Origin of the sequence: Vibrio sp. Vb339 (genome assembly GCF_902751245.1) — a bacterium.
Classification (GTDB): domain Bacteria; phylum Pseudomonadota; class Gammaproteobacteria; order Enterobacterales; family Vibrionaceae; genus Vibrio; species Vibrio coralliirubri.
This window is the reverse complement of the sequence record NZ_CADDIS010000005.1, coordinates 57,672-115,342: the sequence shown is the minus strand read 5'-3', so window position 1 is coordinate 115,342 and position 57,671 is coordinate 57,672. Positions and strand designations below refer to the sequence as shown.

51 protein-coding genes and 1 tRNA gene (2 of these 52 cut by a window edge) are annotated in these 57,671 nt (G+C 44.8%); 25 read left to right on the top strand and 27 right to left on the bottom strand.

Annotated elements, in window-relative coordinates; translation table 11 throughout:
- Positions 1–99, top strand: partial view of a multifunctional CCA addition/repair protein gene (locus tag HRQ85_RS19905; RefSeq protein ID WP_172380449.1) — the end only. Its footprint begins 1,218 nt before the window's first position; 99 of the gene's 1,317 nt are visible here — the last part of the coding sequence; its start codon lies beyond the left edge, outside the window; the stop codon is at positions 97–99.
- A gap of 92 nt (positions 100–191) precedes the next feature.
- On the opposite strand, the gene HRQ85_RS19900 is transcribed toward HRQ85_RS19905, so the two are convergent.
- The 3 genes from HRQ85_RS19900 to folB are packed head-to-tail and all read right to left on the bottom strand — an operon-like array spanning position 192 to position 1,849.
- Positions 192–995: an undecaprenyl-diphosphate phosphatase gene (locus tag HRQ85_RS19900; protein ID WP_010434624.1), complete on the bottom strand. Its 804-nt coding sequence runs from the start codon at positions 993–995 to the stop codon at positions 192–194.
- A 15-nt stretch (positions 996–1,010) separates the two neighbouring features.
- The gene (folK, locus tag HRQ85_RS19895; protein ID WP_050622275.1) at positions 1,011–1,493 is read right to left on the bottom strand and encodes a 2-amino-4-hydroxy-6-hydroxymethyldihydropteridine diphosphokinase; all 483 of its coding nucleotides are present in this window, start codon (positions 1,491–1,493) and stop codon (positions 1,011–1,013) included.
- Positions 1,490–1,849 (bottom strand): dihydroneopterin aldolase, encoded by a 360-nt coding sequence (gene folB, locus HRQ85_RS19890; protein ID WP_050622274.1) that lies wholly within the window; start codon positions 1,847–1,849, stop codon positions 1,490–1,492. The genes folK and folB overlap by 4 nt, the downstream gene beginning before the upstream one ends.
- A 138-nt stretch (positions 1,850–1,987) precedes the next feature.
- On the opposite strand from folB, the gene plsY reads away from it, so the two are divergent.
- Entirely contained in the window at positions 1,988–2,584 is a 597-nt protein-coding gene (gene plsY, locus HRQ85_RS19885; RefSeq protein WP_048609667.1) for a glycerol-3-phosphate 1-O-acyltransferase PlsY, read from the top strand.
- Positions 2,585–2,627: 43 nt separating this feature from the next.
- On the opposite strand, the gene HRQ85_RS19880 is transcribed toward plsY, so the two are convergent.
- Positions 2,628–3,443: an alpha/beta fold hydrolase gene (locus HRQ85_RS19880; RefSeq protein WP_172380448.1), complete on the bottom strand. Its 816-nt coding sequence runs from the start codon at positions 3,441–3,443 to the stop codon at positions 2,628–2,630.
- 106 nt (positions 3,444–3,549) lie between these two features.
- Positions 3,550–4,566, bottom strand: coding sequence for a tRNA (adenosine(37)-N6)-threonylcarbamoyltransferase complex transferase subunit TsaD (tsaD, locus tag HRQ85_RS19875; RefSeq protein ID WP_172380447.1), 1,017 nt, complete (start codon positions 4,564–4,566; stop codon positions 3,550–3,552).
- Between the two features lie 258 nt (positions 4,567–4,824).
- Between tsaD and rpsU the strand changes: the two genes are divergently transcribed.
- The 6 genes from rpsU (at position 4,825) to HRQ85_RS19845 (ending at position 11,036) form a co-directional block, all read left to right on the top strand.
- A complete protein-coding gene (gene rpsU, locus HRQ85_RS19870; protein WP_004396009.1) occupies positions 4,825–5,040 on the top strand; it encodes a 30S ribosomal protein S21 in 216 nt (71 codons plus the stop codon).
- A 25-nt stretch (positions 5,041–5,065) separates the two neighbouring features.
- Positions 5,066–5,509 carry a GatB/YqeY domain-containing protein gene (locus HRQ85_RS19865; RefSeq protein ID WP_017069475.1) on the top strand — a complete coding sequence of 148 codons (444 nt, stop codon included), beginning with the start codon at positions 5,066–5,068 and terminating at the stop codon, positions 5,507–5,509.
- Between the two features lie 119 nt (positions 5,510–5,628).
- Positions 5,629–7,380: a DNA primase gene (dnaG, locus tag HRQ85_RS19860; RefSeq protein WP_048609665.1), complete on the top strand. Its 1,752-nt coding sequence runs from the start codon at positions 5,629–5,631 to the stop codon at positions 7,378–7,380.
- A 99-nt stretch (positions 7,381–7,479) separates the two neighbouring features.
- Positions 7,480–9,324, top strand: a complete 1,845-nt coding sequence (gene rpoD, locus HRQ85_RS19855) for an RNA polymerase sigma factor RpoD (RefSeq protein WP_048614894.1) — start codon at positions 7,480–7,482, stop codon at positions 9,322–9,324.
- Between the two features lie 163 nt (positions 9,325–9,487).
- Positions 9,488–9,563: transfer RNA gene (locus tag HRQ85_RS19850), tRNA-Ile, on the top strand.
- A 204-nt stretch (positions 9,564–9,767) separates the two neighbouring features.
- Positions 9,768–11,036: an O-acetylhomoserine aminocarboxypropyltransferase/cysteine synthase family protein gene (locus tag HRQ85_RS19845; RefSeq protein ID WP_172380446.1), complete on the top strand. Its 1,269-nt coding sequence runs from the start codon at positions 9,768–9,770 to the stop codon at positions 11,034–11,036.
- A 102-nt stretch (positions 11,037–11,138) separates the two neighbouring features.
- On the opposite strand, the gene glmS is transcribed toward HRQ85_RS19845, so the two are convergent.
- Together glmS and HRQ85_RS19835 are read right to left on the bottom strand one after the other, a co-directional pair.
- Positions 11,139–12,971, bottom strand: coding sequence for a glutamine--fructose-6-phosphate transaminase (isomerizing) (glmS, locus tag HRQ85_RS19840; RefSeq protein ID WP_050651948.1), 1,833 nt, complete (start codon positions 12,969–12,971; stop codon positions 11,139–11,141).
- Between the two features lie 107 nt (positions 12,972–13,078).
- Entirely contained in the window at positions 13,079–13,849 is a 771-nt protein-coding gene (locus HRQ85_RS19835; RefSeq protein ID WP_017061404.1) for a DeoR/GlpR family DNA-binding transcription regulator, read from the bottom strand.
- Positions 13,850–14,278: 429 nt separating this feature from the next.
- On the opposite strand from HRQ85_RS19835, the gene pykF reads away from it, so the two are divergent.
- Both pykF and HRQ85_RS19825 read left to right on the top strand, forming a co-directional pair.
- Positions 14,279–15,691 carry a pyruvate kinase PykF gene (gene pykF, locus HRQ85_RS19830; protein ID WP_017061403.1) on the top strand — a complete coding sequence of 471 codons (1,413 nt, stop codon included), beginning with the start codon at positions 14,279–14,281 and terminating at the stop codon, positions 15,689–15,691.
- A 176-nt stretch (positions 15,692–15,867) separates the two neighbouring features.
- Positions 15,868–16,539, top strand: a complete 672-nt coding sequence (locus tag HRQ85_RS19825) for a GntR family transcriptional regulator (RefSeq protein WP_019826885.1) — start codon at positions 15,868–15,870, stop codon at positions 16,537–16,539.
- Between the two features lie 583 nt (positions 16,540–17,122).
- Here HRQ85_RS19825 and HRQ85_RS19820 read toward each other — a convergent pair.
- The 10 genes from HRQ85_RS19820 to HRQ85_RS19775 all read right to left on the bottom strand — a co-directional run bounded on the left by HRQ85_RS19820 (position 17,123) and on the right by HRQ85_RS19775 (position 32,160).
- Positions 17,123–19,006: a sensor domain-containing diguanylate cyclase gene (locus HRQ85_RS19820; RefSeq protein ID WP_172380445.1), complete on the bottom strand. Its 1,884-nt coding sequence runs from the start codon at positions 19,004–19,006 to the stop codon at positions 17,123–17,125.
- 113 nt (positions 19,007–19,119) lie between these two features.
- Positions 19,120–19,614, bottom strand: a complete 495-nt coding sequence (ilvN, locus tag HRQ85_RS19815) for an acetolactate synthase small subunit (protein WP_008219984.1) — start codon at positions 19,612–19,614, stop codon at positions 19,120–19,122.
- A 1-nt stretch (position 19,615) separates the two neighbouring features.
- Positions 19,616–21,355, bottom strand: a complete 1,740-nt coding sequence (locus tag HRQ85_RS19810; RefSeq protein WP_048618189.1) for an acetolactate synthase 3 large subunit — start codon at positions 21,353–21,355, stop codon at positions 19,616–19,618.
- 460 nt (positions 21,356–21,815) lie between these two features.
- On the bottom strand, positions 21,816–23,624 hold the full coding sequence (locus tag HRQ85_RS19805; protein ID WP_017062927.1) for an AMP-dependent synthetase/ligase: 1,809 nt from the start codon (positions 23,622–23,624) through the stop codon (positions 21,816–21,818).
- Between the two features lie 201 nt (positions 23,625–23,825).
- Positions 23,826–24,785: a transcriptional regulator LeuO gene (gene leuO / locus HRQ85_RS19800; protein ID WP_048657994.1), complete on the bottom strand. Its 960-nt coding sequence runs from the start codon at positions 24,783–24,785 to the stop codon at positions 23,826–23,828.
- Positions 24,786–25,131: 346 nt separating this feature from the next.
- Positions 25,132–26,187, bottom strand: coding sequence for an MJ1255/VC2487 family glycosyltransferase (locus HRQ85_RS19795; RefSeq protein ID WP_172380444.1), 1,056 nt, complete (start codon positions 26,185–26,187; stop codon positions 25,132–25,134).
- Positions 26,188–26,241: 54 nt separating this feature from the next.
- The gene (locus tag HRQ85_RS19790) at positions 26,242–26,766 is read right to left on the bottom strand and encodes a phosphatase PAP2 family protein (protein ID WP_172380443.1); all 525 of its coding nucleotides are present in this window, start codon (positions 26,764–26,766) and stop codon (positions 26,242–26,244) included.
- Between the two features lie 293 nt (positions 26,767–27,059).
- Entirely contained in the window at positions 27,060–30,167 is a 3,108-nt protein-coding gene (locus HRQ85_RS19785) for an efflux RND transporter permease subunit (protein ID WP_172380442.1), read from the bottom strand.
- Entirely contained in the window at positions 30,164–31,501 is a 1,338-nt protein-coding gene (locus HRQ85_RS19780) for an efflux RND transporter periplasmic adaptor subunit (protein WP_050654179.1), read from the bottom strand. The genes HRQ85_RS19785 and HRQ85_RS19780 overlap by 4 nt, the downstream gene beginning before the upstream one ends.
- Positions 31,501–32,160 carry a TetR/AcrR family transcriptional regulator gene (locus HRQ85_RS19775; RefSeq protein WP_172380441.1) on the bottom strand — a complete coding sequence of 220 codons (660 nt, stop codon included), beginning with the start codon at positions 32,158–32,160 and terminating at the stop codon, positions 31,501–31,503. The genes HRQ85_RS19780 and HRQ85_RS19775 overlap by 1 nt, the downstream gene beginning before the upstream one ends.
- A gap of 568 nt (positions 32,161–32,728) precedes the next feature.
- Between HRQ85_RS19775 and leuA the strand changes: the two genes are divergently transcribed.
- The 5 genes from leuA (at position 32,729) to HRQ85_RS19750 (ending at position 38,551) form a co-directional block, all read left to right on the top strand.
- Positions 32,729–34,276: a 2-isopropylmalate synthase gene (gene leuA, locus HRQ85_RS19770; RefSeq protein ID WP_048614879.1), complete on the top strand. Its 1,548-nt coding sequence runs from the start codon at positions 32,729–32,731 to the stop codon at positions 34,274–34,276.
- A 97-nt stretch (positions 34,277–34,373) separates the two neighbouring features.
- Entirely contained in the window at positions 34,374–35,465 is a 1,092-nt protein-coding gene (gene leuB / locus HRQ85_RS19765; protein ID WP_050635016.1) for a 3-isopropylmalate dehydrogenase, read from the top strand.
- A gap of 117 nt (positions 35,466–35,582) precedes the next feature.
- Positions 35,583–36,995 carry a 3-isopropylmalate dehydratase large subunit gene (gene leuC, locus HRQ85_RS19760; protein WP_172380440.1) on the top strand — a complete coding sequence of 471 codons (1,413 nt, stop codon included), beginning with the start codon at positions 35,583–35,585 and terminating at the stop codon, positions 36,993–36,995.
- 14 nt (positions 36,996–37,009) lie between these two features.
- A complete protein-coding gene (gene leuD / locus HRQ85_RS19755; protein WP_017061388.1) occupies positions 37,010–37,612 on the top strand; it encodes a 3-isopropylmalate dehydratase small subunit in 603 nt (200 codons plus the stop codon).
- A 156-nt stretch (positions 37,613–37,768) separates the two neighbouring features.
- The gene (locus tag HRQ85_RS19750; protein WP_172380439.1) at positions 37,769–38,551 is read left to right on the top strand and encodes a DUF547 domain-containing protein; all 783 of its coding nucleotides are present in this window, start codon (positions 37,769–37,771) and stop codon (positions 38,549–38,551) included.
- A gap of 212 nt (positions 38,552–38,763) precedes the next feature.
- Here the strand turns inward: HRQ85_RS19750 and HRQ85_RS19745 are convergent, their stop codons facing one another.
- Positions 38,764–39,309: a DUF924 family protein gene (locus HRQ85_RS19745; RefSeq protein ID WP_172380438.1), complete on the bottom strand. Its 546-nt coding sequence runs from the start codon at positions 39,307–39,309 to the stop codon at positions 38,764–38,766.
- 57 nt (positions 39,310–39,366) lie between these two features.
- Positions 39,367–40,221 (bottom strand): co-chaperone DjlA, encoded by an 855-nt coding sequence (gene djlA, locus HRQ85_RS19740; protein ID WP_172380437.1) that lies wholly within the window; start codon positions 40,219–40,221, stop codon positions 39,367–39,369.
- A 149-nt stretch (positions 40,222–40,370) separates the two neighbouring features.
- On the opposite strand from djlA, the gene lptD reads away from it, so the two are divergent.
- The 6 genes from lptD (at position 40,371) to HRQ85_RS19710 (ending at position 47,138) form a co-directional block, all read left to right on the top strand.
- On the top strand, positions 40,371–42,704 hold the full coding sequence (gene lptD, locus HRQ85_RS19735) for an LPS assembly protein LptD (RefSeq protein WP_172380436.1): 2,334 nt from the start codon (positions 40,371–40,373) through the stop codon (positions 42,702–42,704).
- 42 nt (positions 42,705–42,746) lie between these two features.
- The gene (gene surA, locus HRQ85_RS19730) at positions 42,747–44,045 is read left to right on the top strand and encodes a peptidylprolyl isomerase SurA (protein WP_172380435.1); all 1,299 of its coding nucleotides are present in this window, start codon (positions 42,747–42,749) and stop codon (positions 44,043–44,045) included.
- On the top strand, positions 44,032–45,024 hold the full coding sequence (gene pdxA, locus HRQ85_RS19725; protein ID WP_172380434.1) for a 4-hydroxythreonine-4-phosphate dehydrogenase PdxA: 993 nt from the start codon (positions 44,032–44,034) through the stop codon (positions 45,022–45,024). Before surA ends, pdxA begins: the two co-directional genes overlap by 14 nt.
- The gene (gene rsmA, locus HRQ85_RS19720) at positions 45,021–45,836 is read left to right on the top strand and encodes a 16S rRNA (adenine(1518)-N(6)/adenine(1519)-N(6))-dimethyltransferase RsmA (protein WP_017062942.1); all 816 of its coding nucleotides are present in this window, start codon (positions 45,021–45,023) and stop codon (positions 45,834–45,836) included. The genes pdxA and rsmA overlap by 4 nt, the downstream gene beginning before the upstream one ends.
- 88 nt (positions 45,837–45,924) lie before the next feature.
- Positions 45,925–46,305, top strand: a complete 381-nt coding sequence (gene apaG, locus HRQ85_RS19715) for a Co2+/Mg2+ efflux protein ApaG (RefSeq protein ID WP_004735899.1) — start codon at positions 45,925–45,927, stop codon at positions 46,303–46,305.
- Between the two features lie 29 nt (positions 46,306–46,334).
- Positions 46,335–47,138, top strand: a complete 804-nt coding sequence (locus HRQ85_RS19710; RefSeq protein WP_172380433.1) for a symmetrical bis(5'-nucleosyl)-tetraphosphatase — start codon at positions 46,335–46,337, stop codon at positions 47,136–47,138.
- 143 nt (positions 47,139–47,281) lie between these two features.
- Here HRQ85_RS19710 and folA read toward each other — a convergent pair whose 3' ends face one another.
- From folA to rplU, 6 genes are all read right to left on the bottom strand, one after another.
- Positions 47,282–47,761: a type 3 dihydrofolate reductase gene (gene folA / locus HRQ85_RS19705; RefSeq protein ID WP_172380432.1), complete on the bottom strand. Its 480-nt coding sequence runs from the start codon at positions 47,759–47,761 to the stop codon at positions 47,282–47,284.
- 36 nt (positions 47,762–47,797) lie between these two features.
- Positions 47,798–48,271, bottom strand: a complete 474-nt coding sequence (locus tag HRQ85_RS19700) for a threonine/serine exporter family protein (protein ID WP_172380431.1) — start codon at positions 48,269–48,271, stop codon at positions 47,798–47,800.
- Positions 48,271–49,038 carry a threonine/serine exporter family protein gene (locus HRQ85_RS19695; RefSeq protein ID WP_050643130.1) on the bottom strand — a complete coding sequence of 256 codons (768 nt, stop codon included), beginning with the start codon at positions 49,036–49,038 and terminating at the stop codon, positions 48,271–48,273. The genes HRQ85_RS19700 and HRQ85_RS19695 overlap by 1 nt, the downstream gene beginning before the upstream one ends.
- A 164-nt stretch (positions 49,039–49,202) precedes the next feature.
- Complete coding sequence (cgtA, locus tag HRQ85_RS19690) at positions 49,203–50,375, bottom strand: Obg family GTPase CgtA (RefSeq protein WP_172380430.1); 1,173 nt, start codon at positions 50,373–50,375, stop codon at positions 49,203–49,205.
- A gap of 324 nt (positions 50,376–50,699) precedes the next feature.
- Positions 50,700–50,957, bottom strand: a complete 258-nt coding sequence (gene rpmA / locus HRQ85_RS19685; RefSeq protein ID WP_004735905.1) for a 50S ribosomal protein L27 — start codon at positions 50,955–50,957, stop codon at positions 50,700–50,702.
- A gap of 19 nt (positions 50,958–50,976) precedes the next feature.
- A complete protein-coding gene (gene rplU, locus HRQ85_RS19680) occupies positions 50,977–51,288 on the bottom strand; it encodes a 50S ribosomal protein L21 (RefSeq protein ID WP_004740823.1) in 312 nt (103 codons plus the stop codon).
- Between the two features lie 268 nt (positions 51,289–51,556).
- On the opposite strand from rplU, the gene ispB reads away from it, so the two are divergent.
- The gene (gene ispB / locus HRQ85_RS19675) at positions 51,557–52,528 is read left to right on the top strand and encodes an octaprenyl diphosphate synthase (protein WP_172380429.1); all 972 of its coding nucleotides are present in this window, start codon (positions 51,557–51,559) and stop codon (positions 52,526–52,528) included.
- 95 nt (positions 52,529–52,623) lie between these two features.
- Here ispB and HRQ85_RS19670 read toward each other — a convergent pair whose 3' ends face one another.
- Both HRQ85_RS19670 and mdh read right to left on the bottom strand, forming a co-directional pair.
- A complete protein-coding gene (locus HRQ85_RS19670; RefSeq protein ID WP_017061375.1) occupies positions 52,624–52,815 on the bottom strand; it encodes a hypothetical protein in 192 nt (63 codons plus the stop codon).
- 124 nt (positions 52,816–52,939) lie between these two features.
- Complete coding sequence (gene mdh, locus HRQ85_RS19665) at positions 52,940–53,875, bottom strand: malate dehydrogenase (RefSeq protein ID WP_009847834.1); 936 nt, start codon at positions 53,873–53,875, stop codon at positions 52,940–52,942.
- 332 nt (positions 53,876–54,207) lie between these two features.
- On the opposite strand from mdh, the gene argR reads away from it, so the two are divergent.
- From argR to HRQ85_RS19650, 3 genes are all read left to right on the top strand, one after another.
- Positions 54,208–54,678 (top strand): transcriptional regulator ArgR, encoded by a 471-nt coding sequence (argR, locus tag HRQ85_RS19660; RefSeq protein WP_004740827.1) that lies wholly within the window; start codon positions 54,208–54,210, stop codon positions 54,676–54,678.
- A 342-nt stretch (positions 54,679–55,020) separates the two neighbouring features.
- Complete coding sequence (locus HRQ85_RS19655; protein ID WP_017061374.1) at positions 55,021–55,989, top strand: TAXI family TRAP transporter solute-binding subunit; 969 nt, start codon at positions 55,021–55,023, stop codon at positions 55,987–55,989.
- Positions 55,990–56,244: 255 nt separating this feature from the next.
- Positions 56,245–57,671, top strand: the 5' portion of a protein-coding gene (locus tag HRQ85_RS19650) for a TRAP transporter permease (RefSeq protein WP_086971272.1). It continues 1,153 nt past the right edge of the window; 1,427 of the gene's 2,580 nt are visible here — the first part of the coding sequence; it begins with the start codon at positions 56,245–56,247; the stop codon falls past the right edge of the window.

Here is a 57,671-nt window from a genome sequence, read left to right as displayed (position 1 = left end):
ATTGCCGATGGTTTTAAAGGCAAAGATATTCGAGAAGAACAAGAGAAGCGAAGAGCCATCGCAATTGAAAGCGCCCTATCAGGGCTCGCTACCAGTTAATCGTCACCGCACTAACTAAAACGCATTAAAAAGCCCGCTGTTAAGCGGGCCTTTTGTTTCAATCTTTACAGCGAGACCGTTGTCCGCGTCTGTTACTGCATCATCAAGAAAGCAAACAGACCACAACCGAGAATCAGGCGGTAGATAACGAACGGTGTCATGCCCATACGAGAGATAAGCTTCAAGAAGAAGTGAATACAGATGTAAGCACTGATGAAAGACACCGCAACGCCCGTTAGCAAAGTGCCAACATGGATTGGGTCACCACTGGTCACCAACTTAAGACCTAAATAACCACCCGCCAGAGTGATGATTGGGATAGACATCAAGAAAGAGAATCGAGCCGCGGCTTCACGTGTGAAACCAAGGTAAAGCGCTGCGGTAATGGTTGCGCCAGAACGAGACGTACCCGGAATGATCGCCATTGCTTGAGCAAGACCAATAAACAACGCCTTTTTCCAACCTGCTTGGTATTCGTCATCGCGCAGGCTTGAGTTCTTGTCCACCCACCATAGCAATAGACCAAAGATAATCGTTGTCGTCGCGATCACCCACGCACTGCGCAAGTAAAGCTCAACAATATCTTTCATCAACAAACCAAAGATACACGCAGGAATCGTTGCGAGAATGATCATCCACGCTAACTTCGCTTCTTTACTGCGATCGCCTTTAAACACTGAACCAAAGAATGCGCTCAACAGAGAGACCACTTCTTTACGGAAATAGATAACCACGGCTGCCAAAGTACCAACGTGGACAGCGACATCAAAGGCCAAGCCTTGATCTTCCCAGCCTAAAACAGCAGAAGGAAGGATTAGGTGTGCAGAACTGGAAATAGGTAAAAACTCAGTAAAGCCTTGCACCAACGCCAATATAAACGCTTCAAAATAACTCATTACTTACCTTAAAAATTATAGTTTTATATCTACGACAGAGAGCGAGTCTAATTGCTGCATCTTCTGCCATATTTCACTGACGGTTCTTCCGTCTTGCGGGATCACTCGCGCAGGACAAAGATCATAAAGCGGTTGTGTTACAAAAGGATATTTGTAGATATCACTGCGTGGCAGTTCTGGTTCACGCTCAGAAACCTCCTCTCCAAACAGCACAATATCAAGATCGAGCTTTCGATCTTGTAGTTTGTGCGCATCTTGAGAGCGACCCCATTTAAACTCAATTTTACGCAGCTTCTGTGAAAATTCAGTCAACGAGAGTGACGTGTCGAGCTCTATCACAAAGTTATAAAACGGATGGCTATTAAAACCCACGGGCTCACAGTGATAGATTTTAGAGCATTTAAGGTTAGTCCCTAACGATTGAAGCTCTGTCCATGCCACCCTTGCATGCTTATCGCGGTCTATGTTCGTGCCAACACCAACATAGGCTACTGTCATGCTTGACCTCGTTCGATGATCACGCCAACGGCTTTTGCTTGCGGCACTGCGCCAGGTTTCGCCAAGCGGATTTTAATCCACGGCACAGAAAATTGAGTCATGACCAATTCAGCGACTTCTTCAGCCACACGTTCAACCAATAGGAATCGGCCATTAGCAATGTGGTCAAGCACAGCTGTACTCACAGTCGAGTAGTCCAAAGCATCAACTACATCATCACTCTTACCCGCTGGGCGGTTGTCATGAGCCATTTCAATATCAAGCACAAGTTTTTGTTTAATCTCTTGTTCCCAATCGTAAACACCGATCGTTGTAATTACTTCTAGCTGTTCAATGAAAACTTTATCCAGTGCCATGACTTGTCCTTTTAGAGGTCGGATACCCATATGAGGGAAAAAAACGTATTATTTGCGTAATTCGAGATATGATATCAATTACTCTTGGATTGAGCATTATTTTCCCATCGTTAGGCTTATAACCGTTTAAGGAAAGACATGACCCCATTGGCACTAATCATGATCATTGCAGCCTATTTGCTAGGTTCAATCTCTAGTGCGGTCTTGATATGCCGAGTCTTAAGACTTCCTGATCCAAGAACGGTAGGCTCTAATAACCCAGGAGCCACCAATGTACTGCGCGTTGGCGGTAAAGGCGCAGCTGCTGCCGTCCTCCTATGTGACATGCTGAAAGGCACTATCCCTGTCTGGCTTGGCTACTACCTCAAGATCGACCCAATCATTCTAGGGGTTGTCGCAATTGCGGCGTGTCTAGGTCATATGTATCCGCTCTTCTTCCACTTCAAAGGTGGTAAAGGCGTGGCAACCGCACTCGGCGCTATCGCCCCAATAGGATTCGATCTAACAGGAATGATCATGGCGACTTGGTTAGTGGTCGCGTTTTTGTTTCGTTACTCTTCTTTAGCGGCACTGGTCACCGTGCTACTTGCCCCTTTCTACGCTTGGTTAGTCAAACCTCAATACACATTGCCAGTAGCCATGCTGTGCTGTTTGATCGTGTTACGTCACCACCAGAATATCCGCCGCCTACTCGATGGCAGCGAACCAAAACTCGGACAAAAAAAATCGGCTTAAACTGTCACGTCTAAGCCGAACCATAATATTCAGTATTTAAAGCTTACAGCAGATGTTTATCTAAAAACGTCTTCAGCATTGTGTTCACAAACTCTGGTTGCTCTAACGAGCTAATATGACCTGCGCCAGGAATCACCACTAATTCACTGCCCGTAATGCAATCGTGCATTAGGTATGACTCAAGTACCGGACGTGGTTTATCTTCTTGTCCTACAGCAATCAAAACAGGCAGAGCAAAGTTCTCTACCGATTCAATCATATCGCGACGTCCAAACACCATTCGACCAATTCGTGCCAATTCTTCAGCGTTGTCGCCCTCAAGAGCTGATAACTGCTGAGTAAAACCTTCCACTAAAGCTGGCGTGTTGGTTTGAGCATCATTAGCGAAGAACAGTGGCACAACCGCTTCAACAATTGGCTGAGGAAACGTCTTGGTTTGAGTGATGGTATCTAACATGCTGAAGTACTTAGCGTGAGCAACTTCTGGTTCTAAACCCACAAAAGTATCCATTAGAACCAAAGACTTAATACGTGAAGGTGCAAGTTCCGCTAATTCAGTCCCCCACATACCGCCAACCGATAAGCCAACTACTGAGAATTCTTCGATCTCTAAATGATCAAGCAGAGCCAAAACGTGCTGAGCGTAATCTTTCAAGTTACGCATCGAAGTGGGTGCTGCTTGAGATTCACCATGAGACCAAAGCTCTGGAACAATACAGCGATACTGAGCCTTTAATGCTTCGATCTGCGGCTTCCACATTGCACTATCCCAAAGGTAACTGTGGCCGAGTACAACAACAGGGCCTTGACCTTCATCTAGGTACGCCATCGATTGATTGTCTACTGTGAACTTGTTCATTTTCTTCCCTAATCTCTATCAGCAATTATTTATCGACATACAGTCGGTAAGCTAGGATATAAAAACGGCCGCACAAGGCGACCATTTATCGAAACACTATAGTCAATTACGCAATTGGCTCTAGCTGGTCAATAGGCCAACGCGGTGTGGCATGAACAGACAAATCAGCCGTTTCGCCATTCTTCAGACGCTGCATGCCCGCATAAGCGATCATCGCACCGTTATCTGTACAGAACTCAGTGCGTGGGTAGTACACCTCACCACCGATTTTCTTAGCAAGAGCTTCAAGCTCAACACGCAGTTGCTTGTTAGCACTTACACCGCCAGCAATCACTATACGTTTCATGCCTGTTTCTACCAAGGCGCGCTTACACTTGATTACTAAGGTTGCACAAACAGCTTCTTGGAATGCGTAAGCAATATCAACACGAGTCTGGTCATCATTATCGTTATCGCGAATGGTATTCGCTGCGAACGTCTTCAGACCAGAAAAGCTCATATCTAGACCCGGACGATCGGTCATTGGACGCGGGAACTTAAAACGACCCGGAGTGCCTTTTTCTGCCAAGCGAGATAGCAGTGGACCACCAGGGTAATCTAAGCCCATCAGTTTCGCGGTTTTATCAAACGCTTCACCCGCTGCATCATCAATCGATTCACCAAGGATTCGGTATTCACCAATGCCTTTCACTTCTACCATCATGGTATGGCCGCCAGAAACCAGCAGAGCCACAAATGGGAATGGCGGTGGATTGTCTTCTAACATTGGCGCAAGAAGGTGACCTTCCATATGGTGAACAGGCACAGCTGGCACGCCCCACGCATAAGCAATACTGCGACCAATCGTTGCACCGACAAGCAGAGCGCCCACTAAACCTGGGCCAGCAGTGTAAGCCACACCATCAATGTCTTTCGACGTTAGGTTCGCTTCAGCTAATGCCGCTTTAATAAGAGGAATTGTTTTTTTCACGTGGTCACGCGAAGCTAGCTCAGGCACCACACCACCGTAATCGGCGTGCAGCTTTACTTGACTATATAATTGATGAGAAAGCAGCCCTTGCTCATCATCATAAATCGCGATTCCTGTTTCATCACAAGAGGTTTCAATACCAATAATGCGCATAATTTTCTCGGCACGCTTTCGTCTAAAATGGGAAATTAGCGCAATATTACCCTGCCTAAGCTCTTCAAACAAATATTGTACAGACTATAATCGACAAAGTGCTTTACAAAGCTACTGTGATCGGATTAAAATTCCGCACCATTTTTGATCAAGCTGGTTAATGGCCAAACGCGAATAGAGAGTTAGCTCGATGGGTAACTTCTCTGATTTGGTACTGAGTGGCCAGCGATAATGAATAACCCCTGAGGTGAAAGGCATATGCCAATAGTTAAAGTACGTGAAAACGAACCGTTCGACGTTGCACTACGTCGTTTCAAGCGCTCTTGTGAAAAAGCAGGTATCCTTTCTGAAGTTCGCCGTCGCGAGCACTACGAAAAGCCAACTACAGTTCGCAAACGCGCTAAAGCAGCAGCTCAAAAGCGTCACGCTAAGAAGCTAGCTCGCGAAAACGCACGTCGCGTTCGCCTGTACTAATAACTTAATCCATAAGGACTGAGTTATGGCTCTTATTGAACAACTCAAAGAAGAGCAAAAATTAGCGATGAAAGCCAAGGACAAACCGCGCCTTGGCACTATCCGCTTAGCTCTTTCAGCAATTAAGCAACGTGAAGTTGACGAACGGATCACTCTGAACGACGACGACATTCTTGCTGTATTAGTTAAAATGGTTAAGCAACGTCGCGATTCTGTTGCTCAATATGAATCGGCAAATCGTCAAGATCTTGCTGACGTGGAAAAAGCAGAAATTACGGTACTTGAAGGCTTTATGCCTCAACCGCTAACTGATGAAGAAGTTATTGCACTACTTGATAGCGCAATCGCCGAAGCTCAACCAGCGGGCATGCAAGACATGGGTAAAGTAATGGCTATCTTGAAACCACAAATTCAAGGGCGTGCAGATATGGGTAAAGTTAGTGGTTTAGTTCGTTCTAAACTCGCTTAATCCCAAATCAAATTGCAACAAGCCGTGCAATCCTTCGGAACGCACGGCTTGTTTGTATCTGTAACCTATTCAAACTATTATTATCCACACTCTCAGTTAGTGCATTTTTCTAAGGTTTTATGGCAGGACACATCCCGCGTAGTTTCATCGATGATCTCCTAGCGCGTCTCGACATTGTCGACATTGTGGACGCACGCGTGAAACTTAAGAAAAAAGGCAAAAATTATGGTGCTTGTTGCCCATTCCACAACGAAAAGACCCCTTCTTTTAGCGTAAGCCAAGAAAAACAGTTTTATCACTGCTTTGGTTGTGGCGTACACGGTAATGCTATCGACTTCATTATGGAGTTCGAACGTCTCGATTTTGTTGAAGCTATTGAAGAGCTAGCCTCTTTCTTAGGCCTCGATGTTCCTAGAGAACAGCGCAGCGGCGAGATATCAACAGCACCAAGAGCCAACAGCGAACAAAAACGTAACCTCTACGATTTGATGGGCGGCATCAGTAATTTTTACCGCTCTCAACTGAAAATATCAGCCAACAAACCTGCGATTGATTACCTAAAGAATCGTGGCCTTTCGGGCGAGATCGTCCAGAAGTTTGGTATTGGTTATGTGGCCGATGAGTGGGACTTAGTTCGTAAGAACTTTGGCCAACAGAAAGAAGCTCAAGACATGCTCGTGACTGGCGGCATGCTAATTGAGAACGATAAAGGTAACCGATACGACCGATTCCGTGGACGCGTAATGTTCCCGATTCGTGATCGTCGTGGCCGTGTGATTGGTTTTGGTGGTCGTGTATTAGAAGACGGCACACCAAAATATCTCAACTCACCAGAAACGCCTATCTTCCATAAAGGTAAAGAACTTTACGGCCTTTATGAAGTGCTGCAAGCCTACCGTGAACCGCCGCAAATACTTGTGGTTGAAGGTTACATGGATGTCGTGGCACTCGCGCAATATGGTGTCGATTACTCAGTAGCATCACTGGGCACCTCGACAACTGGCGACCACATTCAAATGTTGTTCCGTCAAACCAGCACTGTGGTTTGTTGTTACGATGGTGACCGAGCAGGTAAAGAGGCCGCATGGCGCGCACTAGAAAACGCACTTGAGTACCTGAAAACGGGCAACACGCTTAAGTTTCTGTTCTTGCCCGACGGTGAAGACCCAGACAGCTATATTAGAGAGCATGGCAAAGCCGCTTTTGAACAGCTAGTCCACAATGCGACGCCGCTTTCGACCTATTTGTTCGATAACCTGATTGAAATACACAAGTTGAACTTGGGAACAACCGAAGGGAAATCAGCACTGCGTGCACACGCCAGCGCCTTGATTAACAAAATTCCTGACAGCTACTTCCAAGAATTGCTCGAAAAACTGCTCGATGAGCGAACTGGATTTGATAACCAATTGCGACGTGCGCGTGTTCATACACAGAACCCGACACCTCAACCGCATAAAGAGCTGAAGCGCACTCCAATGCGTGAAGTTATCGCTTTGCTTATCCAAAATCCGAGCTATGCTGATATGGTACCGGATTTATCAAGTGTCAAAGGCTTACAGTTGCCTGGACTAAGTTTATTCGTCGAAGTACTTGATAAATGCCACGCGCATCCCCATATCAACACAGGCCAATTATTAGAGCATTGGCGACATAATAAACATGAGGCTCTTCTGTCTCGTCTCGCGAGCTGGGAAATCCCCCTCGACGAAGACAATCAAGAAGACATATTTTTAGACTCATTGGACAACATACTTGCCCAGTGCGTTGAAAAACAAATTGAAAACCTGCAGGCCAAAGCAAGAAGCGTCGGTTTATCAGCCGAAGAAAAAAGGGAGCTACTAGCTTTAATGCTAGATCTAAAAGCGTAACCCTGTTTGATTAGTCAGCATTTAATAAATTTGTTAACATAATTGGTTTGCATTTGAGAATGCAACGTCCTTCACCAGACCTGAAGTTGGATATCATCTATGGATCAAAATCCGCAGTCACAGCTTAAATTACTTGTTATTAAAGGCAAGGAACAAGGCTATCTGACCTACGCCGAAGTAAACGACCACCTACCTGCAGAAATCGTGGATTCTGAACAGGTAGAAGACATCATTCAAATGATCAACGACATGGGTATCAAGGTAGTTGAAACTGCACCTGATGCTGATGATCTAGCACTTAATGATGACGATGCCAATATAGATGAAGATGCAGCCGAAGCTGCAGCTGCTGCGCTTTCAAGCGTAGAAAGCGAGATTGGCCGTACTACTGACCCAGTTCGCATGTACATGCGTGAAATGGGTACGGTTGAACTACTGACTCGTGAAGGCGAAATCGACATTGCGAAACGTATTGAAGATGGTATCAATACAGTTCAACTATCGGTTGCTGAGTACCCTGGCACTATTCCATACATCTTGGAACAGTTTGACCGCGTACAAGCAGAAGAGATTCGCTTAACAGACCTAATCAATGGCTTTGTTGACCCTGACGACGATGGCACAGCTGCGCCAACGGCGACTCACATCGGTTCAGAACTTGCTGAAACTGATCTGGAAGACGAAGACAAAGAAGACGCTGAAGACGACGAGGAAGAGGAAGAAGAAGATACAGGTATCGATCCTGAACTTGCTCTTGAGAAGTTCACAGCGCTTCGTACTAGCTACCAGAACCGTCAGCTAGCGATCAACGAGTACGGCCATGAAAGCCCGAAAGCAATGCTTGCAACAACAATGATGCAAGACGTATTCAAAGAGTTCCGTCTAACACCAAAACAGTTTGATTACCTAGTAAACGAACTGCGTAACTCAATGGATCGCGTACGTACTCAAGAACGCCTAATCATGCGTCAAACGGTTGAGTACGGCAAAATGCCGAAGAAATCTTTCATTGCTCTATTTACTGGCAACGAATCTAGCGAAGCATGGTTGGATGAAGTTCTTGCTTCAGACAAGCCATACGCAGAAAAGATCAAACGTAACGAGCACGACATCCGTCGCTCTATCCAAAAACTGGATATGATCGAACGTGAAACGTCTCTTACTGTTCAAAGCATCAAAGATATCAGCCGTCGTATGTCTATCGGTGAAGCGAAAGCTCGTCGTGCGAAGAAAGAGATGGTTGAAGCGAACTTACGTCTAGTAATCTCGATTGCTAAGAAGTACACAAACCGTGGTCTACAATTCCTGGATCTAATCCAAGAAGGTAACATCGGTCTGATGAAAGCGGTAGATAAGTTTGAATACCGTCGTGGTTACAAGTTCTCTACTTACGCTACGTGGTGGATCCGTCAAGCAATCACTCGTTCGATTGCTGACCAAGCTCGTACTATCCGTATTCCGGTTCACATGATCGAAACGATCAACAAACTAAACCGTATCTCTCGTCAAATGCTACAAGAGATGGGTCGTGAACCACTTCCGGAAGAACTGGCTGAACGCATGCAAATGCCTGAAGACAAGATCCGTAAAGTACTGAAAATTGCTAAAGAGCCAATCTCAATGGAGACACCAATCGGTGACGACGAAGATTCGCACCTAGGTGATTTCATCGAGGATACAACGCTAGAACTACCTTTAGACTCTGCAACGGCAACAAGCCTACGCGGCGCAACTAAAGACGTTCTTGCTGGCCTAACACCTCGTGAAGCTAAAGTACTGCGTATGCGTTTCGGTATCGATATGAACACTGACCACACTCTTGAAGAAGTGGGCAAGCAGTTCGACGTAACTCGTGAACGTATCCGTCAGATCGAAGCAAAAGCACTGCGTAAACTTCGTCACCCAAGCCGCTCAGAAACTCTGCGTAGCTTCCTAGACGAGTAATCACACGCTTTAGTGCGGTTAGCTTTTAAGCATAAATAAGAAAAGGTGAGCGTTGGCTCACCTTTTTTTTATCCGCATGATTTAAGTGGCTAAGATGTAAGCGGAATTGCCCCTTATAGTGTCTAGACACCACTGAATGCTTCCCCTATAATCTATGCCCTACGGCCCCTTAGCTCAGTGGTTAGAGCGCACGACTCATAATCGTTCGGTCCCCAGTTCAAATCTGGGAGGGGCCACCAAATTAGAAAAGCCAGAACAGTTCATGCTGCTCTGGCTTTTTGCTTTTCTAGTTCCGTACCAATCACGCCCTGCACTTCCGAACCAATAACGAATCGTCCCGCACACAATTCCAATTGCCTCTCTGTGACTAAACATACTTTTCTTTTATAAAAAAATCGGCAATATGAGAGTACATAAATCGCTCAATAGTTCAGGGAAGACTCATGAAAGACGAAACACTCTCGATTCACTTCGGTTACGACACTGATCCAACAACCAAGTCCGTTGCCACACCTATTTACCAAACCGTCGCGTACGAATTCGATGACGCGCAACACGGCGCCGACCTCTTCAACCTTGCGGTACCAGGTAATATCTACACTCGCATAATGAACCCAACCAATGATGTGCTAGAAAAGCGCATGGCAGCCTTAGAAGGGGGTATTGCAGGCTTAGTCGTGAGTGCAGGCAGTGCTGCGATTAACTACGCGATTCAAACCTTGGCACAAATCGGTGACAACATTGTCTCAACGCCTCAGCTTTACGGTGGTACTTACACCCTATTTGCTCACATGCTGCCAAACCAAGGGATCGAAGTTCGTTTTGCTAAAGACGATAAACCAGAAAGCTTAGCGGCACTGATTGATGAAAAAACCAAGGCGGTTTACTGTGAAAGTATTGGCAACCCAGCAGGTAATATTATCGACTTAGAACGTGTTGCAGAACTTGCCCACGCACAAGGCGTGCCTGTGATTATTGATAATACGGTGGCGACGCCTGTGCTGTGTAAACCTATCGATTTTGGTGCCGACATCGTGGTGCACTCACTAACTAAATACGTGGGTGGTCACGGTACAACGTTAGGTGGCGTGATTGTCGACTCAGGTAAATTCCCATGGGCAGAGCACAAAGACCGCTTCCCTGTGTTTAATCAGCCAGAGCCTTCTTATCATGGCGTGGTTTATACCGAGGCATTTGGTGAGGCTGCGTTTATTGGTCGTGCTAGAACGGTTCCCCTGCGTAATACGGGTGCAGCACTATCACCAATGAATGCTTTCATGTTGATGCAAGGTTTGGAGACCTTGTCGCTACGCATGGAGCGACACACAGAGAATGCCTTGAAAGTAGCGGAATACCTCAAGCAACACGAGAAAGTCAGCTGGGTAAGTTACGCTGGCCTGCCTGATTCGGAATTCTACCCACTCGCTGAAAAGTACATGCAAGGTAAGCCATCGGCCATTCTATCTTTTGGTCTAAAAGACGGTTATGAAGCCGGTGTTCGTTTCTATGATGCACTGCAAATCTTCAAACGTTTGGTCAACATTGGCGATGCGAAATCGCTCGCTTGTCACCCTGCTTCGACGACACACCGTCAACTAAGCGAAGCTGAACAGAAACAAGCCGGTGTATCACCAGAGATGATTCGCCTATCAGTAGGTATTGAACACATCGACGATATCTTGGCCGACCTAGAGCAAGCACTGAGCGCTTAATGACGCTATAGCTAGCTCTAACACTGATCGTTAACTAACGGACATAAAAAAGCCCATCACAAGATGGGCTTCTTATTATCTATTTCTTAGGTTAGGTGTCGATTACTCAACTGTTACCGCTTTCGCTAGGTTACGAGGTTGGTCAACGTCGGTACCTTTGATTAGCGCTACGTGGTAAGACAGCAGCTGCATCGGCACTGTGTAGTAGATAGGCGCTGTTACTTCACTTACGTGAGGCATCTTGATGATCTTCATGTTCTCATCGCTTTCAAAGCCAGCGTCTTGGTCAGCGAATACGTAAAGTAGACCACCACGAGCACGTACTTCTTCAACGTTCGATTTCAGTTTCTCTAACAAGTCGTTGCTTGGTGCAATAACGACTACAGGCATATCTGCATCGATAAGAGCCAAAGGACCGTGCTTAAGTTCACCAGCAGCGTATGCTTCTGCGTGGATGTAAGAGATCTCTTTCAGTTTAAGAGACGCTTCCATCGCGATTGGGTAGAACTCACCACGACCCAAGAACAGTGTGTGGTGCTTATCAGCAAAATCAGGTGCTAGCGCTTCAATCTCTTTATCAAACGCTAATGCTTTCTCGATATCAGCAGGCAGTTGGTGAAGTGCTTGAACGATTTCCGCTTCTTTCTCTTCATTGATACGACCTTGCAGGCGACCAATTGACGTTACCATCATCAGCATTGCTGCTAGTTGAGTTGTGAAAGCTTTAGTAGAAGCAACACCGATCTCTGTTCCTGCGCGAGTCATGAAGGCAAAATCAGATTCACGAACCAGTGAAGAACCCGCAACGTTACAGATAGTCATTGCTGACATGTAACCCTTCTCTTTTGCAAGACGAAGTGCAGCAAGCGTATCCGCCGTTTCACCAGACTGAGACAGAGTCACTAAAAGGCTGTTCGGACGAACAACGAAATCACGGTAACGGAATTCAGAGGCGATCTCTACGTCACAGCTTACGCCAGCTAGAGATTCAAACCAGTAACGCGCAGCCATGCCTGAATTGTAAGACGTACCACATGCGATGATCTGCACGTGCTCAACCTTACTTAGGATCTCTTCAGCTTTAACACCAATCGCGTTAGTGATAACCGAAGTGTCAGAGATACGGCCTTCCATCGTGTTGATCAGCGCTGTTGGTTGCTCAAAGATCTCTTTCTGCATGAAGTGACGGTATTGACCTTTATCGCCTGCGTCGTGTTCAGCGTTTGACTCAACGATTTCACGCTCAACACGCTCACCCGCTACATCAAATACAGTAACATCACGACGAGTTACCTCAGCAACATCACCTTCTTCTAGATACATGAAGCGACGAGTTACGCTCAATAGCGCCAGTTGGTCAGAAGCAAGGAAGTTCTCGCCGACACCAAAACCGATAACGATCGGGCTACCAGAACGAGCCACAACAATGCGGCTAGGATCTTTGCGATCAACCGCTACCGTGCCGTACGCGCCGTCTAATTGTTTTGCTGTTTTCTGTAGCGCTTCAACCAAAGAAGCTGAAGTGCGAAGTTCCCACTCAACTAAGTGAGCAATAACTTCTGTATCCGTTTGTGAAGTAAATACGTAACCACGCTCTTGCAGCATAACGCGCAGTGCTTCGTGGTTTTCGATAATGCCATTGTGTACAACAGCGATATCACCAGACATGTGTGGGTGTGCGTTCGCTTCAGATGGCTCACCATGTGTCGCCCAACGTGTATGAGCGATACCTGTACCGCCAATCACTTGTTGCTCTTCTACCGCGTCGGCTAGCTCTTGTACTTTACCTAGGCGACGTACACGAGTTAGGTTAGATTCAGTATCGACGACAGCGACACCTGCTGAATCGTAGCCACGGTATTCTAGACGACGAAGGCCTTCTACTAAAATTTCAGCTACATCACGCTGTGCTACTGCACCAACAATTCCACACATAGTTTCACTCCATCAATTTTGTTTTATTCCTATTGGCAGCAAGCAAAGGCCAGATCTTTATTAAGATCAATTATAGGAAAGTAAATGCATAATATTTAAATTTGTTTTTACGCTGGATCAGTCAGGATCACGCGAACATCATGTGATTCGATACTTGCTTTGGATTCTTCGCCTAAGTCTGTATCGGTAATTAAGATGTCAATGTGTTCCCATGCCAACTCTAAGTTCGGGATCTTTCGTCCCACTTTTTCTGACTCAACCATCACGATCACTTCTCGTGACACTTCAGCCATGACTTTGCTCAGGCCAACCAATTCGTTAAACGTGGTTGTGCCTCTATCAAGATCGATACCATCGGCCCCGATAAATAGTTGGTCAAAATCGTAAGCGCGAAGCACCGACTCTGCGACTTTGCCTTGGAAAGAGTCCGAATGGGTATCCCAAGTGCCGCCAGTCATTAATAACGTCGGCTCGCTTTCAAGCTCATTAAGCGCATTAGCGACGTGCAATGAGTTGGTCATCACAACCAAGCCACGCTTAGCATTAAGCTGCTGAATTAGAGCACCGGTCGTACTGCCACTATCGATCACGATACGGTTATGGTCGCGAATTAAATCTGCAGCGGCTTTTGCCAATGAAATCTTTCGAGTCGAAACTTGTTGACCCAGTTCTTCGTTGACAACCTCTTTCGGTAACGAAATCGCACCACCATAACGGCGTAAAAGCTGACCGTTTTTCTCTAAAGACGCCAAGTCCTTTCTAATAGTGACCTCTGAGGTTTCGAACTTAGCGGATAATTCATCAACACTAACCTCCCCCTTTTCATTCACTAGGTTAGAAATTGCATGTCTTCTGAGCTGGGTGTTTCGTTTCGACATTTAAAAAAGGCCATTAAGTTTCGATATGAAACATATTATAATTACAACGAAACTATTTAGTCCATTTATTTTGATCCAAAAAATTAATAAATAGCGATAAAACCTTGTCCTAAGACAATTGTTAAGCAGTGATATTGAACTCATTAGGTGGTAGAATCCGCACCCGAAAAGAAAAAAAATTACAAAACTGACTGTTATTTTTTTGCAACCTACCCCCTATATAGTGGGGTAAGTCACAGAAAACCGATGTTGAATCAAAATCTTTTAGTCATAAAATGACTAAAATTGATGAAAGACTTACAACTCTGAAGGACATATTGGAAGTCCCGCGCTTTTACACAACAGGCACAAAATGTTGATGTAGCGGACCAATCTTCAGAACTTAAATAAATTTCAAATTGTAACAATACTTACCGGAGAGTACCTTCCATGAAAAAGACCAAAATCGTATGTACGATTGGCCCTAAAACTGAATCTGTAGAGAAGCTAACTGAACTAGTAGATGCTGGCATGAACGTTATGCGTCTTAACTTCTCTCACGGTGATTTCGCAGAGCACGGCACTCGTATCGCGAACTTCCGTAAAGTAATGGAAAACAAAGGTGAGCAACTTGCTATCCTTCTAGATACTAAAGGTCCAGAAATCCGTACTATCAAACTTGAAGATGGTAACGACGTAGATCTAGTAGCTGGTCAAGAGTTCACTTTCACAACTGACGCAACAGTTGTTGGTAACAAAGACGTAGTAGCAGTAACTTACCTAGGTTTCGCTAAAGACCTAACAGCAGGTAACACTATCCTTGTTGATGACGGCCTAATCGAAATGGAAGTTATCGCAACAACAGAAACTGAAGTTAAGTGTAAAGTTCTTAACAACGGTGCTCTAGGCGAAAACAAAGGTGTTAACCTTCCTGGCGTTTCTGTTCAACTTCCTGCTCTTTCTGAGAAAGACAAAGCTGACCTTAAGTTTGGTTGTGAGCAAGGCGTTGATTTCGTTGCTGCTTCTTTCATCCGTAAAGAAGAAGACGTTAAAGAAATCCGTGAGCTTCTAAACGCTAACGGCGGCGAGAACATCCACATCATTTCTAAGATTGAAAACCAAGAAGGTGTAGATAACTTCGATTCAATCCTTGAAGCTTCTGACGGCATCATGGTTGCTCGTGGTGACCTAGGTGTTGAAATCCCAGCTGAAGAAGTAATCTTCGCTCAGAAGATGATGATCGAGAAGTGTAACCGTGCACGTAAGATGGTTATCACTGCAACTCAAATGCTTGACTCTATGATCAGCAACCCACGTCCAACTCGTGCTGAAGCGGGTGACGTTGCGAACGCAATCATGGATGGTACTGATGCAGTAATGCTTTCTGGTGAAACTGCTAAAGGTAAGTACCCAGTTGAAGCTGTTACTATCATGGCTCAAATCGCGAACCGTACTGATTCAGCTCTTAAAGCTGAGCTAGGTTCTCGTCTAGACAGCCCACGTCTACGCATCACTGAAGCTGTATGTAAAGGCGCTGTAGACACAGCAGAGAAGCTAGCTGCTCCTCTAATCGTTGTTGCAACTGAAGGCGGTAAGTCTGCACGTTCAGTACGTAAGTACTTCCCAACTGCAAACATCCTTGCTCTAACAACTAACGAAAAGACAGCTGCACAGCTAGTTCTTACTAAAGGTGTTAAGCCAGTTCTTGTTGACTCTATCGAGAACACAGACGCGTTCTACATCAACGGTAAAGAAATCGCTCTACAATCTGGCCTAGGTAACAAAGGCGACATCGTAGTTATGGTTTCTGGTGCTCTAGTAGCTTCTGGTACTACAAACACAGCATCTGTTCACGTTCTATAAGAATGAACCGATTCGCATAAAATATAAAAGAGGGCTTCGGCCCTCTTTTTTTATGAAACAAAATCTTGCCTAACTTTTCAGTACGCTGTATTATCAATCACAATAGAACTACGTACTGTTAACTTCCAATTGGCTCTTTCTAAGAGACGGATTAGCAGACTAGAAATCATATATAGATGAGGTTTGTAATGTCTAGTCCTACGCTCACTGACAAAGTATCAAAGATGATTCGCCAAGATATTCTTAATGGTGAGTTAACCCCAGGCCAAAAGCTCGTTGTTGCTGATCTAAAAGCACGCTACAACGTTGGCGCATCCCCTATTCGTGAAGCCTTGGTACAGTTATCTTGGAGCAAATACGTAAAGCTAGAGCCACAAAAAGGCTGCTGGGTATCTCCTGTATCAAAGAAAGAACTGAATGACCTATACGAAAGCCTTCGTGTTGTATCATCGGTTCTGCTTAAAAAAGCGATTTCAGCGGGTGATGAGAGCTGGGAACTGGATGTACTAACGTCTTACCATAAACTGTCACGAGTGCAGTACGTATCTGAAGAGTTTGATTGTGTAGAATGGGAAGAGCGCCACCAGCAATTCCATGTCGCACTACTTGAAGGGGCAGATTCAGAGAACATGTTTAAGTTCTTTGATGACCTAATTAACCAAGTGAAACGTTACCGCTTCCTCGCTATGTCTGCAGAAAGCGCATCTGATGATCTGTTCAATATTGATGAGCACGAAATGATCATGAAACTAGTACTCTCTAAGAATGTAGAACAAGCGACTGAACTGCTTGATCAACACTTACTAGGTTCAATGAAACGAATTGAAGAAGTTATCGAAGCGGCATGATGCCAAGATAAATTCTAACCAAATAAAAACGGAGCCCAACGGCTCCGTTTTTTTGTTTCCAGTACCACGACTGAACTACCACCCAAAAAACTCTTTGTGATGAGTATTGAGCAGCACAACCATAGGTAAAAAATACAATGCACTAAGCTGAAAGCCAAGAATGGCTAATGTGCCTATGGTTAACCTCACTAAAAAATCGACAAACATACCACGCCTCTTTTAACCAGACTGTATGATCCCCAAACTCTTGCTCCAGCTAACCTAATTCTACTGCTGCCTTCCAAGTTATTGATAAGGCTAGCTAACCAGCTGAATTAAGTTAACGGTGTCATCCTTTTACATCTGGTAAACACTCTATTTATTACATCGTTTAACACGATGTAATCTGAAGCAAAGTAGTTTACTTACTGTTCATTTTAGCTCAAATTTTCACCAGCATTAGACTTTAGTCTAACTGTATAGATTTTGTGACATAGGTCGCTCAAAAGTGAGATTCCTAATAAAAAGGGGGAAAGGAAAAAAGAGTCGGGGCGCGACTTAAAGAGGTGAAGCAAATAGACGACAGGACTAGATAGAAGCGAACCTAAGCGACATCATCATAGCTAGGACAAATAGAGACCGTATTACGACCAGACGATTTAGATTCGTAAAGCGCAACATCAGCACACTTGTATGAGCGAGTACTGTTACTGGTTAAATCCGTAAAGCCAACACTCACCGTTACCTTAGTTCCGGCCGCTAGCTCAATCTCGATTCGTAAGCGATCCAATACGCGCTTTGCTTCTGGCAGTGAGGTGTGTGGCATCAAGAGTGCAAACTCTTCTCCTCCAACACGTGCAACAAAGTCCGTCCCACGAAGGCTGTCTTGCAGAAGCTTAGCAACACCAGCGATAACACGGTCACCTTCGTCGTGGCCAAGTTCGTCATTGATTCGTTTGAAGTTATCGATGTCGACTAAGGCTAAGCAAGTGGTCGCTTCGTTCGGGTAACGCTCAACCAAGCGAGAATAGTAGGCCAGCTGCTCTTCGAATTTTCGTCGGTTCCAGAGATTACTCAAAGAGTCACGTTCACTTAAGATCCTCAAACGCACCTCAAGCTCCTTCCTTACGGAAATATCAACCAACGAGGTGATGTAGTAACTGGCTTTACCTGAATTATTTTTGACCGCATGCACTCGCATGATCGCAGTAAAAGGAATACGCAGCTTGTTCTTACACTGAACCTCCCCTTCCCATACTTCTTCTTGCTCTAAATGACTCCAAATAGCCGAACTTGAGAGTACTTGGTCGGTATTCTCAAGCAACAGTTGCAATGCATTTTGACCGATCACTTGTTTTTTGCAGTACCCAGTCATGTTCTCAAATTCGTTATTGATCATCATTGTTCGGTGCTGCTTATCAGAGATCATCACTGCCGACATGCCATTCAATGCGGCGCGTGCCAATTTACTCTCCAGGCTTCGGCGTCGGTAGTGCGTCACCAGGTAAGCAAACGGGAAGGCGAAAATCAGCACCGTAATCAGAACAATGATCTCTTCATGGGCCAAATCATCTAGATCACGCTCAGCCCTATCCATCAGTTGCTTCTGATTAAGTTGAATCAGTAAATGGACCTTTTGACTGTTCGCGAGCATAACCGTGTTAAAGGCAAACAAATTACCATCTTCAAAAACGTATCCCACCTGATCATTGTAGATCGCATCCCACGTCTTCGGCGCGATATTTTTCAGATTGTAGCCTTTTCTTTCAGGAATAGAGTCTCCGAACAACTTACCGCTGTTGTTACTCGCGATGAAGTAACCCGCGTCATTGAGCACTTCTGCTCTAAGATCGTTATCTGGTGAAAAGCTCAGACGCGACGATAGGCCCCATACATCGAGATTGATGACGAGGTAGCCTACTCTTTCGTCAGGGGTTTCTACGGGGGTAAAGACACGGATTACCGGCGAATAAGGGAAGGTGACTTCACCATGCTCCGTTTCAAGCTCAATACCCCAACCGCCAATCTGTTCGGCTTCTAGTTTTTGAGCGTATTGGAAGTAGTTAGAATCCGACCTATCTTGAAGTCGTTGAGGAAACGTCACTCTACCGGTATCAGAGGAATAGTTAACGCGTACCAGCTCTTTGCCTATGACATCTAACAGATGGATTTGTGTGTACCACTTCTGATTCACCAGAACAGATTGCCAGACCTCTTCAAGTAGATGTTTGGTTTGGTCTGAGGGAGAGGAAGCAAAGTTAACCAAGCTCTGGCTATGACTGAGTAGCTCCATTACCGAGACTAACTGAGTCTTGAGAAGATCGTAATCTCGCTTGGCATACACTAACTGATGAACGGCTTGCTTAGCTGAGTAGTCAAAGCTCTGCTGTTTTACTTCTTTGTAACGCTGCAAATAATACAGACATACTGCAGAAGACAATATGATAGAGATAATCAGCAATGTAATTATTGATTTTTTATTTCGCATTGCTAACTCAGATGAATGGAAGTGCAGCGCGGGATTATAGCACTCTAAAAAATTAACAAAATAAAAGCCGCTTAAAAAAGCGGCTTTAAAGTTATTTTTTAAAGACTTATCGTCTAGGCTTTCAACGCACGTTCGCCTCGTGCGATGCCAACAACACCACTTCGAGCTACTTCAAGCACTTCCGTCACTTCAGACAGCGCCTGAATGAAGGCATCCAGTTTCTCGCTAGTGCCGGCCATTTGAACCGTATATTGAGAAGCAGTGACATCAACAATCTGACCACGGAAGATATCTGCTGTGCGCTTCACTTCCGCACGAGCAAAGCCGCTCGCACGTACTTTTACCATCAACAGCTCACGTTCAATATGCTCAAGTTCAGACACTTCTTGTACTTTAAGTACGTCGATTAGCTTATGTAGCTGTTTCTGAATCTGCTCAAGCTGCATTTCGCTCGAGTTAGTAGTGACGTTCAAACGAGACAGCGTCGGATCATCGGTTGGAGATACGTTCAAAGACTCGATGTTGTAGCCACGCTGAGAAAACAAGCCAACCACACGAGAAAGCGCACCAGGTTGGTTTTCCATTAGTAGTGAAATAATGTGTCTCATATTATGTTCTCTCCGTTTTGCTTAGCCACATGTTATCCATACCCTCGCCTTTGATCTGCATTGGGTATACGTGCTCGGTGTCATCCACACTAATATCGACAAATACCAAACGGTCTTTCATCGCCAGTGCTTTTTCCAAACCTGATTCCAGTTCATCCGGAGATGAAATACGCATACCAACGTGGCCATAAGCCTCAGCGATAGCAGCAAAATCAGGAACAGAGTCCATATATGAGTTAGAGTAACGACCTTGATAAACAATGTCTTGCCACTGTTTTACCATGCCTAGGAAACGGTTGTTAAGGTTAATAATCTTAACCGGGATATTGTATTGCAGCGCAGTCGACAGCTCTTGGATATTCATTTGAATACTGCCGTCACCGGTTACCACAACCACTTCTTCATCTGGCTTAGCAAACTTAACGCCCATACCAGCTGGCAGGCCAAAGCCCATTGTGCCTAGACCACCAGAGTTAATCCAACGACGTGGCTTGTTAAACGGGTAGTACAAAGCAGCAAACATTTGGTGTTGACCTACATCAGAAGCAACATAGGCATCGCCATTGGTTACTTTATGCAGTGTTTCAATTACTTGCTGTGGTTTGATGCGCTCAGACGATTTCTCGTAAGCTAGGCAGTCACGCTCTTGCCACTGCTTAATTTCACTCCACCAACTTTCAATCGCTTCTGCATCGTTAGTGCCGCCTTGCTCAACGAGCAAGTTCACCATGCTCTCTAGAACCTTTTCAGCAGAACCTACAATCGGTAGATCCACTTTTACGTTCTTAGAGATCGAAGATGGGTCGATATCAATGTGCATGATCTTCGCATCAGGGCAGTACTTATCTAGGTTATTAGTCGTTCGATCATCGAAACGTACGCCAATACCAAAGATCAAATCCGCATTGTGCATCGCCATATTGGCTTCATACAAACCATGCATGCCTAACATACCCAAAGAGTTCTTATGAGTGCCAGGGAAAGCGCCAAGCCCCATTAGGGTGCTTACCACAGGTAAATTCAGTGCCTCTGCTAATTTTAACAGCGGCTTATCTGCCTCAGAAATAACCGCACCACCACCGACATAAAGTACCGGCTTCTTCGCTTCAAGAAGGGCTTTTAGCGCCTTTTTGATCTGACCTTTATGACCCGTAACCGTTGGGTTATACGAACGCATTTTGATCGTTTCTGGGTATTCATAAGGAAGCTTGATTTGTGGGTTTAAGATGTCTTTCGGCAGATCAATAACCACAGGACCGGGACGTCCTGTCGTTGAAATATAGAATGCTTTTTTAACGACTTCAGGGATATCTTCCGCTTTCTTAACTAAGAAGCTGTGTTTAACGATCGGGCGTGATACACCAACGATGTCACACTCTTGGAAGGCGTCGTTACCAATAAGGTTATTTGGTACGTTACCAGAAATAACAATCATTGGGATTGAGTCCATGTATGCGGTTGCAATACCAGTAACGGTATTGGTCGCACCTGGACCAGAACACACAAGTACTACACCCGGTTTACCGGTAGAACGAGTATAGCCATCTGCCATGTGGGTAGCGGCTTGTTCGTGTCGTACTAATACGTGTTTAATTTCAGCAGTTTTAGCATGCAGCGCATCGTAGATATCAAGTACAGAACCACCTGGATAACCAAAGATTTGTTCTACACCCTCTTCAATTAGAGACTGCACTACCATCTCAGCGCCGGATAACATTGCTGTTTCAGGTTTTGTTGTCATATTGCTCTCCTCACCAGTTTCCAATCATATTTGGTGAACATGTTGGGCTGGTTTTTCATAGTCTAGGGCTTATTCGTAGCCTAATTCGAAATACTTCCACTTTTTCGGCTATGGCTGTCTGTCGTGATAACAACAAACAGTAATACGAAACAACTTTAACGCTTTATTATCATCTGGTCTAACACCTGTTATTCGGCAACTGTGCCAAAAAACCAACTATTAGCTCAAAGCATTAAATAAAACCCAACCAAGCCCCCTATACTAGGTTTAAAAACTAGTTACCAGACAAAAAAAAGCACTTAATATTTCAATAGATCGCTATTTATCGATAAACCGCGAGCCTACTGGTGTGCGCTTTCGCACATTGTGCTGTGTCATTAGATACAAAAAATCCCCCTAAAAATGCAATCACATTCGTAGGGGGATTTTTAAACAACTGAAAATTTATCTAAGCAGAAAACTACTTATCTTTAGGCTTTTCGTTGTACATTTCTTCGATTTCGTCTTGATACTTATCGTTGATAACTTTACGACGCAATTTCTGAGTTGGTGTCAGTTCACCATCATCCATAGAAAATGCTTTTGGTAGCAGTTTGAATTTCTTTACTTGCTCAAACTTAGCCAGTTCTTGCTGTAGGTCATTCACACGCTTTTCTAGCATCTCGACAATTTGGTGATGCTTAACCAGCTCAACGCGATCGTGATACTTGATATTAAGCTCTTTGGCGTACTCTTCTAGCGAGTCATAACAAGGAACAATCAGCGCAGAAACGAATTTGCGTGTATCAGCGATAACAGCAATCTGTTCGATAAAGTGATCTTTACCAATCGCGCCTTCAACCACTTGCGGTGCAATGTACTTACCACCAGAGGTTTTCATCAGCTCTTTGATACGATCGGTAATGAACAGGTTACCATTTTCATCAAAATGACCCGCATCACCGGTTTTCAAGAAACCGTGCTCATCGAATGTCTTGGCGGTCTCTTCTGGCATCTTGTAGTAGCCGCGCATCACCATTGGGCCACGAACAAGAATCTCGTCCTTCGCACCGATTTTTACTTCTGCGCCCGGCATCGACATACCAATCGAATCAGGGTTAAAACAGCGGTCATCCCAACAAGATACTGTTGCTGTGGTTTCTGTCATGCCGTAGCCAAGTTTTACGTTGATGCCGATAGCATGGAAGAAGCGACCAATCGTCTCATCAAGCTTCGCGCCACCACATGGCATGAAGTTGATGTTACCGCCGAGTAGAGCGCGCAGTTTAGATAGTACAAGCTTATCAGCTAGCGCATGGCTCTTCTTCAGCATCAACGATGGAGTACGACCTTCTTGGTGACAAACTGAAAGCTTTGCTCCCATGTTCACCGCCCAAGTAAATAGCACTTTACGAATAAATGGCGCTTTAGATACCTTCTCGTGAATCGCAGAGAAGATCTTCTCGTAGAAGCGTGGAACCGCACACATTACGGTAGGTTTCACGTCACTTAGCGCATCACGCACTTGCATCGTATCTTGCAGGTAGCAGTTGGTTGCGCCTTTATAGAGAACGTAGAACGTCCACGCACGCTCAAATACGTGTGATAACGGTAGGAAACACAATGAGACATCATCTTTGCTTAGGCTAAGGCGCTCATCGTGGCCTTCTAACTGGTAACCAATATTGGTGTAATCAAGCATTACGCCTTTTGGCTGACCTGTGGTACCAGAGGTATAGATAAGAGTCAGTAAGTCGTCCATGCTTGCATCAGCAAGACGCACGTCAAGTTCAGCTTGTTGTGCTTCAACGCCACGCGCCATGAAGTCATTCCAAGAGACGGCAAAGCTGTGTCCTTGCAGGTCGATGTCATCAGACATAGCCACAACAACTTCTAGCTGCTCGCACTCTTCAAACAGGCTAACCGCCGCATCGAATTGAACTTGCTCACCAACGAATAAGATCTTCACATCTGCATTTTGGATGATGTAAGAAGACTGTGCTGCTGTGTTCGTTGGATAAATCGGCACAGTCACAAGGCGTGCTTGTAACGATGCAAAATCTGCCACGGTCCATTGAGGCATATTGTTCGAATAGATACCGATCTTATCCTGAACTCTCAGTCCTTGAGCCAACAGTGCTAATGAAAGCGTATCGATTTGTTGTCCAAACTGTTCCCAGCTAATGCCTTGCCATACATTGTCTACTTTGTGCTTCAAAGCTGTACGGTTGCCGCCTTGGGCAATTTGGTCACGAAGTCTTTTTACGATATGAAAATCTAAATTGGCCATCTCTTTACCTTTGGCTTACACCTGTAAGCTTTTTTGAGCGCACAAGTGTACCTCTGATCATGGAAAAGGCAACTGATGAAGCTCAAAGTTATCAGTAATAGTACGTCTAACGCTAAGTTTTCTACCCACTAAAATAGCGCGCATAAAAAAGCCCCAAGCCAGACTCCTAGCTTAGGGCTTATAAATCATAGGGATTAGTGTCTAGTTAAGTGCCACTACTTCGCCACAGATCATCATTAACTGATCTCGTAACCAAATGTGTCCTTTATCCTTTTCACTTGATTCGTGCCAGCTTAGGAAGCCAGAAATCGCCGCATTATCGAATGGGAAATCTAGAATCTGAAGCTGCTCTTTGTTTGCTGCATGTTCAACCATCCAACGAGGAGCAATGGTTACTAGTTCAGATTGGCCTACAACGTAAAGAACGTTGCTCAAGCTCGTACCTTCGTAGAAAGGCGTGCAATCTAGTTCACGGTAAGCTTGCTCAGAGAAGCTACGTTGACCATGGATGCGAGACAGTTTTGCGTGCTTTTCGTTAAGCAGCTCTGCCGCAGAAACTTCACCGTTGATACGTGGGTGAGAAGCAGAAGCAACCACAACTAATTCGTCTTGGAAGATTTCAGTGCTTGAGAAGCCTTGCTCATCAAAACGAGCGTAATCAATAACGAAGTCGATTTCTTGGTAACGCATACGCTCAGAAAGTTGACGATCGAATTCAGCATCCATGTGCAGTTTAACGCTAGGTGCTTGGTCGTTGATTGTCGACATAATCTTAGGAGCAAAACGCATGTCACAAGGGCTGCAAATCGCAAGTTTGAACAGGCGAGAAGACGACTCTGGAGAGAACACAGAACTTGGTAGTTCGTTACGCACTAATTGTAGCGCTTGGCGGATTGGACCAAACAACTGACGAGCACGTTGAGTCGGTTGAATACCACGACCTTGACGCATGAATAGTTCGTCGTTAAACATCACTTTTAGACGAGCAACAGCGTTACTTACAGCAGGCTGAGACATACCCAGATTGTGAGCTGCACGTGTAATGTTTTGCTCTTGCATAACTGCATCAAATACAGTCAAAAGATTTAAGTCGACTCCACGAAGTGTGCTTTCCATTCTGTAGCTTGCAATAGCACTCATTGCGTCTTTTTTATCTAACATTCAAGTTGCCTCTTGTCGGTTCGACAGCGTTAAATTGGTAATGGTATGAGAATAGATAACCACTAATTCTTATATTTATCAGACCGATGTTTTTCGGATTGACATTACTATTAACCAATACATCTCGAGCTACCAACAAGATTGATAAAGAATAATTTTATTTTATCTTAATGATTAAATAACATCTAAAAATCAGTAATTTATAGAGTTATAAAAAAATATAAAAAGCGTAACTTATGAGTTTGATTTCGACTTATTTAGCTGTTCTATCTTTTGGTTACAATTGTTACAATTTATTGAACCGATGAATTAGTTGACCAGTTGATTCAGAAATAACACTTATGAGTTAGGTGAGCGATGCATAACTTGGAAAGTCTACCTTGTCCCAAAGTTGCTTTCTTAAGTCATCTTGATTAGACCAATTCCCCGCTAATACCCACTCAACGAGTGCACTTGCCACGTCTGGATAGGTGACCACTTCAGCCTGTTTTTCACTGAGCCAAGCACGCAAGATAGCCGCATCTAAAAAGGTCATGGTTTGAGCTAACCCAAGAGCCTCTAGCGTCGCCACATTGCTCTGTTGTTCGAACTGCCCTTCGAGTGGTTTGAGAAGCAATTTCTTCCCCAAAGTGAGGGCTTCAGATGGCAATTCAAAGCCGCCATTTGCGACCACACCAGAGCACTGATTGAGGTCGAATTGGAAGCCAGCATGACTGAGTGGTTTGAACTCAATATTTTCGACTCGGCTGTGCTCAATCACATCCGGGTGGTAACAGACAAAATTGTGAGAAATAAACTTCATCAGCAGCTCTGAGATCGACTCAAGATCCTCAAATGGCAAATAGACCAACGTAAAGTCTTGTGCTGTTTTGGTTTGTTGCTCACCAACCAGGGTGTGAACGATAGGCGGCAAAATCGGCTGTTCAAAGTGATACCAATGCAACCCAATTGAGTGCTCGGTTGGGGCGAAATGTTGAATCACTGAATGTTCAATCCAGTTGCCCCCTTCTTTGGGTACATCATAACGAAACGCATTCTGATGGCTTATCCCAATACATGGCACACCTTGTCTCTTAGCTGCCCATGCAGTGACAGGCTCAAAATCATTAATCACTAAATCATAAGGCGTAAGATCGATCTGGTTAATCTCACGGAGAAATCGCCAGATGTTGTTCTTCATGAATGTTTTGCCGTATTTAACCTGCCCCTGCTCGCTGTAAAAAGTTAAGCCACTGCGAGTCTGATAGTCGCCAAACGCTTCCATCGAAAAGTATTTGCTCTCTTCTCGCCCTGAGAACAGAAAGTCGACATCAATATTTTGCTGACGAAAAGCGACGGCCATTGCTCTCGCTCGAGCGATGTGCCCATTCCCTGTGCCTTGTACGCCATATGAAATTTTCATGCATGTTCCTTTAAGTTTGCCACTTAAGCTCGGCAGTGGTTGCCAACAAAATAATTACAGGATGAAGCTGATAGCGAAGCTAGTACAAGCGATGCCTAAGGCTGCGCCAATCAGTACATCCGTTAAAAAGTGCACACCGAGCAAGATTCGAGAGCCTGCAATCGCAGTTGCCCACACCAAGCTAAAGAGGTACAAGCTCGGATAGAAATGTCCGATTAGGGTCGCCATAACAAAAGCAGCAGCGGAATGCCCTGAAGGCAGGCTGTATTTATCGGATGGCACAATATGAGAGTGAAGTAGTGAAGAGAACTCAGCAGGTCTGCGGCGCTTGAGAGTGTTTTTGGCAAACCAGTAAATAGGTAACTCGATTGCGAAGGCGGTTAAGCCCACCAATAGAAAGTCTCGACCGGTATTGCTATCGGCCAGCAGCGCAATCAAGGCAATCAAAACATAAAGGTGTCCATCTCCAGTATGAGACACCGCTTTACTGAGCGTTGCATGTTGCCCGCCATAGCGGTTGTTTAAACAGAAAACAGAAAATGCCACATCCCAGCGGACAATAGGTTCGATAGTACGCATACGATCTCCTTAACAATCCTTATTCAGTTAAGGCTCAAGTTATGCCCAACAAATGACAGTTAAGTGACGTTTTGAATGAACTAAAATGAAGTTTCCCATGCTTGATAGGCTGGTCAATGGATCAAGTCAGGATGGAGATGGAAGCGGCCGATAAAAATAAAGCGACCCAAGGCCGCTTTATTCTTCTATGTTTTCACTTCTTTATATAAGCAAGCAAACGCTACTTCTATCGTGTTAATGGTTATAACTTTCGCTAATGATACTAGAGCTCGCAAATAATTAAGTGCTAAAGGCTATAGCGCTAATGGCTCGTGCTTTTTCACCAAACCGAAATCCGCCAATATCGCGTAGGCCGCTGGGATCATAAACAGCACTAGTAAGGTCGAGGCAAATATGCCGAATACGATCGAAATAACCAATGGCTGGATAACCTGTGCCTGTAAGCTGGTTTCCGTCAATAGCGGTAGCAAACCTGCCGCTGTCGTCATTGAGGTCAAGAATACCGCTCGGAAACGCTCACGACTGGCTTTCACCACCGAGTCATGCACGCTATCTCCCTCATCGACATGGTGACGAATGTACTGCACCAACAAGATGGAATCATTAACCACAATACCGGCAAGCGACACAAAACCCATCATACTTGGCATACTCAAAGAGTGGCCAAGTATCCAGTGACCAACGACCACCCCAATAAAGGCGAGTGGAATCGCCAACATCACGACCACAGGTTCTAAGTAGCTTCTGAACTGATAGCTAAGAATCGCAAACACACCGAATAAGCCAAGCAAGAACCCTTTGCCCATCGAAGCGCCCGTCTTAGCCGCATCTTTGGCCTCCCCTTCGAAATCAAAGCGTAAACCCGGGTACTTCTGAATAAGTTTGGCGGCTTCATCTTTTTGGAACTGAGCCAAAATCGCGGATGAACTCGCTTTCTTATTATCAATATCACCAAAGATACTGATGGTTCTCAGCCCATCAATACGTTGAATTCGTACGTAGTTACGTTGGAAATCTAATGTCGCCAACGTTGCTAGCGGGATCTGACTGCCATCTGCGGTAATAATTGGGAAGTTAGCCAGCTGCTGTATGTCGCCCGCTTGCTCCTTATCAAGACGCACTTCAATCGAAATATTCTCAACGCCGATTTGAATCTCGTCCGCCGTTTGCCCAAAGAAAGCCGCTCGTAACTGAGACGCAATCATCTGCCCATTCACATTGTAGGTTTCAGCTCCAGGGCGCAGCTTCACCAAGATCTCTTCTTTACCCATGCGCATGTCATCAAGCACGCCATACACCCCATCAAACTGATTAAGATACTCCTGAATATCCAAAGAAGCAGATTTCAACGCGCTCAGGTCATCGTGTTTGGCGCGGATTTCAATAGCACGACCACCCGGCCCCATTGTCGGTTGCTTGAACACTAATGAAATAGGGTCCGCCAGCTCACCGATATCCTCTCGCCATGCATTGATGAAATCATCGATAACTGTGTTACGGCTCTCTGCTCCGCGTAAGTCTAAACGCACAGTGGCTAAGTGTGGGCCAGATTCATTGGCATCGGCGTTAGCATTGAATTGGCTGGTGATATGCTCGACCAGTGTATTGCCTTCTTCAACCTCTTCGCTCCATTGCTTGTTCAAACGCTCAGCAGACGCGACGATTTTGTCGACCACTTTCTCGGTTTGAGACAGTGATGCGCCCGGCGGAAGAATAATACGCGCCTCGGCAATATCGCCATCCAGCTCTGGGAAAGGTTGAAACTTAACTACGCCACCAGCAATCAAGGCTACTGAAAGCAACAACAGCGTAATCACTCCGCCCATAAAGGCATAACGGAAGGTCACGACTTTCTCAACCATGTCCATCAAAGTGGTATTACGAAAGTTCTCGAATTTCTCAAGTAACACAACCTTAAAGCGCAGCGCTGGCTTGTCATTCTTTTCTTTGTGTAATGAATGAGATAGGTGATTAGGTAGAATCAGGAAGGCTTCAATCAAGCTCAACGACAGCACCAAAATCAAGACTTGAGGAACGGCCTTAAGCACCGCGCCCATCTCACCATCAAGAAACAATAAGCTACCGAAAATACACACAGTGGTTAGGAAAGAAGACAGTACTCCGGGAAGCACTTTCTTAACGCCGTTGTACACCGCATCATCAACATTCTGCCCTCGGTCTAAATGGGACGCTATCGATTCAGCGATCACGATGGCGTCATCCATCATAATACCGATTGCCATCAACAACCCGACCAGCGACATAATGTTGATCGACAAACCAAGGTTGGCCATTAAGAACAAGCCACCAAGGAAGGCCACCGGCAACCCCGCCGCGACCCAAAATGAATAACGTAAGCTGAAGAACAGCCACATGGTTGCGAACACCAGCACAATACCTTGCCAGCCGTTGCTCACCATCATGGTTAGACGATCCCAAAGTACAGAAGAGAGATCGTTGGTCATTTGTAGTGTCACGCCATCAGGAGCAATCGCGCTTTGATCTTCCACGAATCGTGTTACGTTCTCTTTGATTCGCAGCGCATCGTCTTCTTTGTTCTTACTGATCTTAAGCAGCGCCGAAGGCTTGCCATCAAATAACACCTTTTGTTCATCAAGCTCAAAGCGGTCGGTTATTTTGGCTATGTCTCTCAAACGGATCACCGATCCATTAGGCGCAGATCCAACCACGATGCTTTCCAGTTCAACAGGTGTAATTCGTCTCTCGTCAAAACGAATCAGGAAGTTTTTGTCTGGTGTTTCAACGTTACCACTCGGCAGTTTCACATTCTGTCGACCAATTTGATCCGCGATATCACCGACACTCAAACCCAACTGACGAATGGCTTGGGTATCCAGTTCCACTCGATATTGATGATCAGAAAAACCACTGACCTCGACCAAAGAGACATCGTAATCAAGCTTCATGGTACGCTTAAGATCTTCCGCGTAGGCCTTAAGTTCCGGCCATGACGTTTCAGCTGTGATAGCGATATCAACAACCGGTTCATTCCAATCTAGCTCTTGAACAACAGGCGATTCAATCTCAGTTGGGAAATCATTGATCGAGTTGATCTGGGTTTGCACGTCCACCAGCATTCGGCCAATATCCGCTTTCTCATTTAACTTGAGAATTAAACGAGCGCTGCCTTCGATGGCTTCACACTGAGTCTCTTCAATGTTGGCTAAGCCGTCTACTGCATCTTCCATTCGTACACACAAGCTCTCTTCCACTTCTTGTGGAGAGGCGCCGGGATAGACAATCGCAGCCATAATGTAAGGCGGATCGTAAGCGGGGAAGGTTTCACGTTTGATGGTTGATAGTGAGCTTATACCCAAGATCAACAACCCAAGCATCAACAAGTTTGCTGCTGTTGGGTGCCGAGAGAAAAACTTGATCATGACGCACTCTCCTGAGTATCAGACTCAAGCTCAGCCTCTTCAGAGTTGGACTCTCTCAATAACATGCCTTCGATTGCTGGCAGGACATCATTGAGAACCAGTTTATCTCCAGCTTGTAGCTCACCACTCACAACCACTTGATTGTCTCTGCGATAAAGCACTTCAACATTAATCACTTGCAGACGCTGATTGTCATCCATCAAGTAAACCTTATCACCATGCAGTGCTCGCTCTGGAACCACCCAACTTAGATTCGCGACACCCTCAATCTCAGCTTTGACAAACATACCGTTAACCAAAGGCGTTGCGCTGTCTGGTTGCAATTGTGAGTAATCTTGAGCGATCTCGAGAATAATCCCCGCCGTCGCTTGGTTTTCATCAACCGTTTCGCTGATTCTTGCCACCTTCGCAGGCCAGCTAAGGTTCAGGTTGCCGCTGTTAAGTTGAATGCTTGCTTTGATCGGCGCTTCATAAGGATTAGGGATGCCAGCAGCATCGCGAGGAAACTGGTTAAAGCTGGAGGCTAAAGTTTGCATATCGTGAATAGAAAGTTGCGCCTCCACTTCCATGACATTAATCCCGTGAGCAATAAACATCTCCTGCTGAAGATTAACCACTTGATTTTGTTCGATATCAACCTGAGCAATTCGCATCGCTCTTGGCAAAGTGATTGTGGTCTTATCAAGAGAGCGTTGCGCCTCTTTCACTTTAGATACGTTGACCTTAATCACCGCTTCCGCGACGCGTTTTTCATCTGGCATTAACGCGATTTGGTTCGCGATATCTAATACCAACTTCTGCTGAGACAATGCACTTTGTTGTTGGAGGTCGACATCAGACTGAGAAGTGAGACCTTTCTTACGCAGATCTTGTTTACGCTGTAGCTCTTTATTGCTGATCACCAAACGATTCTTTTCGATCTTAAGAGTCTGATTCAGGTTGTCTTCTTCTTGATTCAATTTCGCTAATGAGGTCTGGCTTGATTTTAGATCCGCCTCTGCCTGTATTAGCTTCAATTCATAATCCAATGGATCAACTTTGAGCACGACCGTTCCAGCAGGGATCACCTGGCCTTTTTCAAGATCTGGATGTCGATAAACTATTTGTCCTGTCACCTCAGCAATCGCTTTCCATTCGACTTTCGGCACCACTTTGCCAAAGCCAACCGCTAACGGTGCTATCAGTTGTTGTTCTAGGCTCACAGTATCAACTAAGCGGGCTCTATCCCCCGCAGGTTTGGTTGGAAGATCCGGCTTCAAGTTAATCGCGGCGACAAGGCCAATAACACCAACCGCAAGTGCTGGAAAGAAGAGTAGTTTTTTATTTATTTTCATTATCTTTTGTCCTGCACTGCAGAAGGGCTCGGTGCGTTGATAAAGCCTTCGGTCATCAATTGAATGTTGTGTTCGATTAAACGATTAAGAAATTCTTCATTAATCTCAATCCCATGGATTGCCAATAAAGGCGGCGGAGCGATGAAAGGAAACACCATCAAGCTTACATACGAAACACGGCACAATTTTGGATCCATGTTCTGTTTTAAGATGCCTTGTTCAACCAACTTTTCAAAAATGACATCTTGGGCTGGCTTTGCAACATCGAGGAAAACCTTTTCGAGCAACTCTCTTTGCACTTCAGAGGGAGGCATATTCATCACTTGGGCTATCAAGCGAGGAAACTTCGGCACCTTGACCATCTCTTTGTAGTAAGTCCGCATTAAATCAAGAAAGTTCTCATGACTGCTTTCTTCAACCAATCTCTGCATCTGCAATTGCATAGGTCGTAGCGTTTCACGCAGCATCGCTTCAAACAACCCGGCCTTACTGCCAAAGTAATAACGGATCATCGCAATGTTCACACCCGCACGCTCAGCAATCAGGCGTGTCGAGACCTTGTCGTATGGCTGAACGACAAACAGATCACGAGCATGCTCAATTAATAACTGTCGAACATCTAAGTTCTTTTGAGGTCGCCCTGCTTTTCGTGCCGTCATGGAAAAAATCCATCTCTATAATTAATCATCTGATTAATTATAGAGATAAACAGGCGTAACAGTAGAAGATTAATTACTCACTATTTAATCAAGTGATTAATTAATTTGGTCACGCTTGTGATTTTTTTGGTGAATCGTTCCATCAAAAAGATTTACTACAAAGTTTTAACCTACACATAAGCCAAAGGATAAACTAACCCCCCAATACAAAACCACCAATCAGATGATTTAGCCAATAAAACAACACAAAACAGCACAAACCAAACCAAAACGTCGCCAATGCACGCTGATATTGGATTTTCTTGTTTGACGCTCAGAATAAATTGCGGTAAATATGGTGTTAACAGTTTATTTACGGATATTTGTGTAATGATTTTTTCTTCTTCTCGACTGCTGAAACTTCTCCTTATCGTGAACCAATCGCGCGGGTAAGTTGTGGGTCAAGAACTACACAAATATTAAAACCCGCGCTGAGCGGGTTTTTTTGTAACTGGCACTTTTAAAAGAACATCATTCTTAATAATAATTTGGATAGCAATCGATTCATTATCGATATAAGGAAGCACCCATGAACGATCAAGTGATAATTTTTGACACGACCTTACGTGATGGCGAGCAAGCGTTGGCAGCAAGCCTTACGGTAAAAGAGAAATTACAGATCGCTTATGCACTTGAACGACTGGGTGTAGATGTTATTGAAGCGGGTTTCCCTGTTTCATCGCCAGGCGATTTCGAATCAGTACAAACCATCGCAAAAAATATTAAAGATAGCCGCATCTGTGCGCTTTCTCGTGCCGTTGCAAAAGATATCGACGCCGCTGCCGAAGCACTAAAAGTGGCTGAACAGTTCCGTATTCATACCTTCATTTCTACATCGACGGTTCACGTACAAGACAAATTACGCCGCAGCTACGACGATGTTGTCGAGATGGCAGTGAAAGCAGTAAAACATGCGCGTAACTACACTGACGATGTTGAATTCTCTTGTGAAGATGCCGGTCGTACACCTATCGACAACCTATGTCGTATGGTTGAAGCCGCGATTAACGCTGGCGCAAAAACCATCAACATTCCAGACACCGTAGGCTACACAGTACCGAATGAGTTTGGTGGCATTATCCAAACGCTATTTGATCGTGTACCCAACATCGATCAAGCGATCATCTCTGTTCACTGTCACGATGACTTAGGCATGTCGGTTGCTAACTCTATTGCTGCCGTTCAAGCAGGCGCTCGACAAATTGAAGGCACAATCAATGGTATTGGTGAGCGTGCGGGTAACTGTTCTTTAGAAGAAATCGCAATGATCATCAAAACTCGTCAAGAGCTATTAGGTGTTCATACTGGTTTGGATCATAAAGAGATTCACCGTACCAGTAAATTGGTTAGCCAGCTTTGCCACATGCCAATTCAAGACAACAAAGCAATCGTAGGTGCTAACGCATTCAGCCACTCTTCAGGTATCCACCAAGACGGCATGCTTAAGAACAAGAACACTTACGAGATCATGACACCTGAGTCTATTGGCTTGAAAAACAAAGCTTTGAATCTAACCAGCCGCAGTGGTCGTGCAGCCGTTAAGAGCCACATGGACGCAATGGGCTACAAAGACAATGAGTACAACCTAGATTCATTGTACGAAGACTTCTTGAAGCTTGCTGACCGTAAAGGCCAAGTGTTCGATTACGACCTAGAAGCACTAATGCACTTCGCAAATCTACGTGACGAAGATGACTTCTATAAACTTAACTACCTAAGCGTACAATCTGGTAGTGTTATGTCTACCACTAGCATCAAGCTGCAATGTGGTGATGAAGAAAAATGCGAAGCGGCTGTCGGTAACGGCCCGGTTGATGCTTTATACCAATGTATCTACCGCTTAACAGGTTACGAAATTGCATTGGATAAATTCGACCTTACCGCGAAAGGTGAAGGCGAAGATGGCTTAGGCCAAGCTGATATTATTGCTAACTATAAAGGTCGCAAGTACCACGGTACGGGCGTTTCAACGGATATCGTTGAAGCCTCTGGTCAAGCGCTACTGCACGTTATTAATAGCATTCAACGCGCAGACACCATTGCTGAAATGAAGCAGCAAAGAATCGCAACCGTTTAAACACCCAATAACAGAGCCCTAGAGCCGATGTTGTTGGCTTTAGGGACAAAATTTAAAACGAGCGAAAGAGCTCAGTAACAAGAATTAAAGGATTAACATGACTGATAAATCATACAAGATTGCCGTACTACCTGGTGATGGCATTGGCCCAGAAGTAATGCAGCAAGCACACAAAGTGCTAGACGCGATTGAACAGAAGCACGCGATTAGCTTCTCTCGTGAAGAGTATGATGTTGGTGGTATCGCAATTGATAACCACGGCTGTCCACTTCCAGAAGCGACAGTAACAGGCTGTGAAGAATCTGACGCAGTACTATTTGGCTCGGTTGGCGGACCTAAGTGGGAACACCTACCACCAAACGATCAACCAGAGCGTGGTGCCCTACTTCCTCTACGTAAACACTTCCAATTGTTCTGTAACCTACGTCCTGCACAAATCCACAAAGGTCTAGAGTCTTTCTCTCCTTTGCGTGCTGACATCTCAGGTAACGGCTTCGATATCGTTGTAGTTCGTGAACTAACAGGCGGCATCTACTTCGGCCAACCTAAAGGTCGTGAAGGCGAAGGCGCAACTGAGAAAGCTTTTGATACAGAGGTTTACCACCGTTACGAGATCGAACGAATCGCAAAGATTGCGTTTGAATCTGCACGTCTACGTAACAAAAACGTTTACTCAATCGACAAAGCAAACGTTCTGCAGAGCTCTATCTTATGGCGTGAAGTCGTTGAAGAGATCGCAAAAGATTACCCAGATGTCACGCTAAACCACATGTACATCGACAACGCGACCATGCAGCTAATCAAAGACCCATCTCAGTTTGACGTAATGCTATGTTCAAACATCTTTGGTGACATCATCTCTGATGAGTGTGCAATGATCACAGGCTCTATGGGTATGCTTCCGTCTGCAAGCTTAAATGAAAGCAACTTCGGCCTATACGAACCAGCAGGTGGCAGCGCACCAGATATCGCCGGTAAGAACATTGCGAACCCAGTCGCGCAAATCCTTTCTGCAGCACTAATGCTTCGTTACAGCCTAGGCGAAGAAGCGGCAGCACAAGACATCGAATCAGCGGTATCTAAAGCACTTTCTGCAGGCGAGCTAACGGCAGACCTTGCAGGTAAGAACCAAGCACTGACGACCTCAGAGATGGGTGACAAGATCGCTGAGTACATCTTAGCTTCATAAGCTAAATGCTCCGATTAGAAGCAAGTACATAAGAATAATATCAAGCCAAGTCAGCGTAAACCGCATGACTTGGCTCGAAACAAACACTGGGACTGATGCTCCCAAGGAAGAAAAGCTATGTCGACAAACCAGCAAGCAAAAACCTTATACGAAAAAGTTTATGACGCTCACGTTGCGGTTGCAGCAAAGGGCGAAACGCCAATTCTTTATATCGATCGTCACTTAGTCCACGAAGTAACGTCGCCACAAGCCTTTGATGGTCTGCGTGAAAAAGGCCGTAAAGTTCGCCAAGTAGGCAAAACTTTTGCGACCATGGATCACAACGTATCGACACAAACTAAAGACATCAACGCTTCTGGCGAAATGGCTCGTATCCAAATGGAAACGCTATCGAAGAACTGTGAAGAGTTTGGTGTCACGCTTTACGACCTAAACCACAAATACCAAGGTATTGTGCACGTAATGGGCCCTGAGCTAGGTATTACGCTACCGGGCATGACCATCGTATGTGGTGACTCGCACACGGCTACACACGGTGCATTTGGTTCACTAGCATTCGGTATCGGTACTTCAGAAGTTGAGCACGTTCTAGCAACGCAAACGCTAAAACAAGCTCGCGCAAAAACCATGAAGATCGAAGTAAAAGGCAAGGTTGCTCCAGGCATCACGGCAAAAGACATCGTGCTCGCAATCATCGGTAAAACAACGGCTGCTGGCGGTACAGGCTATGTGGTTGAATTCTGTGGTGAGGCAATTACAGACCTTACGATGGAAGGTCGTATGACGGTATGTAACATGGCAATCGAGCTAGGTGCGAAAGCGGGTTTAATTGCCCCTGATGCAACGACATACGAGTACATCAAAGGTCGTAAGTTCTCTCCACAAGGTCAAGACTTAGAAGCAGCAATCCAATACTGGGACACACTGAAAACCGATGCTGACGCTGAGTTCGATGCCGTTGTCACGCTAGAAGCGGCAGACATCAAACCACAAGTTACTTGGGGTACTAACCCAGGTCAGGTTATCTCGGTAGACACACCAATCCCAGCACCTGAAAGCTTCGCTGACCCTGTAGAAAAAGCATCTGCAGAAAAAGCGCTGGCTTACATGGGCCTTGAAGCCGGTAAATCTCTATCTGATTACAACGTCGATAAAGTGTTCGTGGGTTCTTGTACTAACTCTCGTATCGAAGACATGCGTGCAGCAGCAGCGGTAGCGAAAGGTCGTCAAGTAGCGAAACACGTTCAAGCGCTTATCGTTCCGGGTTCAGAGCAAGTTAAAGCACAAGCTGAAGCTGAAGGCCTAGATAAGATCTTCATCGAAGCCGGCTTTGAATGGCGTTTACCAGGCTGTTCTATGTGTCTTGCAATGAACAATGACCGTCTAGGTCCACAAGAGCGCTGTGCTTCTACATCAAACCGTAACTTTGAAGGTCGCCAAGGCCGTGATGGTCGTACGCACCTAGTTAGCCCAGCAATGGCAGCCGCAGCCGCTATCGCTGGTCACTTTGTCGATATTCGTGAACTTTAATTAGAGGATTTAACATGTCAGGTTTTCAACAACACACCGGATTAGTCGTTCCTCTAGATACGGCCAACATCGATACTGATGCGATCATTCCAAAGCAGTTTCTACAGAAAGTAAACCGCATCGGTTTTGGTAAGCACTTGTTCCACGATTGGCGCTTCCTAGACGATGCAGGCCAACAGCCAAACCCTGAGTTTGTAATGAACGAAGCTCGCTACCAAGGCGCTTCAATTCTTTTAGCTCGTGAAAACTTCGGTTGTGGTTCATCTCGTGAACACGCACCGTGGGCGCTTGCCGATTACGGTATTCAAGTGATGATCGCGCCAAGCTTTGCCGACATTTTCTACGGCAACTCGATCAACAACCAAATGGTGCCAGTTCGATTGACTGAGCAAGAAGTGGATGAGCTATTCCAATTCGTTGAAGCGAATGAAGGTGCAGAAATTACGGTTGATCTAGAAGCGATGAAAGTTAGCGCGAACGGTAAAGAGTACTCGTTTGAAATTGATGAGTTCCGTCGTCACTGCTTACTGAATGGTTTAGATAATATCGGCCTTACACTTCAACACGCCGATAAGATTTCAGAGTTTGAAGCTAAGATTCCTAGCTTCCTAAAATAATGAGACGTTTCTGAATAAATCCAAAGGTTGGCCAAGTGCCAACCTTTTTTATTTGGCTAAGCTTTTAACTTAACTTCATATGTTTATTTAAATGAAGGGCAATGAAAGAAAATGGTAAGCCTTAAGGTCTTAGTAGTCAGTCATCAGGAGAATGCCATGAAACAACTACTTTTTATTGTCAGCCTACTTTTCTCAACCTTAGCTTGGTCTGCGCCTAAATCCGATCTTTGGCCATACTGGAACCAAAGCGACGAAACCAATCTAGAACAGGTATCTCACCAAGATTGGCAGCAATTTCTCGATAACTACATAGTTAAACAAGGGCAAAATACCCTAGTTCGCTATAAAGCAGTGAACATTGCCGATAAGACAAAACTCAATCAATACATCAAGCAACTCGAACAGGTGAATCCGCTCGACTATTCAAAAACGGAGCAGTATGCCTATTGGGTTAACCTATACAACGCCGTGACTGTCGATTTGATTCTTGATGCCTACCCGATCAAATCCATCACTAAACTTGGCGGACTATTTAGTTTTGGGCCGTGGGGAGATGATGTGGTAGTCGTTAACGGAAAATCACTGACACTCAACGACATTGAACATCGAATCCTAAGACCGATTTGGCAAGATCCTCGTACGCATTATGCAGTGAACTGTGCCAGCCTAGGTTGCCCTAACTTACAACCTGACGCTTTTACCTCTGACAATACTGAAGCCTTGCTAGAGCAAGCTGCAACTGAGTTTGTAAGCAGTAACAAAGGCGTGCTGGTTAAAAACGATAAGCTTCAACTATCATCGATTTACGAATGGTTTGCTGTGGATTTTGGTACAGAGAAACAACTTATTCGTCACTTAGAACAATATCGAACTGAAGCAGTAACCAATACTCAAAACATCAGTTATGAATACGATTGGTCGCTTAACCAAGCAAAATAGCTCTAACGCTAAAGTTGATCACTAAAACAAAAAAAGAGGCGAGAGGTTTTTATTAACCGCTAGGGCGTGTTGACCTTTCGCGGTTAAATTTCGTTCGATATAAAAGCGTTTTAATCGCGGCGAGGGGGAAGTAGCCTAGTCATTCTAAGCCAATCCCCCTCAACAAAGAGTAAAACGCTTTTAGCCGAACCCTTTGGGCAGCGTTTCTACAATTAAAAGCTTGAGCCCGGTTGCTGCAAGAATTCAATTTCTTCGGGAGTCGAAGCTCGCCCTAGCACCTCATTACGGTGCGGGTAGCGACCAAATCGCTCAATGATAACCTTGTGCTTAAACTCAAAATCCAGATTATGCTCTAATCCCGTTTGAGAAAAGAGCTCCACAGCTTGTTCATGAACTAACAAAGATTCACTGTGCATATAAGGCATATACAGGAAGCTTTTCTGTTGCTCGTTAAGCTGGTGATCAAAACCACCCGCTACCGCCTCTTGGGCTAGAGCCAATGCCATCGGATCAGCAGAAAATGCTGTCGGACTGTTTCTACCAATATTTCGAGAAAACTGATCAAGCACGATAATCTCAGCCAATCGTCCTTGCGCAGTTTGGCGCCACTCAAATAGCTCGCCTTGAATGGCTGCTTTATGCAATTCAGAAAATCGAGACTCTATCAAAGTGTCAATCTCGGCGCCGCCAGTAAACCAATCTTTAGGCGTCAACTCATCGAACCAAAACTCTAGAACATCCTGATACGTTACCGTCATATAACTCCCTTTAATAAAAAACCGAGTAACTTTGTTATTACTCGGTTTAGTGTTCAATTACTTAAAACCTTTTACTTTCTTTATAAGATCATAAGCATTCTGAATTTCTTGCGATTTTTCTTTCGCAACATTCATCATCTCAGGCGGTAAGCCCTTCGCCATCAGTTTATCTGGGTGATGCTCATTCATCAGCTTGCGGTAGGCTTTCTTCACCTCTTTACCGTCAGCACTTTCACTCACACCTAGAACCTTGTATGCATCGCCTAGCTGGTTCTGTTGTGAAGCCTGTTGCCAACCTGATGATTGCCCATGGCCTTGATGGCCACCAAAGCTTCCACCTTGTTGTTGGAAACGGAACGCAGCTTCTTGCATCTGCAAGCGGCGTTCTAGTTGCTCTGCCGAAAACCCAAGGCCTTGCGCTATTTTATGCAGAACTTGACGTTCACTCGGGTGCAAACTTCCATCCGCAAATGCGGCAGATACCTGAAGCTCTAGAAAGAACTGCAGAAGATCAAAACGACCACCCGATGAGATTTTCACTCGCTCAAGTACGTCGCTCAGTGGGAAGTCGCTCTCTTTGCCGTCACGGAATGCATCTTGCGCCGCTTTGCGTTGTTCGCCGTGCAGATTCATGCGCTCCATCATGGTAGAAGCAAGCTGAATCTCTTCTGGCGTTACCTGCCCTTTCGCTTTAGCAACGTGCCCCATAACCGCAAAAGCGGATTTAAAAAACTCGTTCTGTCTTTCGGATTGGCTTGGACCTCGACCAAAACCAGAGCTATTGAAGCCTGATTGGTTCAATCGGCGAGCTTTATCGAATTGGTGCCCTAAAAACAGACCAAAAACTAAACCAAGTGGTCCTCCAAATAAAAAGCCAAAAAACGCGCCCAAAATTTTGCCAAATATTTGCATTATGTGTTCTCTATCTATGAATTTTATCTGAGTAATGCTGTCTGATGATGCTGAATGCTATTATTTCCTTTATCATAAGGAAAATGCTTTATTAATTGGATTGATACTAGATCAACCCTTCATCTAGTGACACAGGATAGTTCAACTTCATGCAATCTTTTTCCCGCACCTTGTTAGCCGCGTCTATAAGTACGGCGTTATACGTGTCGACAACTCAAGCTGAAACAATCACCGATAGTAGTGTGCAGGAAATGCCCTCTATAGATCAATGCTTGATCGAGCCCGCTGCAGAAAACGAGACACAGCTACCCGCTCACGTTGAGTCAGATCGCTTAGAAGCTATCAATGGTGACAAGGCAATATATTCAGGTGACGTAGTCGTTACGCAAGGGAACAAGACCATCCTTGCCGATAACGTAACCCTGCACCAACAAGAAAATATCGTTGTAGCTGAAGGCAACGTAAACTTTAGTGACGGTCAAATCAAATCTATCTCAGACAGAGCGACCAATAATCTGACTACAGATGAAATGACGCTTGAGAACACCGATTACGAATTCCTTTGCGAGCCCGGTCGAGGCGATGCTGTTTATATCGCAAAAACAGGTAAAGCGGTTTATGAGATTGAAGATGGCTCGATAACCTCTTGTCCGATTGGCGACAATGCTTGGCGCCTAAGAGCATCAAGTATTGACGTCGATCAAAATGAAGAACAAGCAACCTTCTATAACCCACGTTTTGAAATCCAGAGCGTACCTGTTTTCTACCTACCTTATTTAACTGTTCCGATTGGTGATACCCGTAAGACAGGTTTCCTTTACCCAACCGTGTCATACGGTTCAAGCGATGGCTTTGAAGCTGAAATCCCTGTTTATTGGAACTTGGCGCCAAACTACGACTTGGAAACCACCTTCAAGTACATGCAAGAGCGTGGTACTCAACTCAACAGTAAATTCAGATATTTGAGCGATTTTGGTTCGGGGAGTATCAAGTCAGAGTACCTGCCTGATGATAAAAAGTACGAAGAGAAAGGCGACCGTTGGGGGGCACAACTAGAGCACTCAGGTATATTCCAACAGTCTTGGTTATTCGAAGTCGACTATTCAAAAGTGAGTGATATTGATTACTTTACTGACGTTAGCTCAAGCAGTATCGGTAACCGTGAAGATGGCCAGTTATTACAAGAAGGCCAAGCGACATACCGTTCTCAAAATTGGGACGCATCGGTGCTTGTCCGAGATTTTCAGGTTTTGACTCCAAACAACCAACCTTATCGTCTAATGCCACAGCTAGAGTATAACTACTATGCTCCTGAAGTGATGAAGTACTTAGACTTCGACATGATCAGCCATGTTTCAGTATTCGATACTGATGCGTCAAACAAACCATCTGCGACTCGTATTCACGTGGAACCTGGCATTACTATTCCTGTAGGGAACACCTGGGGTACATGGACGACAGAAGCTAGAGTACTTGGTACTTACTACCAGCAGGACCTTGATGGTGTTGATACTGGTGAAGGCTCTGAATACGAGGGATTAAAAGAGTCTGTAAGCAGGGTCATTCCTGAGTTTCGCAGCCACGCAGGTATCATTCTGGAGCGGGATACCACTATTGTTGGCGGCTACACGCAAACCCTTGAGCCGCAAGTTCAGTATCTTTATGTACCTGAAGAGGAGCAATCTGACATTGGCCGTTATGATACTACTCTGTTACAAACGGATTACTATGGTCTGTTTAGAAGCCGTAAATACAGTGGTGTTGATTTCATTGCAGCAGCTAATCAAGTTAGCTATGGCGCATCATCTCGTTTCTTTGATGATGAATATAAAGAACGTCTCAACATTTCTTTTGGCCAAATTTTTTATATCGACAAAGATACCAAACAAAATTTAAACACCAACGAGGTTGATAAGAACTCAAACTACTCATCTTGGGCAGTAGAAGTTGACTTTAACTACGATGACTACCTGTTTTACCATGGTGGGGTGCAATACGACATTGACACTACAGCGATGCAGCTTGCAAACAGTACGTTAGAATACCGCTTCACTGGTGGTTACATACAAACTAACTATCGTTATGTCACAGAAGAATACATAAATGAAACTGTAGATTTTGACGTATCATCCATCACAAGAGATGGTATCTCTCAAGCAGGATTACTTGGTGCCTACCAAATTTCACCGAAGTGGAGCACAAGTGCTCAATATTTCTATGATTTAACCACACAAGAAGATCTAGAGTGGTTAGCTCGTTTAAACTACAGATCGGATTGTTGGTATATTGGCTTTACCTATAGTAACCGTTTGACGAACAACATTAGTGACCCAAATATCACACCTGAATATGAAAACAACTTTAGTGTGAACTTCGGTATTGTTGGCTTCGGTACCAATATCGGCTCTGACTCTGGCGCTGTTGGGGATAGCAGCTCTGATAACTCATTGAGCTACGGTCGACCATTCTTCTTAAACAACTAATTTTCTTTACTGATAAACGTCAGTAAATTTAAAGGATTACACATGACATTGTGGAAACGCACATTAATTGCTATCGCAGCGACTTGTACTTTATCAACAAGCTTTGCAGCGCCAGTCGAGCTAGACAGCGTAAAAGTTATCGTTAACGAAGGCGTTATCTTGCAAAGTGACATCGATGCCTCGATGAAGACGCTGCGCGCAAACGCTAAGAAAAGCGGTCAAACATTGCCATCGCAAGATGTGCTCAATGAGCAAGTACTAGAAAAATTAATCATCGATACTATTCAAACTCAAGAAGCGGAACGTATTGGCGTTCGTATTGATGATGCTAGACTTGATCAAGCAATCGAAGGCATCGCGAAAGACAACAACCAAACGGTTGAACAACTTACCGCATCGGTTGCGGAAGAAGGCCTTAGCTACAATGCGTTTCGTGAGCAAGTAAGAAAAGAGATTGCGGCAAGTGAAGCACGTAATGCCTTAGTTCGTCGTCGTATCAATATACTACCTGCAGAAGTCGATAACCTAGCGGATATCTTAGCGCAAGAGACTAACGCGACCGTTCAATATAAAATTGGCCACATTCAGTTGCGCTTTAATGATGACCAAACCAAAGAAGAGTTAGAAGCTCAAACGACTGAACTAGTCGAGGAACTGAACTCAGGCAAAGATTTCAGCACCATGGCGTATACTTACTCTAAGGGTCCTAAAGCACTGCAAGGTGGTGATTGGGGTTGGATGCGTAAAGAAGAGATGCCAACCATTTTTGCTGACCAGATCAAAATGCAGAACAAGGGCAGCATCATCGGACCTTTCCGAAGTGGCGTTGGTTTCCATATCCTAAAAATTGAAGATGTGAAAGGCTTAGAAACTGTTGCGGTAACTGAGGTGAATGCACGTCATATTTTGATTAAGCCTACAGTGATCCTAAGTGATGATGGCGCCAAAGAGCAACTTGAAGAGATCACACGTCGTGTTAACGCTGGTGAAGCGAGCTTCGGTGACCTTGCTCAGCAATACAGCCAAGACCCAGGCTCAGCAGTTCAAGACGGCGAGCTAGGCTACCAAACACCAGATTTGTATGTACCAGAGTTCAAACACCAAGTAGAAACGCTACCTGAAGGTAAGATCAGTGCGCCATTCAAAACCGTACACGGTTGGCACATTGTTGAAGTACTAGATCGTCGCGAAGTAGACCGTACTGATTCAGCTTTGAAAAACAAGGCTTACCAAATTCTATTTAACCGTAAGTTCAACGAAGAAGCTGGTGCTTGGCTACAAGAAGTAAGAGCAAGCGCCTTTGTTGAAATGGTTGAGGACGACCAAGATGACAGCAACTAAACGTATTGTCATAACCGCAGGTGAACCAGCAGGTATAGGTCCAGATTTAACTCTGGCTCTATCTCAAGAAAGTTGGCATCATCAACTCGTGGTTTGTGCTGATAAAACACTGCTATCCGAGCGAGCTAAAATTCTTGGTATCGAAGTCGATCTGCTAGATTACGACGCAAACGCAGCTAAGCAACCGCAACGCGCTGGTACACTGGTAGTGAAGCACGTTCCACTTGCTGAAGCGGCAGTTGCAGGTCAACTCAATGAGGCTAATGGTCATTACGTATTAAATACTTTAGAAACCGCAGCAATTGGCTGTATGAATGATGAATTTGATGCTATTGTCACCGGCCCCGTTCACAAGGGTGTAATTAACCGAGCTGGCGTTGCTTTTAGCGGCCATACCGAGTTCTTTGCAGAGAAGTCCAATACGCCACTGGTGGTGATGATGTTGGCAACTGAAGGGCTGCGTGTTGCGCTAGTAACAACGCACATCCCACTAGCTTATGTATCTCAAGCAGTGACCGAAGACAGATTAGAGCAAATTATTGCTATTCTGAATAAAGATTTGGTTGAGAAATTTGCTATTGAGGAACCAACTATCTACGTATGTGGCTTGAATCCACATGCTGGTGAAGATGGTTGTTTAGGGCGTGAAGAGATTGAAACCATCACCCCAACGCTAGAAAAAATTCGCCAAAAAGATGGCATCAATTTAGTTGGCCCATTGCCAGCAGATACCATCTTTAATGAAAAATATTTGCAAGATGCAGATGCTGTTTTAGGTATGTATCACGACCAAGTACTCCCGGTATTGAAATACAAAGGGTTTGGTCGCTCAGTGAACATCACGCTTGGCTTACCGTTTATTCGCACATCAGTCGACCACGGTACCGCCTTAGACTTGGCAGGGAAAGGCCAAGCCGATACAGGGAGCTTTAGAACAGCGCTCACGCACGCCATTGAATTAGTAGAGAAAAAGCAATGAGAAATGATGTCCACTTAGGGCACAAAGCGCGTAAACGTTTTGGTCAAAACTTCCTTAACGATCCATACATTATTGATGGCATCGTATCGAGCATTAACCCACTACCAGGTCAAAACTTGGTAGAGATCGGCCCTGGTCTAGGCGCAATTACTGAGCCTGTGGGTAAGCTTGTCGATAAATTTACCGTTATCGAATTGGATAGAGACCTTGCAGAACGTCTTCGTAACCATCCAGATCTTGCGGACAAGCTAACGATCCGTGAAGGTGATGCGATGAAGTTCGACTTCCAAGAACTGGTTAAGCCGAACAATAAGCTACGCATCTTTGGTAACTTGCCATACAACATCTCTACACCATTGATGTTCCACCTTTTTGAATTCCATAAAGACGTGCAAGACATGCACTTTATGCTTCAAAAAGAAGTGGTTAACCGTCTAGCAGCGGGCCCTGGTAGCAAAGCTTACGGCCGCCTTACTGTAATGGCTCAATACTACTGTAAAGTGACGCCAGTGCTAGAAGTGCCACCAACGGCCTTCGTTCCGCCACCGAAAGTAGACTCAGCAGTCGTTCGCCTACAGCCATACGAAGTGCTACCTTACCCGGCAAAAGATCTGAAATGGCTTGACCGCGTATGTCGTGAAGGCTTTAACCAGCGTCGTAAAACAGTTCGTAACTGCTACAAGAGCTTAATCGATAAGGAAGTGCTTGAAGAGCTAGGTATCAACCCAAGCATGCGTCCTGAGAACTTAACGCTCGAGCAGTTTGTCGACATGGCAAACTGGTTGTACGACAGTCACAACGCTGACAAATAAATAAAAAAGGCTCCTACACTTCGGTTAGGAGCCTTTTTTATGTAATACTTTAATTACATTAAGTATATCAACAACAAAAGGTGCGAATATGGATATATCTACGCCTTGTATCAAATGCCAGGTTCACTCTAAGTACATAGAAGAACAATCTGAGCCAACGAAGAATCGTTACGTCTTCGCCTACATTATTACCATCAAAAACCTAAGTAAAACAACGGTGCAGCTTATGTCTCGCCGCTGGTTAATTACCGACTCCAACGGCAAGCAACTCACCATTGAGGGTGATGGTGTGGTTGGCCAACAACCCGTGATTGAAGCCAACGACGAATACACTTACACGAGTGGTACTGTCATCGAAACCCCTGTTGGCGTTATGCAAGGTCACTATGTGATGACCGATAACAAAGGCATCGACTTCATAACTGAAGTTGATCCATTCAGACTCGCGATCCCTAATATTCTTAATTAGCCGTACATCCGTATCTACAGGAAATTATTGTGTCGAATTATATTGTCGGAGACATCCAAGGGTGCTTCGACGAACTTCAATTACTGCTTGAAACCATCAACTTTAATAAACACCAAGATACTTTATGGGTCGCCGGAGACTTAGTTGCTCGAGGCCCTAAGTCATTGGAGACACTACGCTTTATTCGTAGCCTTGGTGACGCAGCTAAGGTTGTATTAGGCAACCACGACTTACACCTTCTGGCGGTCTCCTTAGGGCTATTTCCAGCGAAACCAAAAGATAAGACTCAAGCGATTCTTGATGCTGAAGATCGTGAACTGCTACTCGAATGGTTAAGACAACAGCCTTTGCTTCAAGAACACCCAGAGTTCGTGATGTGCCATGCGGGTATCTCGCCGCAGTGGAACCTAGAAAGAGCACGTGTTGAAAATCGAGAGATCGTATCCTTGTTAAAGTCCGATAAATGGCAATGGCTAATCGAAAACATGTACAGCAACGCACCTGATTTATGGCATCAGGATTTACATGATATTGAGCGCTATCGCTATGCGATCAATAGCCTGACAAGAATGCGTTTCTGTTTTGAAGATGGCCGACTCGACATGGCATGTAAGCTACCACCGAATGAAATTACCGATGAACCATTAGTGCCGTGGTTTGACCTTCCGCAACGTATAAAGCTCGATAAAACCGTTGTTTTTGGACACTGGGCTGCGCTTGAAGGCTATAACGGAAAAGACGTGATTGGACTCGATACTGGATGCGTTTGGGGGGGAGAGTTGACGATTCTTCGCTGGGAAGACAAACAGTTTTTCACTCAGAAAGCGCTATAAAAATACGAGACACGAGACACGAGACACGAGACACGAGACACGAGACACGAGACACGAGACACGAGACACGAGACACGAGAAGCTTGCGCTACTGGTGCAGTAACGCAAGCATTTTTCAGAGACTAGCTATTTGATAACCACAGTTAACGTTCGAGAATCACAAACTCCATGTTGTGTTTGTTTTTCTCGTCAGCTTGATAACTCTCGTTAAAGCTCTGCTTCCAACCTTCACCCCAGTCAGGAAATTGTGTATCTCCATCGACGGCGAAATCGATGTAAGTCAGATACAACTTGTCCGCTTTAGGTAAGCAGCTCTCATAAATAGAGCCGCCACCAATGATCATCACTTCTTCAACATCACTGAGCAGCTCTAATGCCTGTTCAATCGAAGTAACCGTCGTTACACCTTCAATCTTTAAACTCTCATCACGGCTGATTACGACATTCAACCGACCCGGCAAAGGGCGACCAATTGAGTCATAGGTCTTACGTCCCATCACGACGGGTTTACCCATAGTCGAGCGTTTAAACCATGCGAAATCCGCAGGCAAATGCCAAGGCATCTGATTGTCTTTACCAATTACACGGTTGTTCGCCATTGCCGCTATCATGCTGATGATCATAAATCGAAAGTCCTGTCCCTAAAAAGAAAATTAACGCTAAACGATAGGTCTACGGCGATAGAATAACAGTCCTGGCACAGCTAAGCCAACCGCCAGTCCAGCGATAATAAACATCGATTTTAAAAAGTTCTCCATCAACATTGCCAACAACTCTGGTGTGTAGCCTACCCTGTTAATCTCGACCATTGCAATCATCGCCTTGAAGGCAAACACACCTGGCACCATAGGAATTAGCGCTGCAACCGTAAACACCTTCGGATGTGCTAACAGTTTATGCGACCAATGAACCCCTATCATGCCAACCACAGTCGCGGCGAAGAACGTCGCCCATTCGATTGGAATGCCAAAGTGCATCATCAGATAACGGCTACCATGACCGATAGAACCACCGAGTGCACAATAAACTAAAGCACGTTGCGGAACGTTAAATACCAATGCAAACCCAACCGCAGGAATAGCGGCGAAAAACATATCGTTGAGCAAACCTAAAAACAGTTCGAAGATACTCATTAGCTCGCCCACCCCCAAACATCCGATAGACTCATCGCCGCAACAATGCCCAAGCTCGTCGCCAAAGTTAATAAGCTGGCCATGGTAAAGCGCGCTAACCCCATATTAATATGGCCTTTAAGCATATCAGCGACAGAGTTAATCAGAGGGAAACCGGGTACTAACATTAGTACTGATGAAGCCATCACGATCGTGGGTTGGCCGCCAATATTGTAAAGTACGGCTTGAGCAGAAATGGTAGTGGTAACGAATGCTGTGATAGCAAAGTTTAATAGCGGATTGAAATGGCGATGACCAATCTCTTGTCTGACGATCATTCCGCAAGCTGAAGCAATAAAAGTCATCATGAAGACTTGCCAGTCTCCGCCTGCAAGGTGACTAAAAGAGGCGCACGACAACCCTATCATCACAACCACTAACCAACGGTTGTAGCGTTCGGGGCTGATGTTTTGAATCTTTTTATACGCCAAATCATAATCGAGAATTCCCTTCTCCATCATGATGCAAATGCGTTGAATATCGGTGATAACCTGCATGTTAATGCCACGATCAGCACAACTTCGAGTAGTGGTAATACAGTGATCGTTCATTACAGTAGTTACAACAAGCGCATTGGCTGACAGGGCAACTTCAACCTCATTTACCCCACAAGCAATACCGATGCGGCGCATGATATCGCCGACCAGTGTGCTCTCGGCCCCGTGCGCCAATAACATTTGTCCTGATTGAGCGACGAGTCTTGAGATCGCTCTTTGCTTTGATGCCATGATTTCCTTCCCATAGGCGTTAATTATCTAAAGATAAATTTTGCATAAAAAACAGCAAGACGTCATGATTTAGATACAAAAAAACCGCAATTTTCATTGCGGTTTAATAAAACTATCAGTGTACTTGTAAGAAGCGACCGATACGTTATGAGAAACTAAGAGGGTTAGTCACGAACATAGATAACATGGCCGTCATCTTCTTCGTCATCCCAATCGTCCCAATCGTCGTCATCTTCAGTAACGACATTCTTACCGCTCATCGCATCTTTATGGTAGTCATCCCACATAAAGTCTACTTTTTCTTCTTCTTCAACTTCTACAACTTCACGAGGTAGGTTTTCCATAAACTCACCAAGTTTGAAGCAAAGATCTTTGGTGCCGATTTTATTCACAGCAGAGATCTTGAAGTACTCGCCTTCCCAGCCCAAAGCATCGATGATTTCTTGAACCTTTTCGTCTGCTTCGTCTTCTGGCATTAGGTCAACTTTGTTGAACACTAACCAACGAGGTTTCTGTGAAACTTTTTCACTGTATTGCTCAAGCTCATCGATGATCGTTAGTGCATTCTGAATAGGATCAGATTGATCGATCGGCATAATGTCGATCATATGCAGCAGAACACGACAACGCTCAAGGTGCTTAAGGAAGCGGATACCAAGGCCAGCGCCATCAGCAGCGCCTTCGATTAGACCTGGGATATCGGCAACAACGAAGCTCTTTTCAGGAACAACACTTACCACACCCAAGCTTGGGATCAAGGTAGTGAACGGGTAATCAGCCACTTTTGGTTTCGCAGCAGATACTGAACGAATAAAAGTAGATTTACCTGCGTTTGGTAGGCCAAGCATACCAACGTCAGCTAATAGAAGAAGCTCTAAACGCAGTTCACGAACTTCGCCTTTAGTACCCATTGTCTTTTGACGAGGAGCACGGTTAACAGACGATTTAAAACGCGTGTTACCAAGACCGTGCCAACCACCTTTACCAACCATTACTTTCTTGCCGTGTTCAGCAACTTCAGCAACGATTTCGTTGGTGTGGATATCAACCGCACGAGTACCTACAGGCACTTTCAGTGTAATGTCTTTACCACGTTTACCAGTACAGTTACCACCGCGACCGTTCTCACCACGCTCTGCGTTGTAAAAACGTTGGAAACGATAATCGATCAGCGTGTTTAAGTTCTCATCCGCTTGGATGTAAACATCACCACCGTCACCGCCATCACCGCCGTCAGGACCACCTTTAGCGACGAATTTTTCGCGCCAAAAGCTAACTGTACCATTACCGCCATCACCGGCTTCTATTTTTACTACCGCTTCATCAACGAATTTCATTTTTTAACTCCGCACTTACGTTGCGTTACCACTCATCAAGGAGTGATATAAATTCTAGCAGATCCGTGTTTAGATCGATCACCTAAGATCTAGGCCGACCTGCAACCAAGGAACAAATAAGGAGAGGTTCTTTGCTTTCTATTTCTTATAAAACAAACGGCTTCTTAAAAACCAAACTGTTTATCAAAAAATAAAACGGCTTCTCAAAACCAAAACAAGAGCGTCTGCTTTTTTATTCTTGCTATAAATAAAAAACCCTGCCGAATCGGCAGGGCTTTTGAATTCAGCTTGAAAGCTAATAAAATAATCTAGTTAAAGATTAAATTACTCAGCTTCGATGCTTACAAACTTACGGTTTTTAGGACCTTTAACAGCAAATTTCACTTTACCTTCAGTAAGAGCGAAAAGAGTGTGGTCTTTACCGATGCCAACGTTTGTGCCAGCGTGGAACTTAGTACCACGTTGACGAACGATGATGTTACCTGCAAGAACAGATTCACCACCAAAACGCTTAACACCAAGACGTTTGCTTTCTGAATCGCGGCCGTTATTAGTAGAACCGCCAGCTTTTTTATGTGCCATTGTTAAACTCTCCTAATACTTAAGCGTTAATGCCAGTGATTTTCACTTCAGTGAACCACTGACGGTGACCAGCTTGCTTACGCGAGTGCTTACGACGACGGAACTTAACGATTTTTACTTTATCGCCACGACCGTGTTGTACTACTTCTGCAGTAACCTTGCCACCTTCAACAAGAGGTGCACCAACAGCGATTTCTTCGCCGTTAGCAACAAGAAGAACTTTATCAAATTCAACAGTTGCACCAGTTTCAACGTCTAATTTCTCTAAACGAAGTGTTTGACCTTCGCTTACTCGGTGTTGTTTGCCACCAGATTGGAAAACAGCGTACATATTTTACTCCGCTTTTTCCGCACAGCCTATGGTTGTTAATTGTACAACTCGGGTGTGCGCTAAACTAATCAATAGGGCGCAGATTCTACGGGAATCATGCCGCTATGACAAGCCATATTTTTAAAAAATTGGCGAAAACCTGTTCGCCAAAGAAAAGTGCGGCAATCATGCCCTTTAGCGATGTATTAATCAACGTTTTTTAGTGTATTATTCAACAATTAAATACAACGTATAAGCCTTACAGGGTCTAACTTCAGCCGGATGAACAATGGATTTTAAAGCTATCCAAACGCTTACTGCCAATGATATGGCAAAAGTGAATGAAACAATTCAAGCCCAACTTAATTCTGACGTAAGTTTAATCAACCAGCTTGGTTTCTATATCGTTAGCGGTGGTGGCAAACGCCTACGCCCTTTGCTTGCTCTTTTATCTGCTCGCGCACTCGGTTACCAAGGTGAAGCTCATATCACCTCTGCAGCCTTTATCGAGTTTATTCACACCGCAACCCTGCTTCATGATGACGTTGTAGACGAATCGGACATGAGACGTGGTAAGGCGACAGCCAATGCCGCTTTTGGTAATGCCGCTAGCGTTTTGGTGGGTGACTTTATCTACACACGCTCGTTCCAAATGATGACAACGCTAGGATCTTTAAAGATCCTTGAGTTAATGAGTGAAGCAGTAAACGTGATTGCCGAGGGTGAAGTTCAACAATTAATGAACTGCAATAACCCAGACACCACTGAAGAAAGCTACATGCAGGTGATCTACTCTAAGACCGCTCGCTTGTTCGAAGCAGCAACCCAAATCGGCGCGATTCTTACTGAGTCATCACCAGAGATCGAAACAGCAATGCAGAACTATGGTAAATACCTAGGAACCGCTTTCCAGCTGATTGACGATGTGATGGATTACACTGCTGATGGTAAAGAGATGGGTAAGAACGTTGGTGACGACCTAGCCGAAGGCAAACCAACACTGCCTCTACTTTACGCAATGCATAATGGCACTCCTGAACAAGCCAGCATGATTCGTGAAGCGATTGAGAAAGCGAACGGCATGGAACGTCTCGACGACATTATGGCTGTGATGAAAGAGACAGGCTCTTTAGAGTACACAACAAATAAAGCCTACGAAGAGGCCGATAAAGCCATCGCTGAGCTTTCTGTACTTCCTGACTCTGAATATAAGCAAGCGCTAACCACGCTCGCACACTTAGCTGTTAAACGCAGCAAGTAAGCAGGTTAATAGACAACTAGCTTCTATATAAATAACAAAAAAGAGCCTCAGGGCTCTTTTTTGGATTTGAACAAATATTTGTAAGAGCGCCAAATTCAATATCGGCTCGCTTCTAATGATAACGGCAGTTGAGCTTCAATTTCTTCAAGCTCTTCCATTGGCACTGCGTATTGCTCATGCCCGTTGTAAGTCTCTACTAACGCGTACTGCTCTTGCTCATCAATTACCAATACTTTTCCTAAGTGCCCCAAATATTCGACATTCATACCCTTCTGAACAGTAGCCATAACATTTACCTTCACCTTAGTTTTAGAGGTGAATACGAGTAGCTTGAACTTCAGGATCAAAAAAGCCGATCATAATGACCGGCCCTTAATAATTAGCTTTAGACTGAGTTAAATAGCGTCTCGCTTATTTAGCGAATTCAACACCAATCTCGATGTCGCCATTTAGCGTTTCAAGCATGCTATCTAAAGCGTTACGTTCGAAGTCGCTCAGCTCACCGTAGCTAAGGATCGCTTCAGCACCCTCTTTGCCTAGTTTAACTGGCTGTGCGAAGAATGGAGCGTGTTCGCCTTCACCTTCAACGTATGCACATTCAATCACGTTCTCTTCACCTTGAAGCGCTTTCACTAGAGCAAGACCGAAACGACAAGCCGCTTGACCCATAGACAGTGTCGCACTGCCGCCGCCAGCTTTAGCTTCTACTACTTCTGTACCTGCATTTTGGATACGAGTCGTTAGTGCTGCGATTTCTTCGTCAGTGAACTCTACGCCTTCAACTTGAGAAAGTAGAGGAAGAATCGTTACGCCTGAGTGGCCACCGATAACAGGAACACGGATGTCGCCTGGATCTTTGTCTTTTAGTTCAGCAACGAACGTTTCAGAACGAATCACATCAAGAGTCGTAATACCAAATAGACGACGCTTGTCGTAAACGCCCGCTTTCTTCAGTACTTCAGCCGCGATTGGCACTGTTGTGTTTACTGGGTTAGTAATGATACCAACACAAGCGGTAGGACAAGTAACTGCGATTTTCTCTGCAAGAGACTTAACAATGCCAGCATTCACATTGAAAAGATCCGCACGATCCATACCAGGCTTACGAGCAACACCCGCAGAAATAAGTACAACATCCGCACCTTCTAGTGCTGGAGTTGGATCTTCACCCGCGTAACCTTTGATCGAAACAGGCGTTGGGATATGGCTAAGATCGGCAGCAACACCCGGTGTTACCGGTGCAATATCGTAAAGTGCAAGATCTGAACCAGCAGGTAGGCGGTTTTTAAGTAGTAGGGCTAGGGCTTGACCGATGCCACCAGCGGCACCAATAACAGCTACTTTCATTGTTATTCTCCTTGAGAGCTTTCTCTTATAGATTCTTTGTAGGGTAATTCTTGAGCTAAATCTAAGTTAAAAAACTATATTAATCACAAAGTGATTACAATCAATTAACGCTAGCTTTGCGACTTCGCGCAAGTCAATAAAACCGTGCTACACAGCAAGTTCGCATTATGGCGATAATCGACTGAAATAACAAAATAAGTCGTCGCAAATAACACATTATTCTATTAAATATTTACAGTGATATGACTAACAAATTACAGGGATGTTTTGGCTAAAATTGAATATGTATGCGAGAATATGCAAACATCTTTGTTAATGAATAAGAATGACATATGCGCAATACAGAAAAGCAAGACAACTTAGTTCGTGCATTTAAAGCCTTACTAAAAGAAGAACGTTTTGGCTCACAAGGCGAAATTGTGGATGCCCTAAAACACGAAGGTTTTGAAAGCATCAACCAGTCTAAAGTCTCGCGTATGTTAACCAAGTTTGGTGCCGTTCGAACTCGTAACGCAAAAATGGAGATGGTTTACTGTCTTCCTGCTGAGCTTGGTGTTCCGACCGTTTCTAGCTCTCTAAGAGAATTAGTACTAGATATTGACCACAACAATGCATTGGTGGTGATACACACGGGCCCTGGTGCGGCGCAGCTGATTGCGCGTTTATTAGACTCTCTAGGTAAGTCGGAAGGCATACTGGGCGTAGTCGCAGGTGATGATACTATCTTCATTACCCCAACGTTATCGGTTACCACTAAGCAACTGTTTGATTCAGTGTGTGAACTGTTTGAATACGCAGGATAATTGATCGCTGTTTCATACCTATCAGCTTTATTAATGGATCACGAGTATCTATTTGCTTCGTGATCCAAATCACATCCTAGAATATCCATACCTCTCTTCCAAAATCACACTAAACTATTGATTTTAAAAAACTCAGTAGCAAATCAAACACGAGATCCAGACATCATTTGTTAGATTTTTTAGCTATATCTTTTAACATTCGAGTAATTTTCTGCCAATTTTTGATATTATTCAGCCACTTTTTCATCACATGGATTGAAAAAGGTGCCGTTTCCAAATAGGAAACTCCAGAAGCAACTACACTTGTTTCAGGGTTAATAATGAATAAAGGAAGGGAAATTCATGGCATTTACCAAACTTATTAAAGTTGGTGCTATTGCAGCTGCTGTAATGGGCGCTGGCGCTGTTAACGCTCAAGAGTTCATCACGATTGGTACTGGTTCAGTTACGGGTGTTTACTACCCAACTGGTGGTGCGATTTGTAAGCTAGTGAACAAGGGCCGCAAAGACCACAACATTCGTTGTTCTGTAGAGTCTACTGGTGGTTCAATCTACAACGTTAACACCATCCGTGCTGGTGAACTAGATTTCGGTGTTGTTCAATCGGACTGGCAATACCACGGCTACAACGGTACAAGTAAGTTCAAAGATCAGGGCGAATACAAGAAACTTCGCGCGATGTTCTCTCTACATACAGAACCGTTTAACATCATCGCTCGTACTGATGCTGGCATCAACAATGTGTCTGACCTAGCAGGTAAGCGTGTAAACATTGGTAACCCAGGTTCTGGTGACCGTGCAACGATGGGTGTTGTAATGGACGCTATGGGCTGGACTAACGACAGCTTCAAGCTTGCCTCTGAACTTAAAGGTTCTGAGCGTTCACAAGCACTTTGTGATAACAAGATTGATGCATTCATCTACATGGTTGGTCACCCGAACGGATCAATCAAAGAAGCAACAACGTCTTGTGATGCAAAACTGGTTTCAGCAACAGGTCCACAGATCGACAAGATCGTAGCTGAAAACCCATACTACGCTTACAGCACAGTTCCTGCTGGTATGTACCGTGGTACTGACGCTGACGTAAACAGCTTCGGTGTTGCAGCAACTATGGTAACAACTTCAGACGTTTCTGAAGAAGTTGCATACAACGTTGCTAAGGCAGTATTTGAAAACTTTGACACTTTCAAACGCCTACACCCAGCATTTGCTAACCTGAAAAAAGAAGACATGGTTAAAGCGGGTATCTCTATCCCTCTTCACCCAGGCGCAGCAAAATACTACAAAGAAGTGGGCCTTCTAAAGTAACTCTACTTTAAGCCTACTACACCAATAAGGAGGCTAGCCCTCCTTATTGGCTTTTCACGTTTTATAAAAATAATTTAAGTGAAAAGAACAGCCCTTTAAGTTTCTCCAATTTGGAGGACTTACCTTCGTATCAAGCCTAAGACAAAGACGAACAAAGAACGCATTTCCCTATCCATTCACTACACTAGATAGGAAATAAATAACGTTTGGTTGTTCGTAAGAAAAGGCAGACCATCAATAATAAGGATAAAGTACATGACGCAGACAACATCACCGTCTCCAGATGTGCAAGAAATGGTGGCACAATCAGATACTGGTGCGCGTAGCCCTCGTGGTATCCAAGGCCGTATTTTATGGTTTGTGCCTCTATGTTGGTCACTGTTCCAACTTTGGTATGCATCTCCGCTGCCGTTCATTTTTAACTTCGCAATTTTAAACGACACTGAAGCTCGAGCAATTCACCTTACGTTTGCTATTTTCCTAGCCTTTACCGCTTATCCAGCCATGAAGAATTCGCCTAGGGATCGCATCCCCGCAGTCGATTGGATATTAGCGCTTGTAGGTAGCTTTTCAGCTTCTTATATCTATATTTTCTATACTGAACTCGCTGAGCGCTCGGGCGCACCAACAACATTCGATATTGTTGCGGCTGTATTCGGTATGGTTTTACTGCTTGAAGCAACACGACGCGCTTTGGGTCCACCTCTTATGGTTGTGGCAGCAGTATTCCTACTTTATACCTTTGGCGGCCCTCACATGCCGGACGTTATTGCCCACAAAGGTGCGAGCCTGAACAAGGCAATGTCGCATCTGTGGTTAACAACTGAAGGTGTATTCGGTGTGGCACTTGGCGTATCAACGTCATTCGTATTCTTGTTTGTACTGTTTGGTGCAATGCTAGAGCGTGCAGGTGCTGGTGCTTACTTTATTAAAGTTGCATTCTCACTGCTTGGTCACATGAAAGGCGGCCCAGCGAAAGCAGCCGTTGTTGCATCAGGTCTGTCTGGTTTGGTATCAGGTTCATCTATCGCGAACGTGGTAACCACGGGTACCTTTACTATCCCGCTAATGAAGCGTGTTGGTTTCCCAGGCACTAAAGCAGGTGCAGTAGAAGTAGCAGCTTCAACCAATGGTCAATTAACACCACCGATCATGGGTGCAGCAGCCTTCTTGATGGTTGAGTATGTGGGCATTTCGTATGTAGAAGTAATCAAAGCCGCGCTACTGCCCGCTCTGATCTCTTACATCGCTCTGATTTACATTGTTCATCTAGAAGCATGTAAAGCAGGTATGACTGGCCTACCTCGTCGCCACACACCAACTATCGTACAAAGCTTACTGTCTTTCACGGGTACCATTTTAGGTCTGTGTGTTATCAGTGCCGCGGTTTACTACGGTGTCGGTTGGACGAAAGATGTCTTTGGCGATGCTGCAACACCAATCGTAACGGTGGCTCTATTAGTCGCTTATGTCGCTCTGGTTCGTGTATCAGCAAAATACGCATCTGAAGGCGGCATGGAAATCGATGCGGATCTCAAAGAAGTTCCGGATCCAGGTCCAACGATTAAATCTGGTTTGCACTTCCTACTGCCTATCGTAGTTCTAGTTTGGTGTCTAACTGTTGAACGTTTCTCTCCAGGTCTGTCGGCATTCTGGGCGACCGTATTCATGATCTTCATTTT

Excerpts from the sequence above, each read along its gene's own strand:
- HRQ85_RS19795 (WP_172380444.1), bottom strand. The coding sequence starts at position 26,187 with ATGAAAATTTCATATGGCGTACAAGGCACAGGGAATGGGCACATCGCT.
- HRQ85_RS19810 (WP_048618189.1), bottom strand. The coding sequence starts at position 21,355 with ATGACAACAAAACCTGAAACAGCAATGTTATCCGGCGCTGAGATGGTA.
- HRQ85_RS19820 (WP_172380445.1), bottom strand. The coding sequence starts at position 19,006 with ATGCGAAATAAAAAATCAATAATTACATTGCTGATTATCTCTATCATA.
- HRQ85_RS19775 (WP_172380441.1), bottom strand. The coding sequence starts at position 32,160 with ATGACGGCACGAAAAGCAGGGCGACCTCAAAAGAACTTAGATGTTCGA.
- rpsU (WP_004396009.1), top strand. The coding sequence starts at position 4,825 with ATGCCAATAGTTAAAGTACGTGAAAACGAACCGTTCGACGTTGCACTA.
- folA (WP_172380432.1), bottom strand. The coding sequence starts at position 47,761 with ATGATCATCAGCATGATAGCGGCAATGGCGAACAACCGTGTAATTGGT.
- HRQ85_RS19780 (WP_050654179.1), bottom strand. The coding sequence starts at position 31,501 with ATGAAAATAAATAAAAAACTACTCTTCTTTCCAGCACTTGCGGTTGGT.
- folK (WP_050622275.1), bottom strand. The coding sequence starts at position 1,493 with ATGACAGTAGCCTATGTTGGTGTTGGCACGAACATAGACCGCGATAAG.
- HRQ85_RS19790 (WP_172380443.1), bottom strand. The coding sequence starts at position 26,766 with ATGCGTACTATCGAACCTATTGTCCGCTGGGATGTGGCATTTTCTGTT.
- HRQ85_RS19880 (WP_172380448.1), bottom strand. The coding sequence starts at position 3,443 with ATGAACAAGTTCACAGTAGACAATCAATCGATGGCGTACCTAGATGAA.
- HRQ85_RS19825 (WP_019826885.1), top strand. The coding sequence starts at position 15,868 with ATGAGGTTTGTAATGTCTAGTCCTACGCTCACTGACAAAGTATCAAAG.
- HRQ85_RS19805 (WP_017062927.1), bottom strand. The coding sequence starts at position 23,624 with ATGGCCAATTTAGATTTTCATATCGTAAAAAGACTTCGTGACCAAATT.
- pykF (WP_017061403.1), top strand. The coding sequence starts at position 14,279 with ATGAAAAAGACCAAAATCGTATGTACGATTGGCCCTAAAACTGAATCT.
- leuC (WP_172380440.1), top strand. The coding sequence starts at position 35,583 with ATGTCGACAAACCAGCAAGCAAAAACCTTATACGAAAAAGTTTATGAC.
- HRQ85_RS19835 (WP_017061404.1), bottom strand. The coding sequence starts at position 13,849 with ATGTCGAAACGAAACACCCAGCTCAGAAGACATGCAATTTCTAACCTA.
- folB (WP_050622274.1), bottom strand. The coding sequence starts at position 1,849 with ATGGCACTGGATAAAGTTTTCATTGAACAGCTAGAAGTAATTACAACG.
- lptD (WP_172380436.1), top strand. The coding sequence starts at position 40,371 with ATGCAATCTTTTTCCCGCACCTTGTTAGCCGCGTCTATAAGTACGGCG.
- HRQ85_RS19900 (WP_010434624.1), bottom strand. The coding sequence starts at position 995 with ATGAGTTATTTTGAAGCGTTTATATTGGCGTTGGTGCAAGGCTTTACT.
- HRQ85_RS19670 (WP_017061375.1), bottom strand. The coding sequence starts at position 52,815 with ATGGCTACTGTTCAGAAGGGTATGAATGTCGAATATTTGGGGCACTTA.
- argR (WP_004740827.1), top strand. The coding sequence starts at position 54,208 with ATGCGCAATACAGAAAAGCAAGACAACTTAGTTCGTGCATTTAAAGCC.
- mdh (WP_009847834.1), bottom strand. The coding sequence starts at position 53,875 with ATGAAAGTAGCTGTTATTGGTGCCGCTGGTGGCATCGGTCAAGCCCTA.
- HRQ85_RS19750 (WP_172380439.1), top strand. The coding sequence starts at position 37,769 with ATGAAACAACTACTTTTTATTGTCAGCCTACTTTTCTCAACCTTAGCT.
- surA (WP_172380435.1), top strand. The coding sequence starts at position 42,747 with ATGACATTGTGGAAACGCACATTAATTGCTATCGCAGCGACTTGTACT.
- rpmA (WP_004735905.1), bottom strand. The coding sequence starts at position 50,957 with ATGGCACATAAAAAAGCTGGCGGTTCTACTAATAACGGCCGCGATTCA.
- plsY (WP_048609667.1), top strand. The coding sequence starts at position 1,988 with ATGACCCCATTGGCACTAATCATGATCATTGCAGCCTATTTGCTAGGT.
- tsaD (WP_172380447.1), bottom strand. The coding sequence starts at position 4,566 with ATGCGCATTATTGGTATTGAAACCTCTTGTGATGAAACAGGAATCGCG.
- HRQ85_RS19865 (WP_017069475.1), top strand. The coding sequence starts at position 5,066 with ATGGCTCTTATTGAACAACTCAAAGAAGAGCAAAAATTAGCGATGAAA.
- HRQ85_RS19695 (WP_050643130.1), bottom strand. The coding sequence starts at position 49,038 with ATGGCATCAAAGCAAAGAGCGATCTCAAGACTCGTCGCTCAATCAGGA.
- rsmA (WP_017062942.1), top strand. The coding sequence starts at position 45,021 with ATGAGAAATGATGTCCACTTAGGGCACAAAGCGCGTAAACGTTTTGGT.
- HRQ85_RS19845 (WP_172380446.1), top strand. The coding sequence starts at position 9,768 with ATGAAAGACGAAACACTCTCGATTCACTTCGGTTACGACACTGATCCA.
- leuA (WP_048614879.1), top strand. The coding sequence starts at position 32,729 with ATGAACGATCAAGTGATAATTTTTGACACGACCTTACGTGATGGCGAG.
- HRQ85_RS19745 (WP_172380438.1), bottom strand. The coding sequence starts at position 39,309 with ATGACGGTAACGTATCAGGATGTTCTAGAGTTTTGGTTCGATGAGTTG.
- djlA (WP_172380437.1), bottom strand. The coding sequence starts at position 40,221 with ATGCAAATATTTGGCAAAATTTTGGGCGCGTTTTTTGGCTTTTTATTT.
- glmS (WP_050651948.1), bottom strand. The coding sequence starts at position 12,971 with ATGTGTGGAATTGTTGGTGCAGTAGCACAGCGTGATGTAGCTGAAATT.
- leuD (WP_017061388.1), top strand. The coding sequence starts at position 37,010 with ATGTCAGGTTTTCAACAACACACCGGATTAGTCGTTCCTCTAGATACG.
- pdxA (WP_172380434.1), top strand. The coding sequence starts at position 44,032 with ATGACAGCAACTAAACGTATTGTCATAACCGCAGGTGAACCAGCAGGT.
- ilvN (WP_008219984.1), bottom strand. The coding sequence starts at position 19,614 with ATGAGACACATTATTTCACTACTAATGGAAAACCAACCTGGTGCGCTT.
- rpoD (WP_048614894.1), top strand. The coding sequence starts at position 7,480 with ATGGATCAAAATCCGCAGTCACAGCTTAAATTACTTGTTATTAAAGGC.
- HRQ85_RS19655 (WP_017061374.1), top strand. The coding sequence starts at position 55,021 with ATGGCATTTACCAAACTTATTAAAGTTGGTGCTATTGCAGCTGCTGTA.
- rplU (WP_004740823.1), bottom strand. The coding sequence starts at position 51,288 with ATGTACGCTGTTTTCCAATCTGGTGGCAAACAACACCGAGTAAGCGAA.
- HRQ85_RS19785 (WP_172380442.1), bottom strand. The coding sequence starts at position 30,167 with ATGATCAAGTTTTTCTCTCGGCACCCAACAGCAGCAAACTTGTTGATG.
- apaG (WP_004735899.1), top strand. The coding sequence starts at position 45,925 with ATGGATATATCTACGCCTTGTATCAAATGCCAGGTTCACTCTAAGTAC.
- dnaG (WP_048609665.1), top strand. The coding sequence starts at position 5,629 with ATGGCAGGACACATCCCGCGTAGTTTCATCGATGATCTCCTAGCGCGT.
- HRQ85_RS19700 (WP_172380431.1), bottom strand. The coding sequence starts at position 48,271 with ATGAGTATCTTCGAACTGTTTTTAGGTTTGCTCAACGATATGTTTTTC.
- leuB (WP_050635016.1), top strand. The coding sequence starts at position 34,374 with ATGACTGATAAATCATACAAGATTGCCGTACTACCTGGTGATGGCATT.
- ispB (WP_172380429.1), top strand. The coding sequence starts at position 51,557 with ATGGATTTTAAAGCTATCCAAACGCTTACTGCCAATGATATGGCAAAA.
- leuO (WP_048657994.1), bottom strand. The coding sequence starts at position 24,785 with ATGTTAGATAAAAAAGACGCAATGAGTGCTATTGCAAGCTACAGAATG.
- cgtA (WP_172380430.1), bottom strand. The coding sequence starts at position 50,375 with ATGAAATTCGTTGATGAAGCGGTAGTAAAAATAGAAGCCGGTGATGGC.